Source organism: Pontibacter silvestris (assembly GCF_020907275.1).
GTDB classification, from domain to species: domain Bacteria; phylum Bacteroidota; class Bacteroidia; order Cytophagales; family Hymenobacteraceae; genus Pontibacter; species Pontibacter silvestris.
The window spans coordinates 1-57,671 of record NZ_JAJJWI010000021.1 but is presented as its reverse complement, the minus strand read 5'-3'; the positions used below and the strand labels follow the sequence as shown (position 1 = coordinate 57,671).

Below are 57,671 nucleotides of genomic sequence, written 5' to 3'. Positions count from 1 at the left end.
TCAAGGGCATATTAAGATCCAGAAAAATGATATCCGGTATCTTCTCCACTTCCAGCCCTTCAATAATATCATTTAGTGCATCCTGTGCATATTGGTAGCTTTGGTATTCCTTCGCTATATTCTCTTCCTCCAGTATAGCTTCTGTTAAAAAGAGACTTATTTCATCATCATCTATTATAAAAGCTCTCTTCAACATTATACTTCAGGTAAATTTTAAAACTGGTGCCCACATTCGGAGTACTGTCTACTTCAATCCTGCCCTTCATAGCTTCTACTTGTGTTTTAACAAGAAAAAGGCCTACCCCTCTTCCGGTAGTGTTCAGGTGGAAGCGCTTATACAGCTTAAACAGTTGGTCCTTTACTAAGCCCATTTCCATACCCGATCCATTATCGCTTATAATGATTTCAACTTCCCCGTCTTTATTTTGTCTACACTTAACAGCTATAATAAGTTTACGATCTGTAGCTCTATATTTTATAGCATTCAGTAACAGGTTATAAAATATGTTATGCAGATAAGCTTTGCTTGCTTGAACAACACAATCTGTATCAACATCAACAAGTGTAGTAACGCCTAATTCCACTATACTCTCCTGCAGACTATTGATTACCTCTGTACACACTGCTGAAAGATTTACATCTTCTAAAGGGAGTAGCTGATTTCCATCTCTCAGTGAGAGTATAGTGTTCATATCTTTTATGATACTATCCAAATGCGAAACAGAAGTTTGTAGTTTTGACAGGACACTTTCGAACTTCTTTGAGTTCTTGTCTATTCTGGGTAGCAAGGCGGCCAAACCAGACGCATTCGCAACAGGAGCCCGAAGGTTATGCGATATAAAGTAAGTAAACTGCTGAAGGCTTTTATTTTGTATTGACAGATCACTCGCCATCTGTTTAAGCTCTAGTTCAGACCTTTTTTTGTCTGTAGTATCGCTCTGAATAGCTATAAACTTTGATACATGACCTTTGGTGTCCAGAATGGGCGTTATGATCATAGAGAACCACACTTTTTCTCCATTCTTTCTGTAATTGAGAATTTCTTCAGAAAAAGGAACTGCTTCAGCTAGCTTTTTTCTTATTCGGGCAACTGTTTCTTGATCGGTTTCAACTCCCTGTAGCAATTCACCCGGCTCTTTATGTAATACCTCTGCAAAAGAATAGCCTGTCAATCTTTCAAAGCTGTTGTTTACCCACTCAACTTTGCCATCACCATCTGTTATAATAACACCGTTTGTAGTCTGGCTAGCCACTAACGAAAGCTTTTCTAGCTCAGCCTCCAAACCTCTCTCCTCTATAACATCTCTAAAATAAACCGATATACCATTACTGGAGGGAAACACACTAAAGCGAATGACTGCTTCTCTTGGTTTAGAATAAGGTTCTTCAAAAGATACCGGTAAACCGGAAGAGGCTACTTCATGGCACTTATAATAGAACAAAGAATGAACTGACTGAGGATATGTCTCCCATATATTGTTCCCAAGCATTTCTTCTCTGTATTTGCCAAGAAAGGCTGCATAGGCTTTATTTACATAGGTATAACACCACTGTTTATCTAAGGCAAAAAAAGGTTCGGCTATGCTTTCAACTACACTGTTTAACTGATCTGCCTGTTCTCTTATAAGCCTGTCTGAGCGTTTTAACTGTGTAATGTCTCTGGCGATAACATGCACTCCCTCGACACTGCCTTTAAAGAAAATAGGTACTATTGTAACACAAATATCTATCTCTTTTCCCTGCTTCGTAAGTACTAAGGCCTCAATAGTATGTGCCTGCCCTGCCAGTGCCTTATTAAAAGCATATGTTACTTCCTTTGTGTAAGATGGATGCACTAGCTCTGTAAAGTGCTTTCCTTTAATTTCTTCTTCAGAGTAATTGATTAACCGGGGAAACTGCTTATTCGCATCTTCGAAATACCCATCTGTATTCAGTGTAAATACAGCATCAGGATGGTCGTGAAAGAGTGACTTGTAAAAAGATTGGCTTTGCTCCTTTTTCAGTTCATTTTCAACTTCCTGTGTAACATCTCTTGAATTTGCTACAATTCCTCTGACACTTTCATTATCCAGCATGTTAGTAATGGTACATTCTATCCATCTCCAGTCACCATTTTTAGCTTTAAACCTTAATGGTAGCATTCTTACCTCTTTCTCTGTACAGATTTTCTCTAACGCAGATAAAGCAAATGCTGCATCGTTCTTATGGATGTAATCAATTGCATTTGTTCCTAGCAGCTCATGCGCCTCATAACCTAACACAGGTTCTACAGAAGCACCCACAAACATGTACTCACCAGCTTGATCTAAAACAGAAATAAGCTCAGTACTATTTTTCACAATAGCTTTATAAAAATCAGAGGTAAAATTCGCGTCACACATCATACCTAAAGTTCAATTCCTCTACCCTACACCAAAGTTCACAAAGCAATGATAAGCATTTTAACAAATAAGAATCTAACAATTAAACAAATTAATTTATCCCACCTATTTCCCATCCTAATAATTAAACAACTATATAGTACAATTATTAAACTATATTCAGGAAGTAAACATATTTAACCTATACAATTACCCGTATTTATAAAAGCATATATTTCACACACCTAAACCTTATCCTACATCATAATAGAATAATATTAAAACAGGTTTAAAAAGATAGTATAAATCTTCTTGAAAAGGATGCTTTTCCTACTGCTCTATCAGAAAAAGCTTTAGATCAACTTTCTAAAGCCTGCACAGCAATGCTGCTGGCTGCACAGTATCAAGCCTAACACCTAACACACACAAGCTTATGAAAGAATTTGTGATGAGAAAACACCAGATAGCGAGCTATCTAACGATAATACTGCAAGGATGCAACAAAGGTAAACAAACAGTGCTTTATAATGAGGTTCTAGGATACAGGACTTACTATTGCTCCTCTAAAAGAAATATAGTAAGAGTTCTAGGGCCGTGAGCACCCAGCACTAGTGACTGCTCAATATCTGCTGTCTTGGAAGGGCCAGCTATAAATACTCCGAAGCCATAATCTTTCATTCCTATTTGTTCGTAAGCATGATGCATCAGGGGTAGTATAGCTTTCGGTGAGACTACTAAAGCCAGGTGCTGACAAATAAAAGGCGTTACCCGCATAGGCAACAGTTCTTCTGTAACCCATAAAGCACTGTTCTCAGCCACTCCCAAGTGTGCTTCTAATATAGCCAGGTCTACATCCTCCATAGTATGAGGGTCTGTGCTCGGCACAATAGAGACTTCAGCCACATCTGAGAATTGAGGAAAAGTAGAAATAATTCTTTTCGAAGCTTTGTGCTCCTTCAGGAGAATCTGCTTTGCTTCTTTCAAGCTATTTACACGAAATACTTTACTACCAATACCAACTGCCACGGTGGTAAACTTCTCCACCAGGTCTGATTTCTCTGAAGAGAAAATGGGAATTTCCGGCAGTGCAACGGGTATTGGTTGGTTCTTCGCTACAGACGCAAGTATTTGTTCTCTGCTACTCATTGGTTTATTTTCTGTTTTTGCGGTACCATTCTCCGAATGACTCCTTTGGGGGTACAGGCATTTCGCGCTGCTTGTACCACGGGTTAAGCTTATTACTAACGGCAAGAGGCACATTCCGCATGAACCACCTACCGGCTTTACCTGCCAACCGAAAAGTAGCAGGCGAGGCAAAGGTTTGCGTCATGGCTTTCATGCCCAATGTTTTTTTAGAATCTGCATACCCCTCCTGCACTATCACCTGTCGCCACTTATATAGTTGGTTATGGATGTCAATTTTTACAGGACATACATTAGAACAGGAACCACACAGCGTAGAGGCAAACGGTAAGTCAGCAGCTTTTTTCATATCAAAGTTCGGAGCCAGTATAGCCCCTATTGGGCCTGCCACTGCATTGTGGTAACTGTGCCCGCCGCTTCTGCGGTAAACAGGGCAGGTGTTCATACAGGCCCCGCACCGAATACATTTTAAGGAGTTTCGGAAGTCTTCTCTGCCAAGGTGTATGCTCCTGCCGTTGTCTACCAGCACAAGGTGCATTTCGTGCCCCTTTCTTGGCTTTTTAAAATGGCTGGAATAAGTCGTGATTGGCTGCCCTGTGGCACTTCGGGCCAGCAGCCTAAGAAATACACCAAGATGCTTTCGCTGCGGTATCAGCTTCTCAATACCCATACTCGCAATATGTACGTCTGCCAGGTGGGCTCCCATGTCTGCATTACCCTCGTTGGTGCAAACCACGAACTCCCCTGTTTCGGCTATAGCGAAGTTTACGCCTGTAAGGGCTGCTCGACGCGTTAAAAATTTTTCCCGTAGGTGTTGCCGTGCCGTCTCGGTAAGTACCTGCGGGTCAGAAACGCCAGGCGCTGTGCCTAAATGCTTATGAAACAGCTCCCCTACCTCTTCTTTCTTTTTGTGGATACTAGGCAAAACAATATGGCTGGGCGGCTCTTTTGCCAGCTGCACAATGCGTTCCCCTAAGTCAGAATCTATTACCTCTATTCCGTTTTCAGCTAAGTAATCATTCAGATGGCACTCCTCTGTCAGCATAGACTTACTTTTTACCATCTCCTTTACACCATGCTTTTTCAGTATGCCATGTACAATCTGGTTGTGCTCTCTGGCATCTACTGCCCAGTGTACTATAACTCCGTTAGCCTTGGCATTAGCTTCAAACTGCTCCAGGTACTCGCTCAGGTTTGATAATACATTATGCTTGATCTGAGAGGCTGTTTCGCGTAACAGTTCCCAATCCGGAATAGCATGCGCAGACCTGTCCCGCTTCTGCCTGATAAACCATAAGGTTTCATCGTGCCAGTTTACCCGCAGCTCATCTGCATTAAAGTTTTCGGCCAAGGCTGCATGGTCTTTTAACTCACTCATATCTCCTGTGCATTTAAAATTTCGGCAATATGCATCACCTTTACATTACTTTTTTGCCTGCGTAAAATGCCCTCCATGTGCATCAGGCAACTCATATCGGCCGCTGTTATATATTCAGCCTCATGCTGTAAATGATCTGCCACCCGGTCCTTGCCCATTTTTACCGATACGGCCTCTTCTGCCACGCAAAAAGTTCCACCGAAGCCACAGCACTCATCCTTGCGTGTAAGCTCAATCAACTCCAGCCCGTCTACCATACTCAACAGTTGTTCTGGCTTAGAAAAATCACGAGCGACAAGCTCCGTCATCTGGGCAAGTCTTAAACCTCTCTGGCCGTGGCAGCTCTGGTGCAGGCCTACTTTGTGCGGAAACCTTGCTTTCAACTTATCAACTTTCAGCACATCTGTCAGGAACTCTATCAATTCGTATATTTTTCCACGTATAGCATTTGCTTCGGCAGGATATTTATCGGAGTGCAAATGATCTTTAATATGTAGTACGCAACTCCCGGAAGGAGCCACGATATAGTCAAACTCTTTAAAGTTCTTAACAAAAAGCTCGTTGCTCTCATGCGTCAGGTGCTCGTAGCCTGAGTTGGCCATTGGTTGGCCGCAACAAGTTTGTTTTAACGGATACACTACCTGCACCCCCAGTTTTTCAAGTAGTTCCAGTGTAGCAATGGCAGCATTGGGGTAAAACTGATCTACATAGCAAGGTATAAAAAGGCCTACTGTCATATGTTAGCGTCGTGCGTTACGGCATAATATTTTAATTCGATAATGTCGTTTGGCATTGGTTTGGAGTTCCAGTGCCTGTGGATAGCCAGGGCAGTGCCAACGGCAGTTGCCTGTGCCATTGAAGCGGCAAATATTTCTTTATCAGGGTAAAAGGAAGCCAGCAGGTTCATGTAAATAGCATTCTTACTAAACCCTCCGTCCACAAAAATTCGCTTTACATCTGTTCCCTCTAAAACCAATTGAGTAGAGGCCACCTGCTGCGTTACCAGGTCCAGAATGAACTGGTGGTAAGCTTCCACATCTGAAGAAAAAGAGGCCAAATTGCGTTGAGCAAAAACTGACTCCTGCAGTTGGTTTTTACTAGCCTTTGCGCCTACCATAGAACCCTGTTCCCGCTGTAGTTTACAGATAACTTCAGGGTCAAAAGCAACAGTTTTATAGCGCGCAGTGTTCTGGTTGAAATGTGCCGCTATACGCTTTACCTGCTGCTCATGCTCATAGCCTCCAAAGAATCTTGAGGCCTTTACCGGCTTGCCCTTATACTGCATGTAACACAGGCAGTCCTGCTGCAATTCGGCTTCGGTTAAAGGTGTGGAGTTGAAGGGATTTAAGGTAATGCACCAGGTTCCGGTAGAAATCAGCACAAATGACTCATGGAAATTTACCAAGTAAGGAATCAGTGCAGCTGAACTGTCATGCAGGCCGATGCCTACGGCATAGCTGTTACCCGGAAAAGCAGCTGGCACCACACTGTCAGACGGTGCTAAAGGTGCCAGTTTTTCCAGAATTCCTTCTTTTGCCACCCATTCATGGTAATCTCCTTTCGAGAAATCCCACAGGTTAGTGTGGCAACCTATACTAGTAATATCAGAATATGCTTCCCCCGAAATCAAATAGCTTAAGTACTGAGGCAAGTGCAAAGCATATTTTATCTGTTTAAAAAGCTCTGGCTTCTCATACTTCATCCGGTAAAGCTGCATGCCGGAGTTCAGACTTCCCAACACAGGAGAGGCTGTCTCTTTCGAGAACTTCTCCTCACCTCCATAGGTGTTGTAAAACTGCTTTTTTAGCTCCTCCGGATACGGCTTCAGGTAGTTGTACAAAGGGCAAAGCGGCCTGCCCTCTTCATCAATGTAAACAAAGCTTGCCCCATACGTGGAGAAGTTAATAGCCCTAATTTCATATTCCTGCCGCCGGAACACATCCCGCAGCGAATCAAAAACAGATAACCTTAAGCTTTCCAGATTCTCGCAGGGCTCACCATCCTCATCCACTGTTTCTATAAAACGTGCTGATTTCTCGTACACAATTTTATAGCTCTCATCAAAGAGAAACAGCTTCTTGTTTGTTTTGCCTACATCGAAAATAGCAACTACAGGTATCTTTTGCATGATTATAGTCCGGTTGCAACGGTCTTCAGACCACGTTCATTAATAAGGTTTTCTCTCACTTTCAGTTCACGGAACAGTTGCAACGGACGCAAAGCAGCTCCAGTACGCAACCTTGCCTCCGCCACTATAGGGCGAACATCGGTGCGGAACGCTTCCTGCAGTATTTCCTGGCAACGTACCACATCATTTTCCTGCTGAGCGCCTTTCAGCCCCTGCTGGTCTACCAGTAAAGCTTGCGCATAGGCAATCATAATGGCTTCTACAGACTGCAAAAGGTCTTCAAGCGGATCTTTCACATTATGTGAGGCGTCAATCATCCAGGCAAGGCTGGTGGCATGATCCATGCCCCTGGCATCCATACCGTCTACCAAAGAGTTAAAGATAAGGAACAGCTGGTAAGGCTTAATACTGCCGGTGGTTAAGTCGTCATCGCCATACTTAGAGTCGTTGAAGTGGAAACCGCCAAGTTTGCCTTCCATCAACAGCAACGACACAATCTGCTCTATATTAGCATTTGGCAGGTGGTGACCAAGATCAACTAAGGTATAAGCTTTGGGGCCAAGCTTGTTGGCAAACAGCAAAGACTGTCCCCAGTCGCCTACCGTCATGGAGTAAAAGTTAGGCTCAAAGGCTTTGTACTCTACAAACACTTTCCAATCATCTGGTAAAGCTGCATAAACTTCCTGTAAACTTTCCAAAGTATTCTCAAAGGCATTCCTGAAATTAAGCTGCCCCGGAAAACTGGAGCCGTCCGATAGCCAAACTGTTAACGCATCAGAACCCAACTCTATGCCGTGCCTAATTACCTCTATGTTATGCTCCACTGCCTGCCTACGAATAGCTTTGTCAACGTGCTGCATAGAGCCAAACTTGTAACTCTGCTTCTGATCTGGCTGGTCCTGAAAGGTGTTGGAGTTAACAGCATCAAACTTTAAGCCGTGCTGTGCAGCCAGCGCTTTTATAGCTTTATAATCCTGCGGTATGTCCCAGGGAATGTGCAGCGAAATAGCACCACTGGACTGGTTCAGGGCATGCAGCAAACCTACGTCTTCAATCTTCTCTTCTAAACTACGAGGCTCTCCACTGCCAGAAAAGCGGCCAAAACGGGTGCCACCGGTACCTAATGCCCAACTTGGAATACCTATCTGAAAATCGACCAGCTTTTGCAGTACCCCCTCTACATTGTTCAGGGAGGAAGCTAAAACCTCAAACTTTCGTTTGTGCTCCTGCTCCTGCTGCTGGTTAAAATCATCTATCTTATATTTTTCAATTTGCATAACTGTCGGTTGTAAGCTTTTAAAATACTAAGAAGTCTCTCATAAAGAAAGCGTGGTAAAGTCTATCAGCTTTAATTATAATAAGCTACCTCCAGACTTTATCCAGAGGCAGCATATTTTTATCTGGTAAAAGCCATCGCGACACCACCATCCACATTCAGCATGTTACCCGTAGACTTATTCATCAATCCGCCCACAAAAACAAAGCAGGCATTGGCGATATCTTCCGGAAGTATAATCTGGTTCAGCAAGGTGCGTTTGGCATAGAAAGCAGGAAGCTCCTCTACGGTGATACCGTAAGCTTTCGCACGGCCTTCTGCCCAGCCTCCGGCCCATATATTACTGTCACTGATAACAGCATCAGGATTTACTACATTTACCCGGATCTTATCAGCGCCTAACTCAGCGGCATTCAGACGACTCAGGTGCAGTTGTGCTGCTTTAGCGCTGCCATAGCCTGCGTTGTTTGGTCCGCTAACCAAGCCATTTTTACTGGCAATATTGATAATGTCTCCGCCAATATCCTGCTTGCGCATGGTTGCAACAGCTGCCTGCGTCACAAAGAACTGCCCCTTCACCAGTACATCATACAGCAAGTCCCAGTCTTTTTCGGTATGGCCTTCTATTGTTTTTGAGATGGATAAACCAGCATTGTTTATCACAATGTCAACCCCTCCAAAAGCAAGGGCAGCTACATCGAAGGCCTCCTGAATCTGATCGCTCTTTGTTACGTCTAGCACTGCTGTGGCATAAGAGTCTTTCCCGTATGTTGCTTTAAACTCTTCTCCGGCTCCCTGCAAACGCTCCTCATTCATATCGTTCAGCACCACTACGGCACCTTCTTCCACAAACTTCTTAGCGATAGCTTTACCAATACCGCCTGCGCTGCCTGTTATCAGGGTAATCTTGCCTGACAAAGCCTTCGGCTTAGGCATACGCTGTAATTTAGCTTCTTCCAATAGCCAATACTCAATATCAAAAGCCTCCTGGCGTGGCAGAGAGGTGTACTCCGACACAGCCTCTGCGCCTTTCATTACATTGATGGCATTAATGTAAAACTCTGATGCTACTCGTGTTGTCTGCTTATCTTTAGAAAAAGAAAACATACCTACTCCCGGATATAGAATAATAACAGGATTGGCATCGCGCATAGCAGGGCTGTTCGGGTGCTTGTGCTGCTCATAATAGTCTTTGTACATCTGGCGATATGACTCAAAAGCTGGAGCAAGTTTCTCTTTAACAGCAGCTACATCAGAAAGGTCGGCATCAGGAGCAAGCTCTAAAACTAGCGGGCTGATTTTAGTGCGCAGGAAATGGTCTGGGCAACTGGTACCCATTGGAGCCAACCTCTCTAGGTCATTTGAATTAATAAACTCCAGCACACGCGGATCGTCAGTAAAGTGGCCGATCATGTGTCTTTCGCTGGAGCAGAAACCACGCAGTACCGGAGCAATTGCAGCAGCCTGTTTCTTACGTGCGTCTTCATGCAGGCTTTCAACTTTGGCACCGCCGAACACAGGTCCTTTTTTTCCGATGTTCTGCTCCATGTACGCTGCACATCGCTCAATTACCTCCAGTGTGTTGATGTAGCTTTCGTACGCTGTATCGCCCCAGGTAAACAGGCCGTGGGAACCTAACATAATACCACGTATGCCAGGGTTCTCATCCAGACACTGGCGCAACTGTAAGCCTAGGTCAAAGCCCGGACGCTGCCAGTCAACCCAGCCTATGTTTCCCTCAAACAGTTCTTCAGTTATTTTCTTTCCGTCTTTAGCAGCCGCTATAGCAATGGCTGCATCGGGGTGCAGGTGGTCGATGTGCTTAAAAGGCAGGAAACCATGCAGAGGCGTATCAATAGAAGGAGCTTTGGACTTAAGGTCAAAGATGCTGTGATTGAAAAGCTCCACCATCTTGTCTTCATGCTCTATGCCTCTGTATACGTTCTTCAGGCTTCTTAAACGATCCAGATATAAGGCCGCAAGGCCACTGCGCTTTAAAGTACCCAAATCACCTCCAGATCCTTTCACCCACATTACCTCTGTATCCTGACCTGTAAGCGGGTCTTTTGCCATCACTTTGCAAGAGGTGTTACCTCCACCGTAATTCGTCAATCTCAGGTCCGCGCCCAGCAGGTTAGATCTGTAGATTAACAGCCCAACTTCATCGCCTGCAAGCTTTTCCGCCTCGGCTTCATCCCACAGGTAGCTTACATGCTTGAATTCTGTTTTTGTTGTTGCTTCTAACATATGCTTCAAAATTGGATTTACTTCTTGTTTGACATTCTTTATAATGAGTTACCATAGCCTACTACTATGACAGACAGTATGATGACAGCTATTCCTGTAAGTATGGTCCTAAAGGTTTTCCTGGCTACATCTCTCCACTCACCTAAGGCCAGGCCCCACATATTAGAGATCAGAATAATAAAAGCCATGTGCAAAATCCAAGAACTGGCACCATTGCCAAGCTTACTTTCTCCCATACCATAAAAAAAGAACTGCATGAACCAGGTAGTACCAGCCAAAGCTGAAAACAAATAGTTCCGGGTAAGAGGCGCTTTCTTGTTGGCATAGTCACCAAAAGTTCTGTTTCTGGCATTCAGAATCATACACCATATAAAGTTGGTTGTTAAACCACCCCACAGAATTACCACGAACGTCACATTGTTCTGAAACAAAGAATTGCCACCATTCAACACAGCCTCTTCGGCCATAGGCTTACCTGCTTCAATACCGTAGTTAAAACAGGCGCTTAAAACGCCGGAAATAACACCTACCGTTAAGCCTTTCCTGATATTGAACTCCTGCACCCCTACTTGTTTCTGCTCATCAGACAGCTCGTTTTCCTTCATCACCCCCGCTTTGCCACAAATAACAATCCCGATGAGGCAAACAAATATCCCCAGCAACACGACCTGCCCACTGGTACTATTAAGCATTCCTGTAAAAGTCTCACCGCTGTCACTACCGATCAGGTCACGGTAGATAGGCGGCATCAGTGCTCCAAAAGCAGAAGATAAGCCTAGCACAAATGTCTGCCCAAGCGAGACTCCTAAGTAGCGTACTCCCAGCCCAAAGGTCAGCCCCCCCACTCCCCATAACACACCTAAGAAATAGGTCCAGAACACAATAGCAGCATCAGTTGAACTGATAATGCTCATAAAATCTGGCACCGTAAAATAAGCAGCTATCAAAGGAGCAATTAGCCACGAAAAAAGACCACCTATAATCCAGTAACTTTCCCAAGCCCACTCTTTTACTTTTTTAAATGGGATGTAAAAACTGCCGGAGGCAAAGCCGCCTATAAAGTGAAAAACTACTCCTAAAAGTGCCTGCATGTATAGGTAAATCAGTAATTATGTCTAAAGATAAAATAGGTGTAGCTACTTACTATCCTGCACTGTCATGGCAGTTAAACATTTAAGCTGATTATTAACCTGGGGAATAATGATCTATTCAGGCTATTTTCTCCTGTTACTTTTTACCATATATAAGTAATGGATAGCTGGCAGAGTGCTGCTCTCTCTTATTTCTTAACAATCTGACTTCCAAATAGAAATAATCTTCTAGTTTTAAAGCTCTAAGTAAAAACACTAAGCGTTTAAAGCAGTATATATAACAAGACAAATATTCATATAAAAAAACGGTGTCTTTCTTACCGTGAATTGCAATAAATAACCTCTTTTACAGATATCGAAATCAATAATGCTTACATATAAAGACTTTATGGCTTATAGGCTTAGTAAGGACAATAAGCTTATAACTAACAAATGGCTACACCAAATTAACAGCGCCGAGTACAGGCAGGGATTGTTGTATGTATATGAGAATATTTTTCAGTACCATTGCCAGTGCTGGCTTTATGATGCATCAACTTTTGTAAGTCCTGACATTCGTGATCAGAAGTGGACAATGGACATATTTGGCGCTCTTTTAGCCAAAAGTACGCTACAAAAGATAGCTGTTCTGCTACCTGAAGATGCCTTTTTACTTAAACTGGCAGACGATGTACAACAAAAGGCTAACCCTATCTTCGGGGAAGGAGTGGTCGTAAAATATTTCTTCAATGCAGACGAGGCCAATGAGTGGCTTACAGATGGTGTAACAAATGCTAAAGGGAACAAATATTTTCAGCATGAGCCTTAAAACCCATCATTTAGTTTTACATCTTGCCAAGCATGTATGTATGCTACTGGTTCAGTAAGGTCAATAGTAAATAACTCCGTGGGAGTACTTGAGGTAACAATTGAGTAAGCAGATCAGCAGTTTATGGATGGTGAAACACCTATAGAAAGCCTGAACCTTTCCTTTATCTGCGACAAAGACTGAGAAAAAAATGAAGCCTGGAAGAACTGCAGTTGGTTCTGAGCAAGGAGGAGCAAGCCTGCGGACGCTTCCATAAGTATTGACTCTCTCCGGGTCTAAACAGTCCAAGTCAGAGGGTTTTCTCTTTGAAACGTGGTATTGCAGGTTTTATGTTGGCAATCTGGTTTGGCACCTTCAGCATAGAAGTAAAAGCTCAATCTGTTACTCATCAGGAAACTGACCGTTAACATAATAAAGAGCCATCTGAAATGGCTTTAGGAATGGTGCTGGAGACTTGCCTGTTTATAAACAGGGAGGCGAGATGGGCATGTTGGAGTTCATCGAAAAGAACCTAAAATATCCTTCGGATAAAAACCTAAATGGTATAGTTGTTACTTCATTTGTCGTATCAACGACAAATGAAGTAACAGACCCTGTAATTATTAAAAGTTTATCCACCGCAGCACACGAGGAAACAAGAAAGCCTCTGCGCGACATACGTTGCCTATAAAGTTCAGTGAGGACAAAAGGAAGGAAAAATAATTCCAAGGCCACTAGCATAGAGTATGCTCGGCAGCAAGTACTTAAACCAAGAACTATATACAACTTCTCCTCAGCTGCCCTACCTTCACTTCATCTCTTCTAAGCCACACTTTTACATATCGAGAATTATCGATATCTTTGCAATATGAATCATGTTGAATTCTTTAAAGCACTGTCTAACAAAACAAGGCTGCAGATTTTAAATTTGCTCAAAGAGCCTGAAAAGCATTTTCCTCCTCAGGAAAAAGGAGCCTATGATGCCGGTGTTTGTGTAGGCCACATCCAGCAGAAAGTCGGACTTACGCAATCTACCATTTCAGAGTATTTGTCCCTTTTACAGCGCACAGGCTTAATTACAGCCACCCGTGTTGGACAGTGGACTTATTATAAAAGAAATGAAGAGGCTTTTCAGAAGCTGGCAGAAATAATTCAGAAAGAACTTTAAAAGGCATAAACTAGTAAAGTTGGTGTCTTTTTATATATCGAAAAATCTCGAAGTACCGAATTACATAACATCAGCATAGAATATTTACCCAACTCCTGAAACCTATCTTAAACAGCCATAAAGCATGTTTACACCAAACCTAGAAAAGTCACCTTTGCAGAATGCAGGTTTCACCAAAGTTGTAAAACCTGGTAAGCTTACCTTTGGCGTAATGTTTCCGATAGAAGCTTTTAAAGGAGATATGCCCACCATGCAACAACAGGTGGAACTGGCACAATATGCAGAGCAGAATGGTTTTACTTCGCTAGCCTTTCGCGATGTTCCTTTACGGGATCCTTCTTTTGGCGACTCAGGCCAGGTTTTTGACCCTTGGGTTTACCTGGGCTACCTTACGGCACAAACACAGCATATTGCTTTAATTACTGCTTCGCTGGTAGCCCCTCTTCGCCACCCAGTACATACCGCCAAAGCAGCAGCCAGTGTAGATCAGCTATCGAAGGGGCGCTTACTGCTGGGACTTTCTACGGGAGACAGACCTGTAGAATATCCTGCTTTTAATGTAGACCACGCAGAGCGGGGAAAAATATTCCGAGAGCACTTTGAATTAATCAACAAATACTGGACAACATCTTTTGAATCTGTACAAAGCCCTTTTGGGATATTAAGAAAAGCTGATGTTATACCTAAGCCGCTTGCTTCCAGAGTGCCCATGCTGGTGGTAGGCCACAGCCAGAATAGCCTGGAGTGGATAGCCAAAAATGCAGATGGCTGGATGACATATGGTCGGGACCCGTACAGACAACAACTGGTGATACAGGAATGGAGACAGGCACTGGACCAGGAGGCAGAGGGTCAGTTTAAGCCTTTCATACAGGGGCTTTCTCTTGACCTGACAGAGAACCCAAATGCTTACCCATACCCTATTCACGGAGGCTATATGGTAGGAAGAAACTACTTAGTTACCGTTTTAAAAGACTTACATGAAATTGGTGTTAACCATATCATTCTGGGGCTGAAATATTGTAACAGGCCTGCCGATGTGGTTTTACAGGAATTAGCAGAGTTTGTGCTGCCACAGTTTACTTAAACTGCACAGCTATGACATATATAGTTTACCACCGTATCAATAAAGAAAAAGAAAATGAGTGATCATCATAAAAAATTAGCAGACATACCTGTATCTGTGCTGGACTTGGCTCCTATCCGATCAGGAGAAACAGCAGCAGATTCTTTCCACAACAGTTTGAACCTGGCTCAAAATGTAGAACGATTAGGCTTTACGCGCTATTGGCTGGCAGAGCACCATAACATGCCCGGCATTGCAAGCTCTGCTACATCCGTCTTAATTGGGTACATAGCAGGAGGAACATCAAAAATAAAAGTTGGTTCTGGAGGCGTTATGCTGCCTAACCACGCACCGCTTATTGTAGCAGAGCAGTTCGGTACTTTAGAGTCTCTGTACCCAGGCAGAATTAACTTAGGATTAGGCCGTGCCCCTGGTACAGACCAGCTAACAGCTATGGCCTTAAGGCGTGACTTACACGGAAATGTAGAAAGTTTTCCTCAGAACGTGGAAGAACTACGGAATTATTTTGCCAACAATCCTACTGCGCGCGTTCGTGCTGTTCCGGGCGAAGGCCTTAATGTACCTATCTGGTTACTTGGCTCCAGCACGTATGGAGCACAACTGGCTGGTATACTTGGCTTACCTTATGCCTTTGCCAGCCACTTTGCTCCGGCCAACCTGCATTCTGCTCTTAAGGTGTACAGAGAAAGCTTTCAGCCGTCTGATGAACTGCAGGAACCGTATGCTATGGCCTGTGTCAATGTGATTGCTGCCGATACAGATGAGGAGGCCAACCGCCTGGCAACTACGCTTTATACCTCTTTCCTGAATGTGATAAGAGGAACAGCCAGGCAATTACAGCCACCTGTTGAAAGCCTGGAAGCTATGTGGGATGCTTCAGAGAAATACTCTGTGCAACAAATGCTGCGTTACTCTTTTGTTGGAGGCCCCAAAACAGTGCAAGAAGAGCTACAGTCCTTTTTAGATGAGACACAGGTAAACGAGATAATGGTTGCATCCTCTGTCTATGATAACCAGGCGAGGGTGCATTCTTATGAGATTATTGCTGATTTTTTCAAAAAGGCAGAATTTTAAAAGCACCTTTAACAAAGGTAACTCCTCCATACAGTTTGGTTTTCATAAAGTAGCAGCTGCTTATTAATTTCAGGGCCTGATGAAGGAGATAAACCTCCACTTCATCAGGCTGGCTGCTTCTCTGACGTAACTGGTAAGGCAAAACAGTATTAGAAGTATTTCAAAACTTAATTTAACTTAGGAGTGCCATACAGGGAATAAATAATTCCCTAATGAACAGAAAATAAGGCGATGATCCACAATACAACATACGAGGCAGCACGATCGGTAGCAGCAACAGTGGAAACCCATTTTGCAAAACATCATGCTGCGGCACACCAGGACAACAAAGAGAAGCTGGCTCCTGCTCCCTCAGCGCAGATTATCGAGGTGATTGTTGACACCACTTTCTGGGCAAGTTTACTCCGTGAAGAGGGCCATTCTCCTAAAATTTCACTGGCTTTTATACCGCCTGAACAATCTGAGCAACCTCTCTTATTTGAGCATCGATTTCCGTTCACTCCAAGCATTCTTACTAAGCTTGCGCCAGCCGTTGAGCGCCCTGGTATTCATATTGGTGTGTGGCATGAGGAGGATGAGCTATATGTGTGGGGTGCCACGCGTGTCATTCCTCATCTATGTTTTGTGCTGGAAGTAGTTGAACCAGGCCTGCTGGTAATAAAGCATCGCCGTGTAGATGAATTCGGAAAATTTGCCAACGTTGCTGTGCTTAATGGTGAGCAGGTAAAGGTAGTTGATGAAAACAGTGCCAGCCTTCCGAACTGTCCGTCTATCCTGACTTCGCTGCTTGGTTTTAGTTCTCCCTCCTCCTGGAACTACTCAGTTAATGAATCTGTGAACGTGCTTATTCAACTGGCTGTATCTATGCGCGACCACGGCCGTGGTGGCTCGCTGCTGGTGGTGCCCAGTGGCACGAAAACATGGCGAAAGTCTATCATTCATCCAATCTCCTACTCTGTGGCGCCTGCTTTTTCGGGGTTGGCCGATTTAATGCGGCAGGATGTAAGCATAAGAAACCAGAGCCAATGGCAGGGAGCACTTCGGCAGGCAGTTGGCAGTATTGCCGGTCTTACTGCTGTAGACGGGGCAACAGTTATCAATGACCAACATGAGTTACTTGCTTTCGGAGCAAAAATAGGACGCCCGGAAGGTAGTACACCTGTTCAGAAAATAATTGTGACAGAGCCCATCATTAACGGTGAAGCAGCCATTGTGCATCCTTCACAGAACGGTGGAACACGGCACATGTCGGCAGCACAGTTTGTACAAGATCAACAGGACGCTATTGCTCTTGTAGCCTCACAGGATGGACGCTTTACTATTTTTGCCTGGTCTCCCTGCGAAGAGATGGTACACGCGCACCGGGTCGAAACACTCCTTTTATAGTAAGATTACTCTAGTACTGATGTCAGATTTTGTAACTCTCCGGTTTATGATTAGAAGCCATCACCTCTGTAGCTAAAGAGAGTCGGAATGCTCATATTATACCCAGGCTTTCATACATTCCCAAAAAATGTTAATTTTGCAGGATGCTTCAGCCTGTACAAGCTTTAAGGCTTTAAGCTAAAAGCATTAACTAAGTTATAAAGTTAGCTACCGGAAAGACTTAAGACTGAGCAGGTATTGCAGTATCCTACTGTTTTACAAGAAGGTACAAAAGCAAAACTTCAAATACATTTACTCATAAAGGTATTAACCTGCGTATGAAGTATAGTGTAGTAGTTGCCGTAAATGTACTTTAGACTTGTACAGACATATTGCACTTATTACCACAGTTATTTGTTTTATCTCAAAAGATCTACTATGATAAAGGTATCACTAAAGGCAAAACAATATATAAAACAGCTTCTGGAAAAGGAGCAGAAAAGCCCGGGAACGTTTATAAGGGTTGGTGTTAACAGTGGAGGTTGCTCCGGCTTGGAATACCAACTGCAGTTTGACGCTGATAAAAAAGAGGGGGACGAGGTTTTTGAAGATAATGGCATTACTGTTGTGGTAGATAGAAAAAGCCTGTTATACCTGATCGGAACAGAACTAGATTACTCTGACGGGTTAAGCGGTAAAGGGCTGTTCTTTAACAATCCGAATGCCTCCAGAACATGTAGTTGTGGGGAAAGCTTTGCAGTATAACGATGTACAGCAAAGAACTAGTATAATAGAATTATGGCAAAAACGATAGATAGCAACGAAATAATCAATGATTTCGCCACTAGAGAGTACGAGCATGGCTTTGTCACTGATATAGAGATGGACATTGCCCCTGCCGGGCTTAGTGAAGAAATTGTCCGGTTCATTTCTGAAAAGAAAGATGAGCCGGAATGGCTGCTTGAATGGCGCTTGAGAGGATATAAAGCTTTTTTAAAGGATAAACTTCCGGAGTGGCAAAACTTTGAACTGCCCCCGATGGACTTCCAGGGCATATCCTACTACGCGGCTCCAAAGAACAAGAAAAAGTACAATAGCCTGGATGAAGTAGACCCGGAGTTGCTGGCAACTTTCGAGAAGCTGGGTATTCCGCTGAACGAGCAGAAGGTACTGGCAGGTGTAGCTGTAGATGCTGTTTTTGATAGTATATCGGTAGCCACTACTTATAAAGAGAAGCTCAAAGAGCTGGGAATTATTTTTTGTTCTATTGGCGAGGCTGTGCAGGAGCACCCTGAACTGGTACAAAAGTATCTGGGCTCTGTAGTGCCTCATTCTGATAATATTTTTGCGGCGCTTAATACCGCTGTTTTCTCGGATGGCTCTTTTGTATACATTCCGAAAGGTGTACGTTGCCCAATGGAGTTGTCAACCTATTTCAGGATAAACACCCAGGGCACAGGCCAGTTTGAACGTACTCTGATTATTGCCGACGAAGGAAGCTACGTAAGCTACTTAGAAGGCTGTACAGCACCAATGCGCGACGAAAATCAATTGCATGCAGCAGTTGTGGAGCTGATTGCACTGGATAATGCAGAGATTAAGTACTCTACTGTACAGAACTGGTATCCTGGCGATAAGAACGGCAAAGGCGGTATTTATAACTTTGTTACAAAACGTGGTGCCTGCCGGGGTGTTAACTCCAAAATTTCCTGGACACAGGTAGAAACAGGTTCTGCTATTACATGGAAATACCCAAGTGTGATTTTGCAGGGCGATAACTCCACTGGTGAGTTTTACTCTGTGGCTGTAACAGGTAACAAACAAATTGCCGACACAGGTACAAAAATGTATCACCTGGGCCGTAACACTAAGAGCAGAATAATCTCAAAAGGTATATCAGCAGGATACAGCAATAACAGTTATCGTGGCTTGGTACATGTAGGAGCCAAGGCCGACAATGCCCGTAACTTTACCCAATGCGACTCATTGCTGATCGGAGATAAGTGTGGTGCACATACGTTCCCCTACATCGAGACGAAGAACAACACAGCCATGGTAGAGCACGAAGCTACTACTTCCAAAATTGGTGAAGATCAAATCTTTTACCTTAACCAAAGAGGTATTGATTCTGAGAAAGCAGTAGCACTCATCATTAATGGCTATGCCAAGGAGGTGCTGAATCAGCTTCCGATGGAGTTTGCCGTAGAGGCACAGAAACTATTGTCTATCACGCTGGAAGGTAGTGTAGGTTAAACTTAAAAAAAGAAAAAGCATGCTGAGCATAAAAAATTTGCACGCAGAAATAGAAGAGAAGAAGATTCTGAAAGGAATCAGTTTAGATATAAAGCCTGGTGAGGTACATGCCATTATGGGCCCTAACGGCTCAGGCAAAAGTACCTTATCATCGGTACTGGCCGGCCGGGAGAATTATACGGTAACAGAAGGAGAAGTATTGTTTGAAGGAAAAGATCTGCTGGACATGGCGCCTGAAGTACGGGCCAGAGAAGGGCTGTTTCTGGCCTTCCAGTATCCGGTTGAAATTCCGGGCGTGTCTAACATCAACTTCCTGCGCACGGCACTAAACGAGATCAGAGAGTACAGAGGCCTTCCTGCTCTGGAGGCAAAGGAGTTCTTAAAACTCACTAAAGATAGACAAAAACTGGTTGAGTTTGATACAAAACTGATTAACCGGTCGTTGAATGAGGGTTTTTCTGGTGGTGAAAAGAAGCGGAACGAAATTCTGCAACTAGCCATGTTGGAGCCTAAGTTATCTATCCTGGATGAGACAGACTCAGGCCTGGACATTGATGCTCTGCGCATTGTATCGAATGGTGTAAACAAGTTACGAAACGAGCATAATGCCTTTGTCATTATTACGCACTATCAGCGCCTGCTGGAGTACATTGTGCCAGATTACGTACATGTACTGTACAATGGTCGCATCGTAAAATCAGGGACCAAAGAGCTGGCACTTGAGTTGGAGGAGAAAGGCTACGACTGGCTTAAAGAATCATATTCCGAAACAGAATCTGTAAAATAGAAGCATGGCAAAACAAGTATCAACACCATTATATCAGCAACTGCTGGATAGGTTTGATGGGGGATTAGCCATTGCCCAACAGGCAGAACCTGCTTTCCTAAAAAATGCAAGGCTACAGGCACAGGACAGTTTTCGGAACCTGGGCTTTCCGAGTACCAGAGTAGAAGACTGGAAATATACCAACATCGCTCCTTTCCTGAAAAACAACTATTCGCTGGACCATGAGCATGCGGTGCTACATGAGAACACGTTAGATGCGGCCATTATAGAAGGTTTAGATTGCTACAAACTTGTACTGCTGAACGGTAAGCTGATGGCAACAGGTTATAAAGAGCAACTTCCCTCTTTTATAAAAATACGCCCTATGGCAGAGGCAAAAGAAGAGGCTGGTTTTCAGAAATACTTTGGCAAGCAGATAGAGTTAGAAAAATACCATCTTGCTGCGCTGAACACTGCCTCTTTTTCAGATGGCTTCTTTATTGAGGTAAATGCCAACGCAAACCTCGATAAGCCGTTGCACATAGTACATACATTTTCAGCAGACAAGGACTTATTTGTACAGCCAAGACATCTGATTATAGCACATCGTGGTGCTTCTTTAGATGTTATTGAATCTGTTGTATCAGATAATAATGCTGCGAAAATGTTTGTAAACAGCCTTTCAGAAGTAGTGGTAGAGGAAAATGCAAATGTTAATCATTATGTACTGCAAACTGCTCAGGAAGGTCTGCGACTAATAAGTCATACCGAAGTTAGCCAGAAACGGGATAGTGTTTACAGTAACTATACCTTCTCGTTGCCATCGGCTGAACTGCTACGCAATAACCTGCACATAAACCTGGACAGTGAGCACACCGAAAGCCACCTGTATGGTTTATACCTGGGCGCTGATCATCAGCTTGTAGACAACCATACCTTCATGAATCATAGGCTGGCACATTGCGAAAGCAATGAGATTTATAAAGGCGTACTGCTGGAAAATGCCACCGGCGTTTTCAACGGTAAAGTGTACGTACACCAGGACGCACAGAAAACGAATGCTTTTCAGCAAAACAACAACCTGTTATTAAGCACGAAGGCTACTATTAATTCAAAACCGCAATTAGAAATTTTTGCAGATGATGTTAAATGTAGCCACGGCTCTACTATTGGGCAACTAAGCCAGGAGGCACTGTTTTACCTGCAGTCAAGAGGTATTAGTGAAGACTCAGCAAGAGCTTTATTGGTAACAGCCTTTGCCTTTGATGTAACAGAGAAAATTAAAATTCCTGAATTGGAAGTATATATTAACAAACTGATAAACCATCATATTCCTGCCAACCAGGAAATGATTAAAATATAAAGTACATGAGTGGTAATTCAACTATATCGACAGCCAGAAAACTGGACATTGAAAGGCTGAGAAGCGAGTTTCCGATACTGCAAACAACAGTATACGGAAAACCTCTGGTGTACCTCGATAATGCCGCTACCACTCAAAAACCAGCCTCGGTCATAAAAGTAATGAATGACTATTATACTGAGTATAATAGCAATATACACCGTGGCGTGCATTACCTGAGCCAGAAAGCTACGGCCGAGTATGAGATTGTGCGCAAGAAAGTACAGAACTTTATAAATGCAAAGCATCTGCATGAGGTAATCTTTACAAGGGGCACCACCGAAAGTATAAACCTGGTGGCGAGTTGCTTTGGTCGTAAGTTTCTGAAAGAGGGCGATAGTGTTATGATTACGGCTATGGAGCACCACTCTAATATTGTGCCCTGGCAAATGGCATGCGAAGAACACGGTGCAAAGCTAAAGGTGATCCCGATAAATGATAAGGGCGAACTGCTGATGGATGAGTTTGAGCAGTTGCTGGACGAGACGGTTAAGCTGATTTCAGTTACCTATGTTTCCAACACGCTTGGCACTGTAAACCCTGTAAAGAAAATTATTGAAGCAGCTCATAAACAAGGTGTAGCTGTTTTAGTAGATGCCGCACAGGCGATCCAGCATATTCCGGTTGATGTGCAGGAGCTTGATGCAGATTTCGTGGCTTTCTCAGGGCACAAGATGTATGGCCCGACAGGTGTGGGCATATTGTACGGCAAAGAAGAATGGCTAAACCAGATGCCTCCATACCAGGGTGGCGGCGACATGATTAAAACAGTAACATTCGAGAAGACTACTTACAACGACCTGCCACTGAAGTTTGAAGCGGGAACACCAAGCATAGCTGAAGGGATGGGCTTGGGTGCTGCTATTGACTATATGGAGCACCTGGGTGTTCATAATATTGCAGAGGCCGAAGGGCAACTTTTCTCTTATGCTATTGATGCCTTACAGGAAATTGATGAGATCCGGTTTATAGGAGAGGCAACGGAAAGAGCAGCTTCCATTTCGTTTTTAGTAGGTAAGGCTCATCCTTTTGATGTGGGGGAGATACTCGATAAATATGGCATTGCTGTACGCACGGGTCACCACTGTACTGAACCAATTATGAACTTCTTTGGCATACCTGGCACCGTCAGGGCTTCATTGTCCTTTTACAATACTACCGAAGAAATAGACAAACTGGTAACAGCCGTTAAAAAAGCTGTTACAATGTTAAGCTAAGAGAAATATCTTTCATGACGATAAAAGAGCAACAAGACCAGATAGTAGAAGATTTTGAACTGTTTGATGACTGGATGGACAAGTATGAATATATTATTCAGCTTGGGAAAGAACTGCCTCTGATCGACGAGAAATTTAAGACGGACGAGAATCTGATTAAAGGCTGTCAGTCTAAAGTGTGGCTGCACGCTGATTTTAAAGATGGGAAGCTCCATTTTACAGCTAATAGCGATGCCCTGATTACAAAGGGGCTGGTAAGTATGGTGATACAGGTACTGTCCGGGCAGACACCCAAAGACATTGCCGATGCCAATATTTATTTTATAGATGAGATTGGCTTGCAAAGCCACCTGTCTCCTACCCGCTCTAATGGCTTGCTGTCTATGCTGAAGCAGATCAAACTGTATGCGGTAGCTTACCAGGCAAAATCACTTCAACAGTAACGTGTAATTTTATGAACTCAGCAGCAATAAGGGATAAAGTTGAAGAAGCACTCAGAACAGTGCATGACCCGGAGATTCCGGTAAACATCTATGACCTCGGTCTAGTGTATGAGATAAAGGTAGAAGAGGGCAAAAATGTACGCGTAACTATGACTTTAACGGCTCCAGCCTGCCCTGTAGCTGACGACATTATGTTTGAGGTACAACAAAAACTGGAGGCTATTGAAGGAGTAGAAGATGCTTACGTAATGCTGACTTTCGACCCACCCTGGACCAGAGACATGATGAGTGAAGAAGCAAAGCTGGAGTTAGGCTTTCTGTAATATAGAAAAGTCTTATTCCAGCTTTAGCATTAAGCTTAACTTTAAGTAGAAAACCCTGTTCTTTTTTCAGATAGGAAATAGAACAGGGTTTTCTATTTAAAGCTTCAGCTTTACTACATTTTACAAGCAGCTCTACTGGCAGTGTAATTTCTCAATTAGTTTCATCATAAGCTGATCGATCTACTGGCTCAGACGAAAGGCCTGCTGCCTTGTACTAGCAATACTTACATCAACTAACGCACAAGCCTCATCCGTAGCCAAAGTTCTCTTTTTTTGTTCTACTCTTAAACCTCAGTCCATATGTAATGTCTAATGCAAAATCAAAATATGATTGCTTAACCATTTAAACATTAATATTTACAGTTATAACTTTAATTAGCAATTACAGTATACTCTCTGCAAAAAATACAATATTCTTAAAGTCCCTAACAAAACCAGCTAGTTTACCTCATGTCCATGTACCATATTATGTATGTCAGTAAGGCAACTGTACCTTTAGATGAAAACAAACTTAAGTCAATGCTTTCCTATTACCGTAAGAACACATCTTATTATAACATTACAGGTTTATTACTTTATGGTAAGGAACGCTACATTCAGGAAATCGAAGGAGAAAAAGAAAATGTCCATAAACTATTCGATAAAATAACGAAGGACTACCACCACCAAAACATTATAAAACTGGCTGATGGCGAGATCAAGGATAGGCTGTTCTCGGAGTGGTACATGGGCTTTGCAACAACATCAAAGGAAGAGTTTTCTCATTATCAAAACTATGTAGACCCAACAGAGGATGCTTTTTTCGGTTTCTTGCCAGAAAAGGATGAAGAATCAGTTGTAACAGTTCTGAAACACTTTGTTACACACAATATTCTTAATACTGACCTTATTTAAATAAACAGGTTTCAGCATAAATGAAGAGCGGTAGTAAAAGCCTCTACAGGTTTTACTACCGCTCTTCATGATCGTTCCAGAATGAACTAAGCTTATGAAGCTTTAAATTTCTCCAGATCATCCATATCTTCCTGTGAAAGCGCAATGGAAGCAGCTTTATAATTTTCCTCCAGGTGTTTTACTTTAGAAGTACCAGGAATAAGCAAAATATTCGGAGAGCGGTGCAAAAGCCAGCTTAAGGCAATCTGATGCACTGATGCATTATGCTTCTCCCCAATCTGCGTCAGTTTATCGAGTGCCTCCTGGTTATCTCCACCCAACGGAAACCAAGGTATGAAAGCCAGATTGTTCTGTTCGCAGTATTCCAGCTCGGCTTCCCATTTGCGGTTATCTACACTGTACATATTCTGCACTGAAACAACTTTCACGTATTCCTGAGCTTTCTTAATTTGCTCTACTGAGACTTCTGAAAGGCCTATATGCTTTATAAGCCCCTGCTCTTGTGCATTTTGTAAAAACTCAAGCGATTTTTCAAACGGCACTTCAGGGTCAACACGGTGTAGCTGATACAAATCAATTTTATCAAGCTTTAGGCGCTGCAAGCTCCCCTCCAGTGCTTCTTTTAAGTGATCAGGATGTGAGTTGACAGGCCACTCATTCGGCCCGGTGCGTAGTAAGCCACCTTTTGTAGCGATCATTAAATCTTTCGGATACGGGTGAAGTGCTTCTGCAATTAACTCCTCGGAAACGTTCGGGCCATAGCTATCAGCTGTATCTATAAAGTTGATACCCAATTCTAAAGCTCTCTTTAAAACGCGGATAGCTTCATCCCTGTCTTCAGGTGGCCCCCAGATGCCTTCGCCTGTAATACGCATGGCACCGTAACCCATTCTGTTTATCGTTAAATCTCCTCCCAGAGAGTAAGTTTGTTTCAATGTTGTGTTTGCCATAGTTGTTTTGTTCGGTTCTATTGGTGATTTTCCTTTTAAGTGCACGACTAGCAAATACTTCGATTTTGCAGAACAATACCCATCATATTGGAGAAAAATGTAATGTAGCTGCTAAACTGTTATGTATAAGGCTATTTTAGTCTGCTATTCTTTTCCTATTTCAGCTAGAAATTTTGGTTATCTGCTCCTGCAAACTTGTTAATCTTTCAAATCTCTCCCATATATGTAATATGTACAGCGGACTGAAAGAGTTATCCATATGTTTTACAAGGATTTCTAGTTTGCATCTTCACAAAGAGATTCTACTAGCGTGACATTCTATTCAACGCATTCAAGGTTCTAACGTTTCCAACAAATCATTTGTAGATTGATGGAACTTAGTTTAAAACAAACTTTTCTTTCACTACAAAACCTCTTATTTTAAAGTACTAATGTAAACAGGTAGCACAAAGAATGTGAAAGGCAAATGAGATATAAAGTTTAAGTCAGCGGCAAAAGCTACAGCTTAATTTCCAGAAGAAGAAAAGAGTATGACTCTAATGAATGTTGCCAAACCCTCTGTTTAGCCAACAGAAAATCGACAATTGTTAGCAGTAAACAGCTTTAAGACTAACCACATTAATACTTAAACACGACGGCCTCTCTGGCAGTTGCCAGAGAGGCCGTCGTGTTTGCCAGAAAAAATCTGACTGTCAGTGCTTTACTCCTACTTCGTCTTTACATTTTTGTATGTAACTGAAGCTTACTTGTATGTACCTCGACTTATGCTTAAGCTTGTTCTAACGCCCGTCTATTCATCTGCATAGCAGCATTTGTTTGCTGCGCCGCATATGCTTCTTTACCTAGTTTCCTGAGTATTCGGTAATGAGACTGGATAGCGGAAAAGAAAGTAGGGCATTCAATATAAGGTAAGTTAAATTCTTCAGCAGTTTGTCTCACAATTACAGAAATGGCTGGATAATGTATATGGCAGACCTTTGGGAAAAGGTGGTGTTCAATCTGCCTGTTCAGCCCTCCAAGAAAGAAACTTGCCACAGCACTTTTAGGAGCAAAATTGGCAGTTGTTCTCATTTGGTGCTCTGCCCATGCTTCCTCCACATTTCCTTGTTCATTAGGTACCGGAAAATCAGTACCTTCTACTACGTGAGCCAACTGGAACACTAAACCCATTACAACGCCTTCAGCCAAGTGCATAACCAGGAAGCCAATAGCTGCTTGCCACCATGTGAGGTTTAACACTAGTAAGGGTACTCCAATAAAAATAAAGTAGTGTAATATCTTATAAAAAAATAAATTAAAGTATTCTTGTTTTGGATGCTTAGCACTATGTTGCCCAATCTGTTTCTGAAAAAACTTTACATAATCCTTTCGAAGTACCCAGGAAAGAGAAGCAAGCCCATATAACCAGAAGGCATAAAGATGCTGATAACGCTGTATTTTATTTACCTTTTCACTTTCATCTAACCGAATCAGGCCTGGCGCAACTTCAATGTCCTCATCATGCCCTGGTATATTGGTAAAGGTATGGTGTACAATATTATGCGAAATATTCCACAAGTAAGGGTTGGCACCAATAAGGTAGAACAGGTAGCTAAGGCCTTTGTTTATCTTACTGTTTTTGGAAAAAGAACCGTGTATGGCATCGTGGCAAATGTTAAAACCGATAAAAGCAGCAAATGCACCAAGTACTAAAGCCATTCCAAGCATGGCCAAAGCACCGAACCACCCAGAAAGTATAAGCAAATACAGCGAGAAGAAGCCTGCTAAAAAGAATACCCCCTTTATCCACATCAATCTGTTTGCATTTTTGGATGCTTCTCTTTCTTTGAAGTAAGCATCAACTCTTTTGCGGGTAGTAGCAAAGAATGCTGACTTATTTGTGTTTATGAATTTTACTTTTTGTGACATATTAATTTTTTGACTGAGGTAAATAAACAATGGAAGAACTTCTTGATTTTGTAATTCCAGGGCCTCAATCACTGTAACAACATGAATCAGAAAATAAAAAAATAAAATTAAAGAACCTTCTTTTGCCAGAATGGAATGTGAGGGCGTACTCCGGTTAGGATAAAGTAGTTGATTTCTTCAAAGTTAAAAGAAATCACTCTGCGAATAAATTATAAAAGCCAGATTGCAGATTATTATATTGTTAAAGCTAAAAACATGCCAGTATAAATTTACTTTAAACACGTTGGTCATTCTGCTCACTGACCTCTTAATCAAATTAGTTTATAAGAAACAGAAAGGTATTTAATTTAACTTTCCCGCTTACCAGGCCAACAATAAGGCAGGGATCTCTTATTAAACATACCAATATACAATATAGTTTAAAAATAATGAAAAACTTAATTTCTACGCAGCTTTATTTGTATTCAGGAATATTCAAACCTATAACCTCATCAGGTAATATTTTTGTCTTAATATAATAAACGAGTCATAGCGCAAAATAGTATGCAGAGGCCTTTTACACCTCACTCTTCTCATACAAAAACAGCAAATGCCTTCCGGAACATATCTCCTAAATTGCTCCAATGGCTTTTACTATAGCTTTAATGTTTATCAGATTTTAACCGGAATTGTAAATTTTTTTTCGTATATTGTAAAAAATATTGAACATATATACCATATAAAATGTAGTGGGTATATAATAAACAACATAACATGAATAACGGAACAGTAAAATTCTTTAATGACCTGAAAGGGTTCGGGTTCATCAAAGAAACAAATTCAGATCAGGAGTACTTCGTACACGTATCTGGACTGGTACATGAGATCAGAGAAAACGACGAGGTAACTTTTGACCTGCAAGAAGGAAGAAAAGGCTTAAACGCAGTTAACGTAAAACGCGCTTAGTTACAATATACAAGTCGTTAATGACTTATATCATTAATAAAAAAGCCTTACAAGAGTAAGGCTTTTTTATTTACTTACAGGTGGACTTTTCTAAAATCCCCTGTTCCAGTTTCTATTATTATAAAATCTTCAGCTTACTTCAATGAATAGAAAATACCTAGTTGACACCATCACACGTGAGTACCTGTGCATAGCCCTAAAGAAGGGACAGGAATGGGTGCCAAATAACCAGGACTCTTTACAAAGCTTTATGAGTTCTCGTTCCAGCAATAGCACTGCTGAAGCAGAACTGTTATCAGGCGAATTTAATGACAATAACTTCTTTGAGAAGTGGATACGCAACGGCACAAATTTCTTATTCCGCTAATTATCATAAAAAAGCGAATAGTAAGCTTGAAAAATATAGTACTTAATAACATCAAAGACCAAGAACACATTTATGGGTAGATCACAAGAAACCTTCAGTAAAAAAGAAAAAGAAAAGAAGAAACTAAAGAAAAGACAGGACAAAGAGCAAAAGAAAGAAGACCGGAAAACTAATTCTAATAAGGGTAAGGGTATAGATGAAATGCTTGCCTATGTAGATGACGAAGGCAATATAACTTCTACTCCTCCGGATCCAACAAAGAAAAAGAAAGTAGTAAAGCAGGAAGACATACAAATTGGTGTTTCCAAGCAAGAGGAACTCAACCCGGCCGATTTGATCAGAAAAGGAACAGTGACTTTCTTTAATACGTCTAAAGGTTATGGTTTTATCAAAGACCACGAAACACAGGAAAGTATTTTCGTTCATCAGAACGAACTCGCAGGCCCGATAAAGGAAAACGATAAAGTCAATTTTGAAGTTGAAAAAGGACTGAAAGGCCTGAACGCTATAAATGTAAAAATCATTAGCTAAGATACAAGTGCGAGACTACCTGTTAAGTTTCAAAGAAGTAATAGGTATCCAACGTCTTTCTAGTAATAAGTACTGATGGTACTGATAAGCGTCATTGAAAGCGTTTATTAGTACCTTCTATAGCAAATAAACTGCGTAGAGGCGCTGATGATTTAGCAAATCAATTGTTTCCTTTAATTGAGACAAAGCAAAAGCTGATAGCAGCGATAGTTTACTTAGGACAGGCTTTCATACTGGCAAAAAGCACATCATAGGATTGAAGTCTGTAGGTCACACGGGCTTTTTTTCTGAAAAAGCCCTCATATCTATTCTTTCAGTTCGCTCAGCCTGATGGGGTATTAGTGCTCAACTTTAGTACCAGCACATGCAGTAGACTGGTTTCGATGATCTTTTATGAATTTGAATATCCTGCAAAATGTTCATTGCCTTTTCCAGGATATTCTTCCCTTTCGAATTGCCCCTCCTCCATTTCCTTCAGTTTCTTACTGTTCTTCGTTCTTCTGTCAAATTTGCAACCTGCGGAGGGTCACTAAGTGAGTTTTGCTTCCAGAGATATTTACTTATCCTATGTGATGGGTTTATCCCTAACTCCCCTGCCATCTTCCTTACAGCCCCTTTGGCATAATACTCTTTTGAAAAGACAAAATACGAGATCGCTCTTACTCATGAAGGCATATATTTTCAAGCTAAATCCCTCCAATTAAAGATAACAACTCTAAATATCAGAGCTAGTACATTTTATTGAAAAGGTTCTTTTGCAACTTGTGTAGAATTTTCCGATTTAAACTTCCGTCCCCAGTCAAAGTCTACTGCTTCCAAAAGAGAAACACGTTCTGAATCTAACCTTTCTCTTTCCTGTCGCATTCTGCTGACCCACTTGCCCAGCTTTGGATCCTTTCTCCATTTTACCGGCACACGTGCATGACCATATTCCTTTTTAAAAGCAACAAGTCTTTCATACATCACCTTCCACGGAAGCACTTTCCTTTGGCGCAAGGCCCAGTCGAAGCCGATCCTGTTCAGTAGCTCCACTTTTTGAGGTGTCAGTTCCTTCTTATTCTTTTTCACCCTATACACCCATGCCGCTAGTTGTGGGTTAGGAGCCCACCTGAAAGGTACACGCGTATGACCAAACTTCTTTTTATAATTAGCCAGGGCATCATACATCCTCATCCAGTAGCCCTCCTGCACACTCCATGGAAATCTAATTTCATTAAGCCTGTCGATGCGCTCCTGTGACAACTTACCCTGGTAAAAAAGGATGCGCTGCCAGCGTGTCCACCGCTGCAGTACCCGGTCTACCTTTAGAGAAACCTGACAGGTGCCATGCTCCTGCCTGTATGTCTTCAGCTTCTCAAAGCTGGCCTCCCACTGCGTGTCATAGACAGACTGCAGTTGGAGTTGCGTATCTTTGCTCCATACAAAATCCAACTCATCCAGCTTCTTCTTCTTTGCTGCCGAGAGCTTACCCTTTGCCTCCAGCCACCTTTGGGAAGCTACCCAAGTACCAAGCGACTTGTTCTCCTTATAATTGACAGGCACAAAACTGTGCCCATATCTTTTTCTGTAGGCAGACAGCTGTCGGTACTTATCCTCCCAGCTTCTCTTTTTGATTTCTTTAAAACTCCAGGTAAAGCCTATATCATTAAGACGCCTTTCCCGCTCTGCAGGCAAAAGGTTATTTGTCCTGGATGTCCTCTGTCGCTCTATCCAGCTTACCAGCTTCTCATATTTACCAGGCACCCTGTAATGGCCGTGTTTTTTGTGGAAGGAGACCAACTGCTGAAAAAAATCCTCCCACTGAGAATCATATTGCTCCTGAACATGCCAAACAAAGCCCAGGGTATTAAGCTTGCGCTCCCGATCCTGCCGCATCTTGTTTTGCGAGTGTGTTCTCCGCTGTACCCCTATCCAGTTGGCCAACTGCTTATCTTTTGCCCACTTCTGTGGCACTCTGCTATGGCCAAAGGTTTTATGGAAATCTTTTAGCCTGGAAAACATCAACTCCCACCGATGGTCTCTGCTGATGGGCATCTCCCAGTCAACTCCAAGGTCATCTAGTCGCTGAAACTGGCTTTCTGACAGGAGCCTTTTATTTAGTATTTGCCTGATCTGCCAGTCCTTTAGCTGTTCGTATTTTTGATCGTCAGGCAGATAAGCGTGCCCCTTTTCTTTTACAAAACTCGCCAGCTGCCTGTACATAGGCTCCCATGAGCTTGCATTATCTTCAAAGTTCAGATGAAGCGCTGCGAGTTTATCCTTCAGTTCACCAGGAAGCATGTACTTGATGCGCTGCTGGATTCCCACCCACTGCGCCAACTCCTCATCTATATAACCGGCACCGGAATCTTTCTGTTTATTGAAAGCCTCCAGCTTTTTGTAATTGCTATACCATTTGTCGAGGAACTCCCTGTTAAAAAGCCCTTGCTCTACTTCTTCCATAGCCTTCGTTATCATCATGCAAAACTAACGCTTGAATTGTCAAAAGTATATATAGTTCATATTATCTTATTTTCAACTTTAAGCGTCAACCCATTAAGGTGAAAAAAAGTAGAATTGTTCATAATTTTATAAAAAAGCTAAACATTACTACAGGTATATAGTTCTTTAGCTCTAGTACCTACAGAACTATGTGCAGATATATACAGAAGCTTTAAATCTACAGCTCCTGCACGTAGTTCTGCCGATATACCAGAGCCTTTAACCTCTATGATATACTCCCATAATTGTAGTTTTGTTGGTACAGTGCCCCGCCAGAAGAAGGTAGACTTAGCTACATTGCTAACTATTCATACAATCTCTCCTACAGGCCTTCCCTCTTTTTCTTATACTGTACCTCATTCATTTTAAGTACCACTACCCACTGAGGCATAAGCTACCCTGCTCAAGCCCATTACGAAGCGAACATAAATGCCTGGCAAGGCTTTTACTCCTTCAGATGGCCAGTCATATAATAATCCAGCACATAAAATTATTAAGAGATTATATTCACAAAGCGCTTTGGGGAGCGTTGCAATAGTACCTATATTCAAAGATATGGTGTAGCTTTTCTACAACACAAACTAACTCTATATCTGCTGTACCCTCCTCGTAAAACGCGAAGAACTTTAAACAATTGCTTAATTGATTAATATGCTTAAAGCCCATAATAAAGCAAAATATTACAAAAAAAGGAGTTTTTATAAAATATACTTAATTTAAAACACAATATAATATAAATTTCATAATTTAGATCATCAGAATGAATTTATGTGAAGCACACTGGCAAATTTCAGGGAAAGTAGCCTGCCCAGGTATTAAACTTGAGCGGAGCAAGGTAACAACTGTAACTTTAGACACATACTTTTAGGGGCAATCTTTACATAGAAGAACCTCCTTTACTGGTCTATAAGCTTTCATAAAATGACACGCAGGTTATTCTTTCGTTTTTTGTTTGATACATCTTGTGCGCTTTTGATCTTAGTTTAGTGGTAAAATTATTCCTTTTATGAAACACCTTTTAACGCTATTGTTAAGTATAGTCACTGTACTATCGGCCTCAGCCCAACAAACGCAAAAGCCTGTATTACACGGTAAAAACTGGATGGCTATCACCGGGAAACCCCTGGCTGCCACAGCAGGGGCCATGACCTTTCAAAAAGGAGGGAATGCTGTAGATGCTGCCTGTGCCATGCTGGCTGCGACCTGCACCATGTGGGACGTACTGAGTTGGGGAGGTGAAACCCAGGCATTGATTTATAATCCTAAAACAAAAAAAGTCATAGCTATTAACGCCATGGGCGTTGCTCCAACCGGAGCTACGGTTGACTTTTTTAAGAGCAAAGGTTTTAACTTTCCGCCCGCATACGGCCCGTTGGCAGCCACTACGCCCGGCACACCTGGCGGCCTGCTTTACATGCTGGCCAACTATGGCACTCTGAGCCTGGAGCAAGTGCTGGCACCCGCTATGGAGATGGCCGCTGGCTACCCTATGGAAGCACAAACCGCTAACAGCATTGAACGCGGCAAAGAACGAATTAAAGAATGGCCCTACAGCAAAAAAGTTTTTCTAACGCATCTTGGCGAAGATAGAGAAGCACCCGAAGCAGGTGAAATCTTTGTACAAAAGGACCTGCTGCAAACGCTAACCAAACTGGTAGAAGCAGAAAAAGCTGCTTTAAAAAAGGGAACAAGTCGTAAAGCAGCTATAATGGCCGCTTATGAACGTTTTTACACAGGCGATATTGCCAAAGAATTTGTACGCGGTAGCCAGGAACAAGGTGGGCTCATCACCATGCAGGACCTGGCTAAATGGAAGCCCCTTGAGGAAGAGCCTCTGCTGGTAAACTACAAAGGAATTGATGTATACAAATTGCAACAGTGGACTCAGGGTCCTGCTTTGCTGCAGGCACTGAACATACTTGAAAACTTCGACCTGAAAAGCATGGGCTATAACAGCTCAAAATATATTCACACTTTGTACCAGAGCATGAACCTTGCCTTTGCAGACCGGGACTTTTATTATGGCGACTCCTATTTTGCCCCTCAGGAACCCATGAAAGGTCTACTCAGCAAGGAATATGCGAAGCAACGGGCTACCCTAATTCAATACGATAAGAATAATCCAGATATTGGTCCGGGTGATCCCTACCCATTTGAGGGAAAAGTTAACCCTTATCTAAAACTCCTCAAAGAAAGGGGCTATGAGTTGGATACCACTAAACGGAACTTCGCTCCTACCCATGACATTAGGAACAGTTCATCAATGGTGGAGTACCAGGACAGGTTATGGAGAGGTACTACTACGGTAGAAGCAGCAGATAATGAAGGCTGGGTGGTGTCTATCACTCCCAGCGGTGGTTGGGTACCAGCCTGCATCGCCGGCAATACGGGTATAGGCATGAGCCAGCGTATGCAGAGCTTTGTTCTGGACCCTGAATTAAACCCTTTCAATGTGGTAGAGCCTGGCAAAAGACCAAGAGTAACCTTAACACCTTCCATGGCTTTGAAGGATGGCAAACCTTTTTTGTCCTTTGCCGTGCAGGGAGGCGACACGCAGGAACAGAACCTTCTGCAGTTCTTTCTTAATGTAGTAGAGTTTGGCATGAATGTGCAGCAGGCTGCCGAAGCTGCCAACATTAATACGAATCAGCTCTGGCTTTCATTAGGCGGCACTAAAACAGAGGACCGCCAGCCTAAACCAGGTCATATACTGTTGCATGACAGCACAGCGGAGGCCGTACGCAATGAGTTGAAAAAAATGGGATATACCTTAAGCTTTGACGATCGTACGAGTGGTCCTATCAATGCCATTTATTTTGATTGGGAACACGAAAGCCTCTGGGGAGGCTCCAGTAATCATGGGGAAGACTATGGGATAAGTTGGTGATAACCTTTAAGAGTTCAGAGGAACAGGTAACTCCGCACCAGCCACAGATTAAGTAGTAGCTAGGTTCTCAATTTACTCTTTGAGCCTGCTATAGCAAAAAGGCGCCTCATTCTGTATGGGGCGCCTTTTTGCTATAGCAGGCAAATTTTCCTATGGTTGCCTTAGCTGTTGAATACTCTATTGCTTGTTTATCCTGCCTTCTTCTTCTCCAGTTTAGAAATAAGCTCATCCAGAATCTCTTTGCTGTAGCCAATCTGGCGCGTATATTCCAGGCATAAGTTGTATTCCCTTTCTTCAACTTCGCCATCCTGTAACACCATCATCACCAATGCTTGCAATTCCAGGGTCTTTTGAAGCCCATCTTGTGGAATGATAAAAGAAAGCGACGAGAGGTTATCTGTTATAGGGAGTGTGTCCTCTTCCGATAAATCTAACTGCTGCCCTATCGAAAGAAGGAAGTCACTCTCCATCTCATCAATGTACCTGTCTGCTATCGCTACTAAAAGCATGTTCTGGAAAAAGGCTAACTTCTTCTCCTTCGTATCTAAAAAACTATCCAATGTTATACCCGCTGCCATTCTATTCTAAAATTTAAGTTTGTCCATCATTAACCCGCTAATTAAGCCTATTGTACTTTTAATGCACATCTGGGTTTATTGCGCAATGCTGTTTCATCACACGATATAAATAGTAATACGTACAAAAGCACGCTCAGCACATACAATTTTTGTAAACCCTACTCAGATTAGTGGAGAAGTACTTTAAAAGGTGTCTCAGGAGGATATTTTCTAAGGTCAAGGAAGAGCAGCTAACTTAATTATAAGTCCTGTACAAGAAAGCACCTTTAGTACTAGGTTACACATGTGGCAATTACCTGTTCCTTCATATCTTGCATTAAACACAGATACCTAATCTTTATTTAACGTAAATCTATACAATAAAATAAGGCAAATTATATTAAGGAACAGTTTTTGCCTTATGTATCCTAAATAGAACTACACAAAATACAATATTAATACAGCAAGATATGAACCGGATTAAATATAGATATTTACTATACTTTGTGCCCGCTTTACTGCTGGCATCTATGGCATTTATCAGCCCGCAGAACGACCTGCCCAAGAGGCTGGCATCTTACTTAAATACTTTCCGTTCTCAATATGCCCCAGAGAAGGTATATGTACAGACAGATAAGCCTTATTATGCGCCTGGGCAGGCTATATGGCTGAAGGGTTATGTAGTGGATGCCGCTACGTTACGTCCTTCAGCTAAAAGCAGTGTGCTTTACGTTGATTTGCTTGATGCAGACAATAAACCTGTTCACCGCCTGACGCTCAAAGCAGCAAATGGAAAAGCAATAGGTGACATGATATTGCCGGACAGCTTACCGGAAGGCACTTACAGGCTTTCAGCCTATACCCAATGGATGCGCAATTTCGGTGAAAGCTCCTTCTTCAACAAACCTGTAAACGTATTTGGGCCCGGCAAGAACAGTACAAAGCAAGCAGCCGCAGCCGTTTCACAGGACATAGATTTTCAGCTTTTCCCAGAAGGAGGCGATATGGTACAGGGGCTTCTGAGCCGAGTAGCCTTCAAAGCAACAGGGCCGGGAGGAAATGGAGTAACCGTTTCAGGTAGCGTTTTAGATGATCAGGGCCGGGAAATTTTAGATTTCAGGGACACGCACCTTGGTATGGGTGCCTTCGAACTGCAGCCTCAGGAGGGACGCGCCTATGTAGCCAGAATAAAAACCAAGAATGGCAAAACCCTGGAATACGCCTTACCAGCAGCTAAGGCAAAAGGATATGTCCTGCGGATAGATGAAGCAGCCGACGAAAAGAGCTTTCACGTTATGGTGTCGGGTAATGTAAACAATCAGGAGCCTTTAGTGCTAACCGGCATCAGCCAGGACGCATTACAATACTCCCAGACCATTACCCTACAGCCGGGGCAAGCATATCGCCAGGAAATACTCACATCACAGTTTCCAACTGGTATTACCCGTTTTAACTTAGCTCGCACAAATGGAGAACCACTAGCCGAACGTCTGGTATTCGTGAATCATCATGATAATCTTGATGTGACGCTAACTGCAAACAAAGCAACATTCGAAGGAAGAGAACAAGTAACATTGCAGCTACAAGCTAAAGGCAAGGACGGCAAACCTGTAGCTACTGATTTTTCCCTGGCCGTCACAGATACTGAGTTGGTAAAGCAAAATGAAAATGGGCCCGGTATTAAGAGCTACTTGCTGCTGACATCCGACCTGCGTGGTCGTGTGGAACAGCCTGGTTATTATTTTGAAAGTAGTAATCCACAAAGGAAAGAAGCACTGCAATATCTGCTCATGACACAGGGCTGGCGCCGCTTTAGCTGGGAAGAAGCTGTAACAGGCACTTTTCCTGCATTACAGTATCCAAGTGAACATGATCTCACAATTAGCGGGCAATTATTAACTGATAAAGGTAAACCTGTTGCAGACGGAGAAGCTCTATTGTACCTGCAGGGGCAGCATCAGGCTTTTATTACCACAAAAACTAATCGTGAGGGAGCGTTTGCCTTCAGGGGCTTTGATTTTACAGGCGATGTGAATATGGTCGTACAGGGAACTGATGCCAGAGGAAGACGTAAGCACCTGCAGGTTGTAATAGATGAAAACGACTTCATACCACAAGCACCTGCTACTTTTGCACCACAGGCAGATGGCCTTTTAGCTGCCATCAAGCAAAAGTATGTAGAGGCCAATAATCAGCAAATTGCTTCGGTAACAGATATCAACCAAACCTACACCCTAAAAGGTATTCTTCTTCCTGAAATTGACATTCAGGGGGAAGAAGATGTTTACGTGCCGTTTAAGCTACACCAGAAAGCGGATGTTGTCTTAATCGGTAAAGAACTGCCTGTTGCACCATCCGGCAATATCCTGGAAAGCCTTCAGGGACGGGTAGCAGGCTTACAGGTTTTTCGCTCTGGACCAAACCAGTTCCGTGCCAGCATTCGGGGGCAACAGGCGCCACCACTATATCTGATAGATGGTATTCCTGTTTCAGAAGCTTCCCTTACAAGCCTGAGTCAGTTCGATATCAGCCGGATTGAAGTGTTGAAGAGTAGTGCCAGTGCCGGTATTTATGGCGGGCGGGCCTCCGGAGGAGTGATTGCCTTCTTCACTAATCGTGGCGGCGGGGAGGAAGTGGAAGTAGAGCCCGGTACTTACATTATTGTTCACCAAGCCAAAGGCTATAGCAAAGTGAGAGAATTTTATAGCCCTCGCTACGATGAGCAAAATTCAGCTAGTGATGCACCAGACCTGAGAACCACCCTCTATTGGACCCCAAGTGTAAGAACAGATGCAAACGGAAAGGCAACAGTAACTTTTTATACTGCAGACCGCAATACCACTTATAGAGTTATTGCAGAAGGAATTTCAGATGAGGGCAAACCTGGCAGAGGAACCTTAACCTTTGACGTTGATAGTAAAAAACTAAATCGATAACACTACAGATAAAAAGAAAGCCAGTCGTTATAAGAGCAATTGGCTTTCTTTTTATCTGTCTTCAATACTTATTTACAAAAAGAGCTTTTCACTCACCATTATGTAGCTTCGATATGTACCAATTTCAGAGTAGCTTCACCGTTTTTAGCTCAAGGTTAGCTCTTACTAAAAAGGCTGAAATTGTTCGGAGACAAAACTTCAAAAAGCTCCTGTAAACCTTAAGTTACCGTTAGAGTAAAACACAGTAGTATGCTGTCTTGCTACTTAATTATAAACATTGCAGCCGGTTGAGTGATTTAGTATTGTAATCATATAAATGTAAGACTTCATGCGCAAAAAAATAATTGATAAGGAACTTAAGGAGGCACCTGCTGGTCAGCAAAGCTGGCTGGATCTAGAGCATCTGGCTCAGATTGAATTTACATCTGAAGCGAAGGCGCATCCCATTGAGTCAGCTTTAGTATCCAATAATGGTGCAGGTTGGATAGCGGCACAGCCCGGAGAGCAGACAATCCGAATTGTGTTTGATGAACCACACCAGATCAGGCGGATTCAGCTTGTGTTTCATGAAAAAGAGGTAGAGCGAACCCAGGAGTTCCTGTTGCGCTGGCTACCCGCTGGCGACCAATCTTACCAGAAGATCGTACGACAGCAATATACCTTTAGTCCTCCGCATACTGTAGAGGAGTTGGAAGAGTATGCTGTTAAAATTAATGCAGTGAGCATAATAGAGCTTATCATTGTTCCAGATGTAAGTGGCAGAGAAGTATATGCCTCGCTTACACAGTTCCGATTAAGTTCATAAAGAAAGAGTTGAAAGCGAGCCCCCTGCTCCAGCACTACATGCAGGTAGAACAAAGGCGAGTGTGTCCTTACTCCATTTTTCAACCCAAAGGCCTCTCCCGCTATTAGTCACATCCACACCCCGGTATCTGTAAAGACAGGTAGCTGCTGAGGTTGATAATTATCAAAGGAAGGCGCGACCTCCTCATCTTTTCCGGCAGGGCCACCCAAGTCTGAATCATTTCCATGGTTCCACCTGCCAGGGCGGCAGGCTCTTCAAACCTTTCAGAGTGGGCAATTCCGCTTCCGGCCGTCATCCAGTTTACCTCTCCCGAACGGATCACCTGCTCCACCCCCAGCGTATCGCGGTGGGTGACCTGCCCTACGAACAAATAACTGACAGTAGACAAGCCTACGTGCGGGTGAGGCAGCACATCCATAGAAGTGACTAATTGAGGCTGCAAATCCACCAGGCCTGCATGGTCCATAAATATGAAGGGGCCTACCATCCGGCGCAAGCGAAAAGGAAGAATCCGGCGCACATCCATCCTTGGTGCCAGGGATGCTTTACGAGCTTCTATGACTACATCCAACATAACAACCTTATATTGTTCTCTTCTTATAAAAGACGTAAAAGCTAATTGGCAAGAATGCTAATGAGAATCAAATAATATAGCCATTATATACGCTCTTCAGTATTTTTTCAACCGTCTTTCTCTTATTAGTTTTCCTGGTATTAATGATCTCACTGATCCAGAATACAATCATGGCAATCACAGCTCCAAGAAGGGTGTCAACAGCCCTCTCTCGAACGGAGAAAGCAAGGTTACTTGATTGCTTTGTTGCCGTAGAGATAGTTAGTGCCAGCGGCGTGATAAAAACAAGGGCCAACCCATAATTCTTTGCGACAACCACTTCAAGAGCAAATTGCAGAAACATAATAAGGGCCACGAGCCACATGCCAGTGGGTTCAGCTTCTGCCAGAAAGTTGAAAAATAAGATGCCCACTATAGTGCCCATTACCCGATGAAATGCCCGTACGGTGGTATGTCTCCTGTTGTGACTCACCTGCAAAACGGCGACAGCGGGAATAACAATCCAGTAGGAGCGCGTGGCACCGAACACTATCCCTGCCAGACCTGCAACCGCTACCCCCGCGATAACCTTCAATGTGATAAAGACAGTTTCCCTGTTAAGCTTGACACGGATAAGTGAATCAGGATGATGAGCCGGGATATTCTTATGCCTCCGCCCAAATGGCAGCACAAGCGAAACAAGCACAACCAAGTAAGCCAGAATTGCCCCCGTAGCGACTAGCATAGGGATAGTAGCCACACCTAATGCCATTCCCCTTTGGTGGCTATTGACTGCTATGTGGCCACTTACCGAGTACACCAGGACAAACATCAACGAGCCAGGAGGACCTAACCCTGCTCCCAGCGTGAGGAGACAGGCAAGTGCAGCTACCCCTAAAAGACAAACCAGGCTTACCCACACATTCACCGAGCACAGCACTCCCAGCACAGATACAAGCACTAAGCCAATCGCTATCAGCGGAAGGATTCGCATACGTTCTTTCCGTGGCAAAGAAACACAATAAAGCGCGGTAAAGCCGCCTAGCGAGGCAATAAGTCCCAGCGACTGGTAACACAGGCCTATCGGCAAGCCCATAGCTATGCCCGCTTGAACGCCGACAGACCACCTCCACGGGCCTTCATTCAGCGTAACTAAACTCTTGAGCGCCCTCCCAGACTTTTCTTTTATCATCATCACATCTAAATGTATCAGGTTCAGCTCAAAGACAGGGTACCTACATACGTGTAAACCGGGAGAAACAATTAAAGGGAAGCATGTAGGTTCATTCAGAAACTCAAAGAACAGTTTCACCGCCTGAGAAGATGTATAGAGTACTGAAGGCAGCAACAACTGGTTCTACTATGGCTGAAGCAGGATCTTTACTTCTGTTAATTACTGCATCTATCCTTCTCTTCAGCAATATGTGATTCACAGGATACTAATTATTTTATACTAAAGTAATAAATGCAATTACACAACATGATGTAGTAAGTATAATGACATAACCTCTTTACTCCTTTATAAAAAAACCTTCCATTCATGACTATTAATTCCATTGACAGATGCTGAATACCATATTGCCTATGAAGGAAAACTCTGAACTACACATCTCAAACTCTAAAACAAAAAAGCCTCAAAATGCTACTGATTAGCTATTTGAGGCTTTTATTTGCAGAGAGTGAGGGATTCGAACCCCCGGACCTGTTACAGTCAACGGTTTTCAAGACCGCCGCGTTCGACCACTCCGCCAACTCTCTAACGATTTCGGATACAAAAGTATAGGCTTGTACTGAATTATCAAAGTGATACAGCAAAAAAAATATTTATTTTAAGAATAAAAGCACACAACTAACTGATCCTCAAAATAAAATAATTATTCCAGCCTTACAAAAACATTGGCATTCACGCGCTGTACATAATAACTGCTTTTAAGCACTCTAATTCTTCAAAAGCTACTTTAATCTGCGTGTTCTTCCCTTTTAGAGTATACGTCATGTCTTTAGGTTTAATAAGCTGCTGTTGTTTAGCTTTTTTATGATAAGGAGCAGAGCTACCTTCATTGTCTCCTGCTCAAACTGAAAACTTTGTTTTCAGTTTTGCTGTCTAAAGAAACAAAAGGCACCGCACTAAGTTTATACTCACTTCTGTTAAAATTAACATTAACTGACTTTAAGCTAACCTGTACTGCATAACGGTACCTGCGAGTGTGCCTGCAACGCTTTTAACAACAGGTATCAGAGATGTAGTAAACTTTGCCTAATGTATTACCGGGATTGAACACTTAAAAGACAGCCTTATGCCCAGTCTTTTCATCACCTTTAGTTTTGTTGCGCATGATGCGCTTAGTTACAGCATCCATACTCACATTTATTTCAAAGCCTAATATCAAAATCATACATATAAAATCGAGCCAGATCATCAGGCCTATCAGAGCGCCAATGGAGCCATAAAACTTATTATAGGTGTCAAAGGCGCTGATGTAAAGCGAGAAAATCATTGATACGACAAAAATCAATCCTGTAGCCACGACAGATCCTGCCGAAAAAAAAGGCCATTTATCTTCCACAGCAGGCACATAGTAATAAATAAGAGAGGTAGCCAGCAGGAAAAGCAGTATAACGGCCACATACTTTAATATGGTAACAAGAGTATACGTGTAGCTTTCCGTTACAACTTCATAAAACACCAGCACGTCCAGCATCCATTGCCCGAAGAAAATCATAGCAACGGCAAAAAATAATATAAATGACAATGCCGCTGTCAGCACAGTAGCTATAATCCGCTTCTTTAAATAGCTCCGCTTGTAGAATGTCTGATATTTTTTATCAAAGGCATCCATCAGCGACATAATACCATTGGTAGAGAGAATGAGCGCAAACAGAAAACCAAAAGACAACAAGCCTCCCCGTGGCGTATTAATAACGTCCTCAATAGTCGTGAAGGCTACCGAATACATTTCCTCAGGCAGGAAGTCTGTCAGGAAATTAAGAATACTTTGCCCAAGGTCTAGCGAGAACACGCTGGGAATAAAAGGGATGAGGGTAAAAATAAAGATGATAGTTGGAAATACAGCCAGCGTAAAGTTGAAGGCCATATACGAGGCACGATTAGTAACAGAGTCCTGCATTAGCTCTGCTATAAGTACATCAACCACATCGTAAAGCGACGACTGCCCGTTGTTAAAACGTACCCTCTTCAGGAACACAATCAGCTTCCGGTAGGCTCTTCGGCGCTTAAGATATTCCTTGTTAAACTTCATTCGCTAAAATATGCGTCCAACTTCTCATGAATAAGCTCCGGCACGGCTGTTGGCCTGCCGGATTTCATATCTACAAAAACCATGGTGGTTTCACCTATATTCAGGAGCGTCTGTTCTTCATTATACACCTCGTACTCAAACAGTATCCGAGATCCATTTGGCTTTTTCTTAAGCAACAGCTTTATCGTAAGCAAGTCATCGTACTTAGCCGGGCGAATGTACTTACACTTCAACTCCAGCACAGGCATCATGGTGCCTGTTTCCTCCATCTCTTTGTAATGTATCCCAAGTTTCCTGAAGACTTCGGTACGCGCCACCTCATAATAAGCTGCATAATTGCCATAGTATACATAGCCCATCTGGTCTGTTTCGGCATATCTTACGCGTATTTGCACTTCTGATTCAAACACTGCTTTTTAGTTTTTAAGGTTGATATGTAGCGAAAGTATAAAAAAAGAGCCTGCAACGCTAATATAAACGCAGCAGGCTCTCCTTCTGTCTTTTCCTTACTTCAGTATATTACGTTCTGTGAGCGCCCGCTGGTAACGACGCGCATTAGCTAAATGCTCTGCCTGTGTTACAGCAAAGCTATGGTAGCCTGAAAAGTCTTCTTTTGCACAGAAATAAATGTAATTATGCTTTTCCGGATTCAGTACGGCATCAATACTGGAAATGGCGGGAACATTAATAGGACCAGGAGGTAACCCTTTATACATGTATGTATTATATGGTGAATCATGCTGCAAATGCACATTCAGTACCCGACGTATCGTAAAATCGCCCACACCAAAAACCACTGTTGGGTCAGCCTGTAGCAACATGCCTCTGTTAAGGCGGTTAAGGTATACCCCCGCCACCCTTGGTTTCTCGTCATTCTTTATAGTTTCAGCCTGCACAATAGAGGCTAGTGTGGACACCTCCTTTGGAGTAAGCCCCAGTTCCTCTGCTTTGGCTTTACGATCGGCCGTCCAGAATTTATTATACTCCGTCTTCATACGCTCCATAAGCTCTCTGGCTGTAGTGGTCCAGTACACCTCATAAGTGTTAGGCACGAACATACTCACTACAGTTGTGGTGTCGAAGCCTAAGGTTTGCAGGTATTCCTGGTCATTCAGCAACTGGTCAATTTCTGTCGCACTCGGTTCAACCTCTATTGCTAGTTTATCCGCCAACTGGCTACGCAGGCGAATATTGTTGAAAGTAAGCTTTACAGGGTTCTGATCTCCTAACCGAAGCTTGCCTATCAACTGGCGGTTTCCCCAGCCATTCTCTATTTTATAACGCCCCGGCTTTACCGATTTATCATAGTCCATAAGCTTTGCCATAAAGCGCAGCGACAGCTTATCAATAATAGTACCTGTTGCCTCCACAGAATCCAAAGCCTGTTCATAGGTGGCACCAGTCGGAATATACACATAAGTGTCCTGATCTTTTGTGTCTACATTAGCTGTGTACACAATCTGATAGCCATAATATGAGAAGCTAACAAACAGGAACAAGAACAATGCTGTCAGCATCGGAACCAGCATGCTCTTCTCTTTTCTCTTTCTTTTGATAGTAGTGACTTTCTTAGCCATAATATTGGTAAAGGTGCGATGTGTGGTGTTAGTTCCGCTACCGCTATGTTTTAAAGGCCAAAATTAATACTTATCTTCCTCATGTTTCTAATTTTAAGAAAGTGATTAATCGATTTGTTGAATAGCTGCAACCATAAAACACTAAAAGAGGTATTTTAATATTCCGATAAGGGCTTATCTTTTAGCTTTAAGCTGTGTCGCCTCGCTAGTATAATAAAATCAGAATGAACTATGAGTAAAGCAACTTTAATGCAAATCCACCCCGACAACCCGCAGGAGAGAAAGATTCGGGAGGCTGCAGAAATTCTGCGCAATGGCGGTGTAATTATTTATCCGACTGATACTATCTATGGGTTAGGCTGCGATTTACACAATAAGAATGCAGTGGAGCGATTATGTCAGATTAAGGGTGTAAAACCTGACAAAGTAAATCTTTCTTTTATTTGCTATGACCTTACCCACATTGCTGATTATGCTAAAGTCGATACAACTACTTACAAAGTGATGAAAAAGGCCTTGCCCGGTCCTTTCACTTTTGTGTTAGAAGCAAGCAGCAAGGTGCCTAAGTATGGTAGCTCTAAAAAGAAAACAGTAGGCATAAGAGTGCCAGACAACAAAATATCGCTTGGGCTGGTGCAGGAGCTTGGTAACCCTATCATCTCCACCTCTGTTCATGACGATGACGAAATACTGGAGTACAGTACCGACCCTGAACTTATCTATGAAAAGTATAACAACCTAGTTGACTTGGTAATTGATGGAGGCCCGGGCAATAATACTGCCTCTACAGTAGTGGATGCTTCTAATGAATTTGAAGTTATCAGAGCAGGGGCCGGGGATATTGAGCAATACATGTAAACAAACTATAAATCAGAGGTCAAGAACTATTGATCTCTGATTTACACACAGCTCCTAAGGATAATATTAATCCATAACCGGCCGCTTGTGCTTCCAGCGCTTGTGTGTCCACAGATAATCGGCGGGAGACCGACGTATGGACGCTTCCAGTTTGTTAGCAAACACCTCTGTTATCGGGTATTCACCCTTTACCCCTGCTGGTTTCTGCACTCCATCTGTTATGGTTTCAAAGGTTAAAGTATAATGCCCGCGTCGGATTCGCTTCACATCCAAAAACAGCACCGGATGACCAAACATGTTAGAAAGCTTTTCAGCTCCTACAAAAAAGGCCGTCTCCTGGTTTAGGAAAGTAGTCCAGTAATGAATCTCACCAAAAGGAGGCGTCTGGTCCGAAAGCAATGCTACTACACGCGGTACCTGCCGGTATCTGATAAAATCCCGTAACGTATCTTTCATCTTAATAAGGCGGGCTCCTAAGCGGCTGCGGGTGTGCAACATAAACTCCTCAAAGAACTCGTTTTTAAGAGGTTTATAGACACCTTCAGCCGGAAAGTTAAATTGCAGCGCCGCTGCTGATAAGCTCCACTCCCAGTTACCTAAATGTGAACCTAGTATGATAACAGGTTGCCCTGACTTCACAAACGCTTCCAGTACCTCCGGATTCGTAAAAGACACCCGCCGCTGCATTCCAGCCGCACTGACAGAAGCCAGCTTCAGTATCTCTACAACCACCTCCATAAATTGTTTGTAAAAGGCTTTAGTGGTTTGTTTTATCTCCCTGTCGCCCATCTCCGGAAAACTATTCCGCAAGTTTTGAAGCACCACCTTCTTCCGATACTTTACTACATAATACAGTAATCCGTATAAGCAATCACCTATCATGTAAAGCACAGGTAATGGCAAAGCGGCCAAGCCTTTCAGCAAGACCCAAAGCGGATAATATAAAACAGGTATTTTGATTGGTTTCTTCACAATCGCTAAAGTACCAGGCAAAGGTACAACCTCTACCTCAATTATGAAATTTGAGATTTCGTGCTTAATTAGCGTATAAACGACAAGGACACCCGAGTACAAAACACAGAAAAGGTTGGTATTGCACAAAGTACTTATGATGCTTTGTTGCCCGTACCTAGTTTACAATCTTAACACATTAAAAATTGATTTTACTTACCGAGTTACAATACAACCCTCCCGTGCATTTTTTTTGGCATGCTTTGCGTGCCGACAGTTTACTGGTAGAACAGCACGAAAATTATATAAAACAAAGTTATCGTAACCGTTGTCATGTACTTTCGGCACAAGGTTTGCAGGTACTAAGTATACCAGTACTTCGGGGCAATAGCAAAGACAAAATCAGAATAACCGATATTGAGATAGATTATAGCCAGAAGTGGTATAACATACACTGGCGTACTATACAGGCCGCCTATGGCAAAGCTCCTTACTTCGAATTTTATAGTGATTATATAAGAGAAGTTTATGAGCGGCAGCCAAAATTTTTATTTGACTTGAACATTGAATTGTTACGACTTTATCTTAAATTACTAAAGCTTAACAAGCCATTAAATTTTACAGATTCGTACGTAACAGAAGCGCCAGATAACGTACTTGATCTAAGAAATAAGGTACATCCTAAAATCTATCCTGACAATTTGCACGTAAAACCTTATATCCAAGTATTTGGCAAACAATTTGTATCAGAGTTAAGTATAATTGACTTGTTGTTTACACAGGGGCCCGCATCACTTTCGTTCCTGCAATAAGCCGCTGTTATAAATGAACAATTGCACTACACAGCTTGTTTTAAAACAGGGCAGTATCAAGTAAGCCGCAATCAATTACAATATTAAAGACTTTTATATTTTATAGAGTATACATGGAAGCTAAATTCTCAAACAGAGTGAAGGAGGTAATCTCGCTCAGCCGTGAGGAAGCTATTCGACTTGGGCATGACTACATCGGGACAGAACACCTGGTGCTGGGCATGATTCGGGAAGGAGAAGGTACAGCCATAGCTCTGCTTAAAAAGCTTGGCGTTTCGATAGATGAGTTAAAGTACGCTTTAGAACAGGCTACACGAAATACAGCTACACAGGGCAGTAATATTACTGGCAGTATTCCGCTTACCAAACAGACAGAGAAGGTGCTTAAAATCACATATTTGGAGGCAAAAATCTTCAAAAGCGATATCATAGGCACAGAGCACCTCCTATTATCCATCCTACGGGATGAAGACAATATTTCTTCACAAATTTTAGGGAAATTCAACGTGAACTACGAAGCAATAAGAGATTCTCTGGATTATCATAGCAATAATCCGCTGGCATCATCAGATACAGATGATTCTGATGATTCAGACAAACTGTTTGGCAGTTCTTCTTCGCGCTCTGGTAGCTCCAGCAAGAAGGCAGGCGAGAAATCCCGCACACCAGTGCTCGATAACTTTGGCCGCGACCTGACAAAGCTGGCAGAAGAAGACAAGCTGGACCCGATAGTTGGACGTGAAAAAGAAATTGAGCGCGTGGCTCAGGTTCTAAGCCGCCGCAAGAAAAACAACCCGATCCTGATTGGTGAGCCTGGTGTTGGTAAAACAGCCATTGCAGAAGGTCTTGCACTACGTATTGTGCAGAAGAAAGTAAGCCGCGTGCTGTTTAACAAGCGTGTGGTTACATTAGACCTTGCTTCTTTAGTGGCTGGCACCAAGTACAGAGGCCAGTTCGAGGAACGTATGAAGGCCGTGATGAACGAACTGGAGAAGTCTCCGGATGTTATTCTGTTTATCGATGAGCTGCATACAATTGTAGGTGCTGGTGGAGCTTCAGGCTCTCTGGATGCCTCTAACATGTTCAAGCCTGCGCTTGCTCGTGGCGAAATCCAATGCATCGGTGCTACCACGCTGGACGAGTACCGCCAGTACATTGAGAAAGATGGTGCCCTGGCCCGTCGTTTCCAGATTGTTATGGTAGACCCTACTACTCCGGAAGAGACTATTGAGATATTGAACAATATCAAAGATAAGTACCAAGATCACCACCACGTAAACTATACAGACAAAGCTATTGAGGCTTGTGTGAAGTTAAGTGACCGCTACATGAGCGACCGCTTCCTTCCAGACAAAGCAATCGATATCCTGGATGAAGCTGGTGCACGTGTGCACATCAATAACATTATTGTTCCTGATGATATCCTGAAGCTGGAAGAGCAGATTGAAAACATCAAGGGCGAGAAAAACCGCGTAGTGAAAAGCCAGAAATATGAAGAGGCAGCTCAACTGCGTGACAAAGAGAAAAAACTGATCGACCAGCTTGAACAGGCTAAAAAAGACTGGGAAGAAGAAACAAAGAAGAAGCGTTATACTGTAAAAGAGGAAAATGTGGCAGAAGTTATTGCCATGATGACAGGTATTCCAGTAAAACGTATCGCTCAGAAAGAAGGCATCAAACTTCTTAACATGGGTGAAGAACTGAAAGGTAAAGTAATTGGTCAGGATAAAGCGATTAGTCAGTTAGTAAAAGCCATACAGCGTACACGTGTTGGTCTGAAAGATCCTAAGAAACCAATTGGTTCGTTCGTGTTCCTTGGTCCGACAGGTGTTGGTAAAACAGAGCTTGCCAAAGTACTGGCAACCTATCTGTTCGATAAAGAAGATTCACTGGTGCGTATCGACATGAGTGAGTACATGGAGAAATTCAGCGTATCTCGCTTAGTAGGAGCGCCTCCAGGATATGTCGGTTACGAAGAAGGTGGCCAGTTGACAGAGAAAATCCGTCGTAAGCCTTACTCTGTGGTATTGCTGGACGAGATTGAGAAAGCGCACCCAGACGTGTATAACCTGTTACTACAAGTGTTGGACGATGGTATTCTGACAGACGGACTAGGCCGTAAGGTTGACTTCCGTAACACGATCATCATCATGACATCTAACATTGGTGCCCGTGACCTGCAGGATTTTGGAGCTGGTATAGGTTTCATGTCTAAAACTAAGCAGGAGAATGTGGATGAGATTATGAAAGGTACTATTGCCAGTGCCCTGAGAAAAACATTCTCTCCTGAGTTCCTGAACCGTTTGGATGATGTGATTGTGTTCAACTCGCTTAACCGTGAGGATATGCACAAAATCATTGAGCTGTCACTTGGAAAACTGTTCGCTCGTGTAGAAACACTTGGGTATTCCATTCAGCTGACAGACAAAGCCAAAGACTTTGTAGCTGAGAAAGGATATGATCAGAAATATGGTGCCCGTCCGTTGAACAGAGCTATTCAGAAATATATCGAAGACCCTATTGCGGAAGAGATACTGAAAGCAGAAGTAAACCAAGGCGACATGATCATGGTAGACTATGAAGAAGGCAAAGAGCAGTTAACTTTTAAATCTGAGAAAAGCGACGGTACAAAACCACAAGGCGCTTCAGACGAAGAGGAAACAGAACCAACCAAGTCTTCAGGTTCAGATAAAACAAAAGAATAATATATATTAAAGTATAAAAATAAGGGCTGTCTAATTAGACAGCCCTTATTTTTTTGCCTGTTTGCTGTTTCCTGTCAATTAAAAGAACTGTATATCTGTTTTTGTGTATGACAAATTATAAAAGCCAAATCTAAAGAGATTAAAGCTTCTGTTAGCAGCATAGTAATTCCCTATATCTCCTGCACTTTGTACAGTAATTTTATTAAATTGTGATTTGAACAATTTTTAACAAACTAAACCTAGTTGTAGAAATTGCATGGCAGGAGAAATCAGAAAAAGCCAATTAGAAATATTGGAGCGTAAGAATGCCGAGGCACTGTTAGGAGGTGGGCACGACAGAGTAGAAGCACAACATGCGAAGGGCAAGCTAACAGCACGGGAAAGGCTCCACCTTCTGCTGGATGAGGACTCGTTTGAAGAGATTGGAAAGTTTGTTATGCACCGCTCTAAAGACTTTGGGCTGGACAAGCAGTATTATTTAGGTGATGGTGTCGTAACAGGTTATGGCACTATAAATGGCAGGCTGGTCTATGTGTATTCTCAGGACTTTACTGTATTAGGAGGTTCTCTTTCTGAAACACACGCAGAAAAGATTGTAAAGATCATGGAGCTTGCGATGAAAAACGGAGCTCCCCTTATTGGTTTAAATGACTCTGGTGGTGCCCGCATACAAGAAGGAGTGGTATCATTAGGTGGCTACGCTGATATCTTTTACCGCAACACCCTAGCTTCTGGGGTTATTCCACAGATATCTGCTATTATGGGCCCCTGTGCAGGTGGTGCCGTATATTCCCCTGCCATTACAGATTTTGTTATGATGGTGGAGAACACCTCTTACATGTTTGTAACCGGCCCTAATGTAGTAAAAACAGTAACGCATGAAACCGTTACTTCTGAAGAACTTGGGGGTGCCAGCACTCACAGCACTAAAAGTGGCGTTACCCATTTTTCCTGTGCTAACGAAGTAGAGTGCATCAACTACATCAAAAAGTTGCTCAGTTATATTCCACAAAACTGCGAAGATCTCCCCCCTGCCCTGCCTTATGAGCCTGCCGCTGACAAAAACCGTGAGAAACTAAATACTATTGTCCCGGAAAATCCAAATCAACCTTACGACATGCGTGAGGTGATTGATGGTATTATCGACACGGATTCTTTCTTTGAAGTACATAAAAATTTCGGAGAAAACATTGTGGTAGGCTTTGCCCGGTTAGGTGGCCGTAGTATTGGTATTGTGGGCAACCAACCTGCTGTGCTGGCAGGTGTGTTAGATATTAACGCCAGTACCAAAGCAGCACGATTTGTGCGTTTCTGCGACAGCTTTAATATTCCGTTGCTGGTGCTGGAAGATGTACCCGGTTTCCTGCCAGGCACTGACCAGGAGTGGCGGGGCATCATCATAAATGGAGCAAAGCTATTGTATGCATTCTGCGAAGCTACTGTTCCACGCATAACGGTTATTACCCGAAAAGCCTATGGCGGTGCCTACGATGTGATGAACTCAAAACACATTGGCGCTGACATGAATTACGCTTGGCCTACTGCTGAGATTGCTGTAATGGGTGCACAGGGAGCTGCTGAAATCATTTTTAAACGCGAAATTGCCGCTGCCGATAACCCCGGGGCCAAGCTGGCAGAGAAAGTACAGGAATATAAAGATAAGTTTGCCACGCCTTACCGTGCTGCTCACAGAGGCTTTATTGATGAAGTAATTCTGCCGTCAGAAACACGTACTAAGCTAATCAAAGCCTTTAAAATGCTTGAAAATAAGGTTGTGAAGCTCCCTCGAAAGAAACATGGAAATATTCCTCTTTAAAAGTTGTGGATTGAACATCTGCAATTTTAAAAGTGTACGTACATATACCTTTTGTAGTATTTTAGCTTCCGCTGATTTATAACTCTTGATCAAAAATTCTAATTAAAACCTATGCGACAAGAATCGTTTGACTTTTTACAGAAATACCTAAACAACTCCTCCCCTACAGGCTTTGAGGCAGAAGGCCAGAAACTATGGCTGGAATACATGAAGCCATACATTGATGACTATTTCGTAGACACCTATGGCACTGTGGTTGGTGTAATTAACCCAGAGGCAGAATATAAAGTAGTGATTGAAGCTCATGCCGATGAAATTTCCTGGTTTGTTAACTATATAACGCCGGAAGGGTACATTTACGTGAGAAGAAATGGAGGCTCTGATGCCCTTATAGCTCCTTCTAAACGTGTCAACATTTATACCAATAAGGGGGTTGTAAAAGCAGTTTTCGGCTGGCCCGCTATACACGTGCGTAAAGTTGAAAATGACAAAGCCCCAACGGTAGAAACTGTTTTCTTAGACTGTGGAGCCAGTAACCGTGAAGAGGTAGAGGCAATGGGTATTCATGTAGGCTGTGTAGTTACATTCGAAGACGAATTTACTGTAATGAACGACCGCTACTACGTAGGCCGTGCCCTTGATAACCGCATCGGTGGCTTTATGATTGCAGAAGTGGCCCGTATGTTAAAAGAAAACAATAAGCAATTACCTTTCGGCTTATACATTGTAAATGCAGTGCAGGAAGAAATAGGCTTGCGTGGTGCCGAAATGATTGCCCACCGCATTAAACCTGATGTTGCCATTATCACCGATGTGACACATGACACACAATCTCCGATGTATGATAAGAAAACCAGTGGCGATATTCACTGTGGCAAAGGCCCCGTTATTGCCTATGGCCCAGCCGTACAAAACAACGTACGGGACTTGATTATCAACACAGCTCAAGAAAAGGGTATTCCATTCCAGCGTGCTGCTGTTTCGCGTGCTACGGGTACTGACACAGATGCTTTCGCCTATTCAAATGCAGGTGTGGCCTCTGCTTTGATTTCTCTTCCACTTAAATACATGCATACTACAGTAGAAACTGTACATAAGGATGATGTGGAAAACGTAACAAAAATGATCTATGAAACACTGCTTAAGATAGAAGACAAGCAGGATTTCCGTTACCTGAGTTAGTAAACACATTTCTATATTTTAAACCTCCAGGGCATAAACACCCCGGAGGTTTTTCATTTTATCTCTTTCATAAATGGCTTAGAGCATAAATTTGAAACAAGATGAACCGCTACGCATTCTGGATATTAATGATTCTGCCCTGGTTCTGGTTAGCGCTGTTCCTGTTGCAGTCCAGAGAAATGAAAAACATAGCTTTAATACTCCTGGCGCTCATCCTACACTTAAGCATAGTTATTAACATCCGCAGAAAAACTGTTGGCTTATCAGTTAGTGAAACATTCAAAGCTTTTGTACCTTTTTGGGGGTGGAAAGAATATAAGCGGCTGTACTTTCATTAGATCAGCTACAATATAAAACTTATACCACAGTTTATTGTTCATCATTTCCATCTTAGATTTAATAAATTGATTTTCACCGATCAAATGGGACAACAGGTTTTGTTGCAGAAAGTGCCTCAGCGTATTATATCGCTGGTGCCTTCGCAAACAGAGCTTCTTTTTTCACTGGGCCTGGGCAGTCGTGTTGTGGGCGTAACGAAATTTTGTATTCACCCCAAAGAACAAACAAAGCAGAAGGCCGTCATTGGCGGCACCAAGAACTTTCACTTTGAAAAAATTGATAAGCTACAGCCTGACCTGATCATCGGTAATAAAGAAGAAAATTATAAGGAAGGTGTAGCGCAACTGCGCCAAAAGCACCAGGTATGGATGAGCGATATTTATACCTTAGAAGATGCGCTGCATATGATACAGCAAGTAGGACTGCTGACTGGAACAGAATCTAAAGCTGGAGAAATAACACAATCTATTACCCAAGCTTTTAATAACCTGCAGCCATTCACTCCTGCTATCAGCACAGTTTACTTTATATGGCGAGAGCCCTATATGGCTGTTGGCGACGAAAACTTTATTGACCACATACTACAAAAATGTGGCTTTATTAATACTTTCACAGGGTTAGCACGTTATCCTGAAATAACGCCAGAACGACTTCAGCAGGCAAATCCACAGCTTGTGCTTTTGTCTTCTGAGCCTTATCCCTTTAAAGAAAAGCACATTGCTGAGTTTAAGGCCCTGTGCCCACAGGCACATATAAAAGTTATTGATGGGGAGATGTTTAGCTGGTACGGCAGCAGGTTATTATATGCATCAGCTTATTTACAGCAACTAGTACAGGAGATACAGCAAGAACTAAAATGAAAGAGGGAGTAAAATAAGTAGTTACTCCCTCTTTCATTTTAGCTTGTCCCTTACTCTTCACTCTCTGTCACCTCAAATCCTACTTTTTGTAAATCTTCCCAGTATCTTGGGTAAGACTTACGCACTACTCGTGGCTCCTGGATAATGGTAGGCCGAAGTAATGCCAGTGGAGCAAAAGCCATAGCCATCCGATGATCTTCATAGGTACGGAAGCTAAAGCTGTCGTTTTCAATTAGGCCTAACTCCAGGCGGAAAACGCCATCAGTTACTTCCTGCAAAGAGCAACCTAAACTTAAAATTTCAATCTGTAGTGCCTGAATACGATCCGTTTCCTTAATCCGAAGGCTTTCTACACCTGTCATCTCCAAGGTTACTCCCATGGCAGCACACAAAGCTACAATAGTTTGGGCAAGGTCCGGGCAGTCGGAAAAGTCGAAGGAGAAATGATGCTCATGCTTACGCTTAGACAGCCGTACACCTTGCTCTGTAAACTGCGTGTAAACGCCTAAATGCTTCATTATACCGGCAATAGCACTGTCTCCCTGAAAAGATTGTTCCCGCAACCCAGGCAAATCAATCTCTGCTTCATGTGCCAATGCAACCATACTGTACCAGTAACTTGCTGCCGACCAGTCCGGTTCAATACTGTAGCTTGCTGACTTATACTGTTGATGCGGAACAGTGATGGTGTTGCCAGTAAAGTCGGCATTCACGCCAAAGTGGCGCATCAGCGAGAGCGTCATTTCTATATAAGGACGAGACCCAATCTTCCCTTCCAGCTCCAATACAAGCCCATCCGGCAGCAGTGGCCCGACCATCAACAAAGAAGAAATATATTGGCTGCTTATGTCGCTTCGAACTTTCAGTTTGTTGTTACCATTACCTTTAAAACCGCCAATCTTCATCGGCGGATAACCTTCCTCGCCCAGGTATTCTATGTTGGCCCCAAGTTCACGTAGTGCATCTACCAGCACTTTTATCGGTCGCTGACACATACGCGCTGTACCCGTTAATATCTTTTCCTGTCCTGTAACGGCATAATACCCTGTCAGGAAGCGCATTACTGTGCCGGCATCCTCTGCATTTATTGTTTCTTCATTACTCTTTAAAAGCCGCTGAAGCAATTGAGTGTCGTTGGCCTCCGATAAATTATGCAACTCAGCTCCTTCACCAGACAAAGCAGCAATAATCAAGGCACGGTTGGCCTCACTTTTAGAAGCAGGTAAGTTTATACTTTCCTTAAGAATGCCTGTAGGGTGCGTAAGTGAAAGAGAGGCTAAGGCTTTAAATGATATCATGATAGTTGGTAGTGACGTAAAGATTCTTCAATTTCCTGCAATGTAATAGGCTGATCATACACAGCATGGCCAATCCCTTGCAACAAGGTACAGTTAATAGTAGAGCGCGTGTTTTTTTTATCCTGTAGCGCCAGTACAGAAATTTTTTTAATGTCTTCTTCCGTTATAGATACTTTCTCATATACCGATACCAGAAAAGTTTCAATTTTATCAAACTCTTCTTCTGATAGCAGTTCTTTTTTCTTAGATATGAAAGCTTCACAAACCATCCCCACTGCAATAGCCTCACCATGTAGTATCTCACGGCCAGGCAGGTCCATAAGGTATGTTTCCAGTGCATGCCCTACTGTGTGTCCAAAGTTCAGCACTTTGCGGTAACCACCTTCTAAAGGGTCTGCTTTTACTACCTGAGCTTTTATTTCTACGGAATGTCGTATCAGATCCTCCCAGTCTTCTGTGAACAACCCAATGTGGCGTTGCTCCTGGAACTTAGCTTTATCAGCAATAAACCAATGCTTTACAATTTCTGCATAACCTGATTTTACCTGCCGCTGTGGCAGCGTCTGTAAAAAAGCAGGGTTAATGAGCACAGCGCGTGGCTCTTTGTAAACACCTATATGATTTTTGAGGCCATCAAAGTCAATACCTGTTTTACCGCCCACACTGGCATCTACCTGCGCCAGCAGTGTGGTAGGCACCTGTACAAAATGCAGGCCTCGCTTAAATACGGCTGCACAAAAGCCCCCCATATCGCCAATAACGCCTCCTCCTAAGTTCACCAGTACCGACCACCGGTCCAGGTGCAGCTCTGTCATGCGCTGCCAAATGTAGGCACAGGTTTCAAGGGTTTTATGTGCTTCTCCGCTTTTTACCTGTATAAGCTCGTGCTCAGGTAAGTGCGGCATTAGCAACGGATAGCAGTCGCGGAAAGTATTTTCATCTACTAGTACTGCTACTTTTGTAAAGGCGCGGTTCTGCAATAACTCTTCCAGTCGCCGCAATGCATCATGGCCAATGTGTATATGTTCTGTCACGCTATGTTTTTAGTACGCTAATATCATTTGTTATCTACAAGCTTTCAAAAGCTCTTCAAAGTCAAATAAAAGAAAAAAGCGACATCAAAAATAGCATTATCTGTTTTTATTCGTAGCCTGATGTTCTTTTATGGCCCAGTTTGATTGTGCTTTGCGCTCTTAAAGCTTTGCCGCAGGCATCCTTAATAACATTGCTGACTATGCTACCTGATGCCCCACCTTCTTTATTTTTATTATTTAAAGAGAAATAAAAATCTCTCAAGTAAACTTTAGGAGCTCAATCCCGTCGTTGTAGTCATATTAGAAGTATAACAACCAATTGCTAACCATTTGCTTTGCGCTATATTTGCGCAACTTTTTTTAACATTACTAATGAACACTATTCCCCAAGTATCTTTCGATAATACCGCTATTGCTTTTGCATCTAAATCAGATGCTGAGTTATATGAAACATACCTGCTGTTTAAGTCTATGAACAGCAATGCATTTGTTAAAATTGGGGGAGGCTTGCTTAATGCAGCTATTAACCTGCACTTGCCTATTAAATTCATTATAAAGCCGACCATCTTCAAGCATTTCTGCGGTGGTGAGAATCTGCAGGAGGCAGAACGGACCATAGAAGAACTAAGTCAGTTTGGTATAGGTACCGTTCTGGATTATTCAGTAGAAGGTGAAGAAAATGAAGCAAGCTTTGACAAAACAAGAGACGAGATAATCAAAACCGTAGAAAAAGCCAGAGATAATAATAAATACATTCCTTTCACTGTATTCAAGATAACCGGCCTCATTGCCCCTACACTACTGGAGAAGGTTCAGGCACGCGAGGAACTAACCACCGATGAGCGAGGTGCATTTGAGCGAGGCCGTGAACGAGTAGATGCTATCTGCAAGCAATGCCATAAGGCTGATGTAAGCGTGTTTGTGGATGCTGAGGAAAGCTGGATTCAGGAAACAATAGACAATATCTCTTACGAAATGATGGAACGCTACAATAAAGAGAAGGCCATCGTTTATAATACGTATCAAATGTATCGGCACGACCGCCTGGACGCCATAAAGCGTGATTACAAAAACGCCTTGGATGGTGGATACGTGTTAGGCTTAAAGCCAGTGCGCGGTGCCTATATGGAAAAAGAGCGGAAACGTGCGCAGGCACAGGGTTACATAAGTCCCATTAATTCTACTAAAGAAGCTTCTGACAAAATGTATAATGATGCGTTACGTTTCTGTACGGCGCATATAGACCACGTAGCTTTCTGTGCAGGGACTCATAACGAGGCCAGTTGTTATCTGCTAATGGACCTTATGCGGGAAAACAACATTGCCCCAAGTGATAAGCGCGTTTATTTTTCGCAGTTGTACGGCATGAGCGATAACCTTTCGTATAACCTGGCCAAGGCAGGCTATAATGTGGCAAAATATGTTCCTTACGGGCCAGTAGAGGCTGTGATGCCTTACCTGCTGCGCCGTGCGAATGAAAATACAGCTATCGCCGGACAGACTAGCCGAGAACTGACTCTCATCCATAATGAAATGAAGCGCCGCAAAGAAGCTAAAAAATAACCACCACACAGGAACATGCAAAAGCCTCGGCTTCAGCAACATTGCTGAGACCGAGGCTTTTATTATAGCTAACTCGAGTTGCGATTTAGATGCA

48 protein-coding genes, 1 tRNA gene and 1 pseudogene (1 of these 50 running past the window's edge) are annotated in these 57,671 nt (G+C 42.8%); 28 read left to right on the top strand and 22 right to left on the bottom strand.

Annotated features, from left to right (window positions below):
• The 9 genes from LN995_RS17220 to rhaT all read right to left on the bottom strand — a co-directional run.
• Positions 1-196, bottom strand: partial view of a response regulator gene (locus LN995_RS17220; RefSeq protein ID WP_229962327.1) — the 5' end (the start) only. 197 nt of this gene lie to the left of the window's left edge; only the first 196 of its 393 coding nucleotides appear in the window; its start codon is at positions 194-196; its stop codon lies beyond the left edge, outside the window.
• A complete protein-coding gene (locus tag LN995_RS17215) occupies positions 168-2,381 on the bottom strand; it encodes a PAS domain S-box protein (protein ID WP_262910516.1) in 2,214 nt (737 codons plus the stop codon). Before LN995_RS17215 ends, LN995_RS17220 begins: the two co-directional genes overlap by 29 nt.
• Positions 2,382-2,912: 531 nt before the next feature.
• Positions 2,913-3,506 carry a LutC/YkgG family protein gene (locus LN995_RS17210; protein ID WP_229962325.1) on the bottom strand — a complete coding sequence of 198 codons (594 nt, stop codon included), beginning with the start codon at positions 3,504-3,506 and terminating at the stop codon, positions 2,913-2,915.
• 4 nt (positions 3,507-3,510) lie between these two features.
• Positions 3,511-4,881, bottom strand: a complete 1,371-nt coding sequence (locus LN995_RS17205; RefSeq protein ID WP_229962324.1) for a lactate utilization protein B — start codon at positions 4,879-4,881, stop codon at positions 3,511-3,513.
• The gene (locus LN995_RS17200; RefSeq protein WP_229962323.1) at positions 4,878-5,618 is read right to left on the bottom strand and encodes a (Fe-S)-binding protein; all 741 of its coding nucleotides are present in this window, start codon (positions 5,616-5,618) and stop codon (positions 4,878-4,880) included. Before LN995_RS17200 ends, LN995_RS17205 begins: the two co-directional genes overlap by 4 nt.
• Positions 5,615-7,009 carry an FGGY-family carbohydrate kinase gene (locus LN995_RS17195; protein ID WP_229962322.1) on the bottom strand — a complete coding sequence of 465 codons (1,395 nt, stop codon included), beginning with the start codon at positions 7,007-7,009 and terminating at the stop codon, positions 5,615-5,617. Before LN995_RS17195 ends, LN995_RS17200 begins: the two co-directional genes overlap by 4 nt.
• A gap of 2 nt (positions 7,010-7,011) precedes the next feature.
• A complete protein-coding gene (locus LN995_RS17190) occupies positions 7,012-8,286 on the bottom strand; it encodes a TIM barrel protein (RefSeq protein WP_229962321.1) in 1,275 nt (424 codons plus the stop codon).
• Positions 8,287-8,405: 119 nt separating this feature from the next.
• Entirely contained in the window at positions 8,406-10,532 is a 2,127-nt protein-coding gene (locus LN995_RS17185) for a bifunctional aldolase/short-chain dehydrogenase (protein ID WP_229962320.1), read from the bottom strand.
• Between the two features lie 38 nt (positions 10,533-10,570).
• A complete protein-coding gene (gene rhaT, locus LN995_RS17180; RefSeq protein ID WP_229962319.1) occupies positions 10,571-11,623 on the bottom strand; it encodes an L-rhamnose/proton symporter RhaT in 1,053 nt (350 codons plus the stop codon).
• A 367-nt stretch (positions 11,624-11,990) separates the two neighbouring features.
• Here rhaT and LN995_RS17175 point away from each other — a divergent pair, with 367 nt between their 5' ends.
• The 14 genes from LN995_RS17175 to LN995_RS17110 all read left to right on the top strand — a co-directional run bounded on the left by LN995_RS17175 (position 11,991) and on the right by LN995_RS17110 (position 24,402).
• The gene (locus LN995_RS17175) at positions 11,991-12,431 is read left to right on the top strand and encodes a hypothetical protein (RefSeq protein WP_229962318.1); all 441 of its coding nucleotides are present in this window, start codon (positions 11,991-11,993) and stop codon (positions 12,429-12,431) included.
• 454 nt (positions 12,432-12,885) lie between these two features.
• On the top strand, positions 12,886-13,101 hold the full coding sequence (locus LN995_RS17170) for an energy transducer TonB (RefSeq protein WP_229962317.1): 216 nt from the start codon (positions 12,886-12,888) through the stop codon (positions 13,099-13,101).
• A 177-nt stretch (positions 13,102-13,278) separates the two neighbouring features.
• Positions 13,279-13,578 (top strand): ArsR/SmtB family transcription factor, encoded by a 300-nt coding sequence (locus LN995_RS17165; protein WP_229962316.1) that lies wholly within the window; start codon positions 13,279-13,281, stop codon positions 13,576-13,578.
• A gap of 124 nt (positions 13,579-13,702) precedes the next feature.
• The gene (locus tag LN995_RS17160) at positions 13,703-14,665 is read left to right on the top strand and encodes an LLM class oxidoreductase (RefSeq protein WP_229962315.1); all 963 of its coding nucleotides are present in this window, start codon (positions 13,703-13,705) and stop codon (positions 14,663-14,665) included.
• Between the two features lie 54 nt (positions 14,666-14,719).
• Entirely contained in the window at positions 14,720-15,739 is a 1,020-nt protein-coding gene (locus tag LN995_RS17155) for an LLM class flavin-dependent oxidoreductase (RefSeq protein ID WP_229962314.1), read from the top strand.
• 231 nt (positions 15,740-15,970) lie between these two features.
• Positions 15,971-17,125: a putative sensor domain DACNV-containing protein gene (locus tag LN995_RS17150; RefSeq protein WP_229962313.1), complete on the top strand. Its 1,155-nt coding sequence runs from the start codon at positions 15,971-15,973 to the stop codon at positions 17,123-17,125.
• 417 nt (positions 17,126-17,542) lie between these two features.
• Positions 17,543-17,869 (top strand): HesB/IscA family protein, encoded by a 327-nt coding sequence (locus LN995_RS17145; protein ID WP_229962312.1) that lies wholly within the window; start codon positions 17,543-17,545, stop codon positions 17,867-17,869.
• A gap of 33 nt (positions 17,870-17,902) precedes the next feature.
• Entirely contained in the window at positions 17,903-19,357 is a 1,455-nt protein-coding gene (gene sufB, locus LN995_RS17140) for a Fe-S cluster assembly protein SufB (protein ID WP_229962311.1), read from the top strand.
• Between the two features lie 19 nt (positions 19,358-19,376).
• Positions 19,377-20,144: a Fe-S cluster assembly ATPase SufC gene (gene sufC / locus LN995_RS17135; protein ID WP_229962310.1), complete on the top strand. Its 768-nt coding sequence runs from the start codon at positions 19,377-19,379 to the stop codon at positions 20,142-20,144.
• A 4-nt stretch (positions 20,145-20,148) separates the two neighbouring features.
• Complete coding sequence (gene sufD / locus LN995_RS17130; protein WP_229962309.1) at positions 20,149-21,486, top strand: Fe-S cluster assembly protein SufD; 1,338 nt, start codon at positions 20,149-20,151, stop codon at positions 21,484-21,486.
• 5 nt (positions 21,487-21,491) lie between these two features.
• Positions 21,492-22,742 (top strand): aminotransferase class V-fold PLP-dependent enzyme, encoded by a 1,251-nt coding sequence (locus LN995_RS17125; protein WP_229962308.1) that lies wholly within the window; start codon positions 21,492-21,494, stop codon positions 22,740-22,742.
• Positions 22,743-22,756: 14 nt separating this feature from the next.
• Complete coding sequence (locus LN995_RS17120; RefSeq protein ID WP_229962307.1) at positions 22,757-23,185, top strand: SufE family protein; 429 nt, start codon at positions 22,757-22,759, stop codon at positions 23,183-23,185.
• A gap of 11 nt (positions 23,186-23,196) precedes the next feature.
• Positions 23,197-23,508, top strand: a complete 312-nt coding sequence (locus tag LN995_RS17115) for a metal-sulfur cluster assembly factor (protein WP_229962306.1) — start codon at positions 23,197-23,199, stop codon at positions 23,506-23,508.
• A 450-nt stretch (positions 23,509-23,958) separates the two neighbouring features.
• Positions 23,959-24,402 carry a BLUF domain-containing protein gene (locus LN995_RS17110; RefSeq protein WP_229962305.1) on the top strand — a complete coding sequence of 148 codons (444 nt, stop codon included), beginning with the start codon at positions 23,959-23,961 and terminating at the stop codon, positions 24,400-24,402.
• A 92-nt stretch (positions 24,403-24,494) separates the two neighbouring features.
• Here the strand turns inward: LN995_RS17110 and LN995_RS17105 are convergent, their stop codons facing one another.
• Together LN995_RS17105 and LN995_RS17100 are read right to left on the bottom strand one after the other, a co-directional pair.
• Positions 24,495-25,352, bottom strand: coding sequence for an aldo/keto reductase (locus LN995_RS17105; protein WP_229962304.1), 858 nt, complete (start codon positions 25,350-25,352; stop codon positions 24,495-24,497).
• A gap of 768 nt (positions 25,353-26,120) precedes the next feature.
• Positions 26,121-27,260: a fatty acid desaturase family protein gene (locus tag LN995_RS17100; protein WP_229962303.1), complete on the bottom strand. Its 1,140-nt coding sequence runs from the start codon at positions 27,258-27,260 to the stop codon at positions 26,121-26,123.
• Positions 27,261-28,013: 753 nt separating this feature from the next.
• Between LN995_RS17100 and LN995_RS17095 the strand changes: the two genes are divergently transcribed.
• The 3 genes from LN995_RS17095 to LN995_RS17085 all read left to right on the top strand — a co-directional run bounded on the left by LN995_RS17095 (position 28,014) and on the right by LN995_RS17085 (position 29,103).
• On the top strand, positions 28,014-28,205 hold the full coding sequence (locus LN995_RS17095) for a cold-shock protein (protein ID WP_229962302.1): 192 nt from the start codon (positions 28,014-28,016) through the stop codon (positions 28,203-28,205).
• Between the two features lie 142 nt (positions 28,206-28,347).
• Entirely contained in the window at positions 28,348-28,572 is a 225-nt protein-coding gene (locus LN995_RS17090; protein WP_229962301.1) for a hypothetical protein, read from the top strand.
• A 72-nt stretch (positions 28,573-28,644) separates the two neighbouring features.
• On the top strand, positions 28,645-29,103 hold the full coding sequence (locus LN995_RS17085) for a cold-shock protein (RefSeq protein WP_229962300.1): 459 nt from the start codon (positions 28,645-28,647) through the stop codon (positions 29,101-29,103).
• Between the two features lie 738 nt (positions 29,104-29,841).
• On the opposite strand, the gene LN995_RS17080 is transcribed toward LN995_RS17085, so the two are convergent.
• Positions 29,842-31,563 carry a helicase associated domain-containing protein gene (locus LN995_RS17080; RefSeq protein ID WP_229962299.1) on the bottom strand — a complete coding sequence of 574 codons (1,722 nt, stop codon included), beginning with the start codon at positions 31,561-31,563 and terminating at the stop codon, positions 29,842-29,844.
• 1,027 nt (positions 31,564-32,590) lie between these two features.
• On the opposite strand from LN995_RS17080, the gene LN995_RS17075 reads away from it, so the two are divergent.
• Entirely contained in the window at positions 32,591-34,471 is a 1,881-nt protein-coding gene (locus LN995_RS17075; RefSeq protein WP_229962298.1) for a gamma-glutamyltransferase family protein, read from the top strand.
• A 188-nt stretch (positions 34,472-34,659) separates the two neighbouring features.
• On the opposite strand, the gene LN995_RS17070 is transcribed toward LN995_RS17075, so the two are convergent.
• Positions 34,660-35,049 (bottom strand): hypothetical protein, encoded by a 390-nt coding sequence (locus LN995_RS17070; protein WP_229962297.1) that lies wholly within the window; start codon positions 35,047-35,049, stop codon positions 34,660-34,662.
• 449 nt (positions 35,050-35,498) lie between these two features.
• Here LN995_RS17070 and LN995_RS17065 point away from each other — a divergent pair, with 449 nt between their 5' ends.
• Positions 35,499-37,964, top strand: coding sequence for a TonB-dependent receptor plug domain-containing protein (locus LN995_RS17065; RefSeq protein WP_229962296.1), 2,466 nt, complete (start codon positions 35,499-35,501; stop codon positions 37,962-37,964).
• 328 nt (positions 37,965-38,292) lie between these two features.
• Entirely contained in the window at positions 38,293-38,769 is a 477-nt protein-coding gene (locus LN995_RS17060; RefSeq protein WP_229962356.1) for a hypothetical protein, read from the top strand.
• A gap of 5 nt (positions 38,770-38,774) precedes the next feature.
• Here the strand turns inward: LN995_RS17060 and LN995_RS17055 are convergent.
• The 6 genes and pseudogenes from LN995_RS17055 to mltG all read right to left on the bottom strand — a co-directional run.
• Positions 38,775-39,343, bottom strand: a pseudogene (locus LN995_RS17055) (pirin family protein); the annotation flags it as partial.
• Between the two features lie 67 nt (positions 39,344-39,410).
• Entirely contained in the window at positions 39,411-40,634 is a 1,224-nt protein-coding gene (locus LN995_RS17050; RefSeq protein ID WP_229962295.1) for an FUSC family protein, read from the bottom strand.
• A 361-nt stretch (positions 40,635-40,995) separates the two neighbouring features.
• Positions 40,996-41,080 (bottom strand) — tRNA-Ser (locus LN995_RS17045).
• A gap of 524 nt (positions 41,081-41,604) precedes the next feature.
• Positions 41,605-42,582 carry a YihY/virulence factor BrkB family protein gene (locus tag LN995_RS17040; protein WP_229962294.1) on the bottom strand — a complete coding sequence of 326 codons (978 nt, stop codon included), beginning with the start codon at positions 42,580-42,582 and terminating at the stop codon, positions 41,605-41,607.
• Positions 42,579-42,992 carry an acyl-CoA thioesterase gene (locus tag LN995_RS17035; RefSeq protein WP_229962293.1) on the bottom strand — a complete coding sequence of 138 codons (414 nt, stop codon included), beginning with the start codon at positions 42,990-42,992 and terminating at the stop codon, positions 42,579-42,581. The genes LN995_RS17040 and LN995_RS17035 overlap by 4 nt, the downstream gene beginning before the upstream one ends.
• Positions 42,993-43,088: 96 nt before the next feature.
• Entirely contained in the window at positions 43,089-44,111 is a 1,023-nt protein-coding gene (mltG, locus tag LN995_RS17030) for an endolytic transglycosylase MltG (protein WP_377468824.1), read from the bottom strand.
• Between the two features lie 279 nt (positions 44,112-44,390).
• On the opposite strand from mltG, the gene LN995_RS17025 reads away from it, so the two are divergent.
• Entirely contained in the window at positions 44,391-45,017 is a 627-nt protein-coding gene (locus LN995_RS17025) for an L-threonylcarbamoyladenylate synthase (RefSeq protein ID WP_229962291.1), read from the top strand.
• A 66-nt stretch (positions 45,018-45,083) separates the two neighbouring features.
• Here the strand turns inward: LN995_RS17025 and LN995_RS17020 are convergent, their stop codons facing one another.
• Complete coding sequence (locus LN995_RS17020; protein WP_229962290.1) at positions 45,084-45,989, bottom strand: lysophospholipid acyltransferase family protein; 906 nt, start codon at positions 45,987-45,989, stop codon at positions 45,084-45,086.
• Positions 45,990-46,174: 185 nt separating this feature from the next.
• Between LN995_RS17020 and LN995_RS17015 the strand changes: the two genes are divergently transcribed.
• The 6 genes from LN995_RS17015 (at position 46,175) to LN995_RS16990 (ending at position 53,682) form a co-directional block, all read left to right on the top strand.
• Positions 46,175-46,780, top strand: a complete 606-nt coding sequence (locus LN995_RS17015) for a WbqC family protein (protein WP_229962289.1) — start codon at positions 46,175-46,177, stop codon at positions 46,778-46,780.
• A 113-nt stretch (positions 46,781-46,893) separates the two neighbouring features.
• A complete protein-coding gene (locus LN995_RS17010) occupies positions 46,894-49,485 on the top strand; it encodes an ATP-dependent Clp protease ATP-binding subunit (protein ID WP_229962288.1) in 2,592 nt (863 codons plus the stop codon).
• Between the two features lie 256 nt (positions 49,486-49,741).
• Entirely contained in the window at positions 49,742-51,301 is a 1,560-nt protein-coding gene (locus tag LN995_RS17005; protein WP_229962287.1) for an acyl-CoA carboxylase subunit beta, read from the top strand.
• Positions 51,302-51,412: 111 nt separating this feature from the next.
• Complete coding sequence (locus LN995_RS17000) at positions 51,413-52,483, top strand: M42 family metallopeptidase (RefSeq protein WP_229962286.1); 1,071 nt, start codon at positions 51,413-51,415, stop codon at positions 52,481-52,483.
• Between the two features lie 101 nt (positions 52,484-52,584).
• Complete coding sequence (locus tag LN995_RS16995) at positions 52,585-52,821, top strand: hypothetical protein (RefSeq protein WP_229962285.1); 237 nt, start codon at positions 52,585-52,587, stop codon at positions 52,819-52,821.
• A gap of 84 nt (positions 52,822-52,905) precedes the next feature.
• Complete coding sequence (locus LN995_RS16990; protein WP_229962284.1) at positions 52,906-53,682, top strand: ABC transporter substrate-binding protein; 777 nt, start codon at positions 52,906-52,908, stop codon at positions 53,680-53,682.
• Positions 53,683-53,732: 50 nt separating this feature from the next.
• Here LN995_RS16990 and LN995_RS16985 read toward each other — a convergent pair whose 3' ends face one another.
• Together LN995_RS16985 and aroB are read right to left on the bottom strand one after the other, a co-directional pair.
• A complete protein-coding gene (locus LN995_RS16985; protein WP_229962283.1) occupies positions 53,733-54,980 on the bottom strand; it encodes a 3-phosphoshikimate 1-carboxyvinyltransferase in 1,248 nt (415 codons plus the stop codon).
• Positions 54,977-56,014: a 3-dehydroquinate synthase gene (gene aroB / locus LN995_RS16980; protein WP_229962282.1), complete on the bottom strand. Its 1,038-nt coding sequence runs from the start codon at positions 56,012-56,014 to the stop codon at positions 54,977-54,979. The genes LN995_RS16985 and aroB overlap by 4 nt, the downstream gene beginning before the upstream one ends.
• A gap of 372 nt (positions 56,015-56,386) precedes the next feature.
• On the opposite strand from aroB, the gene LN995_RS16975 reads away from it, so the two are divergent.
• Positions 56,387-57,577 carry a proline dehydrogenase family protein gene (locus tag LN995_RS16975; protein ID WP_229962281.1) on the top strand — a complete coding sequence of 397 codons (1,191 nt, stop codon included), beginning with the start codon at positions 56,387-56,389 and terminating at the stop codon, positions 57,575-57,577.
• Positions 57,578-57,671 lie beyond the last annotated feature (94 nt).

Excerpts from the sequence above, each read along its gene's own strand:
- LN995_RS17215 (WP_262910516.1), bottom strand. The coding sequence starts at position 2,381 with ATGTGTGACGCGAATTTTACCTCTGATTTTTATAAAGCTATTGTGAAA.
- LN995_RS17210 (WP_229962325.1), bottom strand. The coding sequence starts at position 3,506 with ATGAGTAGCAGAGAACAAATACTTGCGTCTGTAGCGAAGAACCAACCA.
- LN995_RS17205 (WP_229962324.1), bottom strand. The coding sequence starts at position 4,881 with ATGAGTGAGTTAAAAGACCATGCAGCCTTGGCCGAAAACTTTAATGCA.
- LN995_RS17200 (WP_229962323.1), bottom strand. The coding sequence starts at position 5,618 with ATGACAGTAGGCCTTTTTATACCTTGCTATGTAGATCAGTTTTACCCC.
- LN995_RS17195 (WP_229962322.1), bottom strand. The coding sequence starts at position 7,009 with ATGCAAAAGATACCTGTAGTTGCTATTTTCGATGTAGGCAAAACAAAC.
- LN995_RS17190 (WP_229962321.1), bottom strand. The coding sequence starts at position 8,286 with ATGCAAATTGAAAAATATAAGATAGATGATTTTAACCAGCAGCAGGAG.
- LN995_RS17185 (WP_229962320.1), bottom strand. The coding sequence starts at position 10,532 with ATGTTAGAAGCAACAACAAAAACAGAATTCAAGCATGTAAGCTACCTG.
- rhaT (WP_229962319.1), bottom strand. The coding sequence starts at position 11,623 with ATGCAGGCACTTTTAGGAGTAGTTTTTCACTTTATAGGCGGCTTTGCC.
- LN995_RS17175 (WP_229962318.1), top strand. The coding sequence starts at position 11,991 with ATGCTTACATATAAAGACTTTATGGCTTATAGGCTTAGTAAGGACAAT.
- LN995_RS17165 (WP_229962316.1), top strand. The coding sequence starts at position 13,279 with ATGAATCATGTTGAATTCTTTAAAGCACTGTCTAACAAAACAAGGCTG.
- LN995_RS17160 (WP_229962315.1), top strand. The coding sequence starts at position 13,703 with ATGTTTACACCAAACCTAGAAAAGTCACCTTTGCAGAATGCAGGTTTC.
- LN995_RS17155 (WP_229962314.1), top strand. The coding sequence starts at position 14,720 with ATGAGTGATCATCATAAAAAATTAGCAGACATACCTGTATCTGTGCTG.
- LN995_RS17150 (WP_229962313.1), top strand. The coding sequence starts at position 15,971 with ATGATCCACAATACAACATACGAGGCAGCACGATCGGTAGCAGCAACA.
- LN995_RS17145 (WP_229962312.1), top strand. The coding sequence starts at position 17,543 with ATGATAAAGGTATCACTAAAGGCAAAACAATATATAAAACAGCTTCTG.
- sufB (WP_229962311.1), top strand. The coding sequence starts at position 17,903 with ATGGCAAAAACGATAGATAGCAACGAAATAATCAATGATTTCGCCACT.
- sufC (WP_229962310.1), top strand. The coding sequence starts at position 19,377 with ATGCTGAGCATAAAAAATTTGCACGCAGAAATAGAAGAGAAGAAGATT.
- sufD (WP_229962309.1), top strand. The coding sequence starts at position 20,149 with ATGGCAAAACAAGTATCAACACCATTATATCAGCAACTGCTGGATAGG.
- LN995_RS17125 (WP_229962308.1), top strand. The coding sequence starts at position 21,492 with ATGAGTGGTAATTCAACTATATCGACAGCCAGAAAACTGGACATTGAA.
- LN995_RS17120 (WP_229962307.1), top strand. The coding sequence starts at position 22,757 with ATGACGATAAAAGAGCAACAAGACCAGATAGTAGAAGATTTTGAACTG.
- LN995_RS17115 (WP_229962306.1), top strand. The coding sequence starts at position 23,197 with ATGAACTCAGCAGCAATAAGGGATAAAGTTGAAGAAGCACTCAGAACA.
- LN995_RS17110 (WP_229962305.1), top strand. The coding sequence starts at position 23,959 with ATGTCCATGTACCATATTATGTATGTCAGTAAGGCAACTGTACCTTTA.
- LN995_RS17105 (WP_229962304.1), bottom strand. The coding sequence starts at position 25,352 with ATGGCAAACACAACATTGAAACAAACTTACTCTCTGGGAGGAGATTTA.
- LN995_RS17100 (WP_229962303.1), bottom strand. The coding sequence starts at position 27,260 with ATGTCACAAAAAGTAAAATTCATAAACACAAATAAGTCAGCATTCTTT.
- LN995_RS17095 (WP_229962302.1), top strand. The coding sequence starts at position 28,014 with ATGAATAACGGAACAGTAAAATTCTTTAATGACCTGAAAGGGTTCGGG.
- LN995_RS17090 (WP_229962301.1), top strand. The coding sequence starts at position 28,348 with ATGAATAGAAAATACCTAGTTGACACCATCACACGTGAGTACCTGTGC.
- LN995_RS17085 (WP_229962300.1), top strand. The coding sequence starts at position 28,645 with ATGGGTAGATCACAAGAAACCTTCAGTAAAAAAGAAAAAGAAAAGAAG.
- LN995_RS17080 (WP_229962299.1), bottom strand. The coding sequence starts at position 31,563 with ATGATGATAACGAAGGCTATGGAAGAAGTAGAGCAAGGGCTTTTTAAC.
- LN995_RS17075 (WP_229962298.1), top strand. The coding sequence starts at position 32,591 with ATGAAACACCTTTTAACGCTATTGTTAAGTATAGTCACTGTACTATCG.
- LN995_RS17070 (WP_229962297.1), bottom strand. The coding sequence starts at position 35,049 with ATGGCAGCGGGTATAACATTGGATAGTTTTTTAGATACGAAGGAGAAG.
- LN995_RS17065 (WP_229962296.1), top strand. The coding sequence starts at position 35,499 with ATGAACCGGATTAAATATAGATATTTACTATACTTTGTGCCCGCTTTA.
- LN995_RS17060 (WP_229962356.1), top strand. The coding sequence starts at position 38,293 with ATGCGCAAAAAAATAATTGATAAGGAACTTAAGGAGGCACCTGCTGGT.
- LN995_RS17040 (WP_229962294.1), bottom strand. The coding sequence starts at position 42,582 with ATGAAGTTTAACAAGGAATATCTTAAGCGCCGAAGAGCCTACCGGAAG.
- mltG (WP_377468824.1), bottom strand. The coding sequence starts at position 44,111 with ATGCTGGTTCCGATGCTGACAGCATTGTTCTTGTTCCTGTTTGTTAGC.
- LN995_RS17025 (WP_229962291.1), top strand. The coding sequence starts at position 44,391 with ATGAGTAAAGCAACTTTAATGCAAATCCACCCCGACAACCCGCAGGAG.
- LN995_RS17010 (WP_229962288.1), top strand. The coding sequence starts at position 46,894 with ATGGAAGCTAAATTCTCAAACAGAGTGAAGGAGGTAATCTCGCTCAGC.
- LN995_RS17005 (WP_229962287.1), top strand. The coding sequence starts at position 49,742 with ATGGCAGGAGAAATCAGAAAAAGCCAATTAGAAATATTGGAGCGTAAG.
- LN995_RS17000 (WP_229962286.1), top strand. The coding sequence starts at position 51,413 with ATGCGACAAGAATCGTTTGACTTTTTACAGAAATACCTAAACAACTCC.
- LN995_RS16995 (WP_229962285.1), top strand. The coding sequence starts at position 52,585 with ATGAACCGCTACGCATTCTGGATATTAATGATTCTGCCCTGGTTCTGG.
- LN995_RS16990 (WP_229962284.1), top strand. The coding sequence starts at position 52,906 with ATGGGACAACAGGTTTTGTTGCAGAAAGTGCCTCAGCGTATTATATCG.
- LN995_RS16985 (WP_229962283.1), bottom strand. The coding sequence starts at position 54,980 with ATGATATCATTTAAAGCCTTAGCCTCTCTTTCACTTACGCACCCTACA.
- LN995_RS16975 (WP_229962281.1), top strand. The coding sequence starts at position 56,387 with ATGAACACTATTCCCCAAGTATCTTTCGATAATACCGCTATTGCTTTT.